This window comes from Ensifer sp. NM-2, from assembly GCF_003024455.1.
Classification (GTDB): Bacteria; Pseudomonadota; Alphaproteobacteria; order Rhizobiales; family Rhizobiaceae; genus Ensifer; species Ensifer canadensis.
Window position 1 is genome coordinate 1 of the sequence record NZ_PVZR01000024.1, and the last position, 57,671, is coordinate 57,671.

The 57,671-nt window shown below is 57.4% G+C and carries 47 protein-coding genes and 5 pseudogenes (1 of these 52 running past the window's edge); 24 read left to right on the forward strand and 28 right to left on the reverse strand.

What is annotated here, in order from left to right:
• The 9 genes from C6558_RS40540 to C6558_RS31870 form a co-directional block, all read right to left on the reverse strand.
• A partial coding sequence (locus C6558_RS40540; RefSeq protein WP_210205723.1) for a hypothetical protein occupies window positions 1-457 on the reverse strand: 457 nt, incomplete at its 3' end.
• A 143-nt stretch (window positions 458-600) separates the two neighbouring features.
• The gene (locus tag C6558_RS31830) at window positions 601-2,118 is read right to left on the reverse strand and encodes a Fic family protein (protein WP_107028143.1); all 1,518 of its coding nucleotides are present in this window, start codon (window positions 2,116-2,118) and stop codon (window positions 601-603) included.
• 576 nt (window positions 2,119-2,694) lie between these two features.
• Complete coding sequence (locus C6558_RS31835; protein WP_107028144.1) at window positions 2,695-2,988, reverse strand: type II toxin-antitoxin system RelE/ParE family toxin; 294 nt, start codon at window positions 2,986-2,988, stop codon at window positions 2,695-2,697.
• Window positions 2,985-3,245 carry a CopG family ribbon-helix-helix protein gene (locus C6558_RS31840; protein ID WP_107028145.1) on the reverse strand — a complete coding sequence of 87 codons (261 nt, stop codon included), beginning with the start codon at window positions 3,243-3,245 and terminating at the stop codon, window positions 2,985-2,987. Before C6558_RS31840 ends, C6558_RS31835 begins: the two co-directional genes overlap by 4 nt.
• Window positions 3,246-4,298: 1,053 nt before the next feature.
• Entirely contained in the window at window positions 4,299-4,880 is a 582-nt protein-coding gene (locus C6558_RS31845) for a hypothetical protein (RefSeq protein ID WP_107028146.1), read from the reverse strand.
• A gap of 377 nt (window positions 4,881-5,257) precedes the next feature.
• Window positions 5,258-5,653: a SyrB-like regulator gene (locus C6558_RS31850; RefSeq protein ID WP_107028147.1), complete on the reverse strand. Its 396-nt coding sequence runs from the start codon at window positions 5,651-5,653 to the stop codon at window positions 5,258-5,260.
• A 1,444-nt stretch (window positions 5,654-7,097) separates the two neighbouring features.
• Entirely contained in the window at window positions 7,098-7,820 is a 723-nt protein-coding gene (locus C6558_RS31860; RefSeq protein ID WP_107028148.1) for a hypothetical protein, read from the reverse strand.
• Between the two features lie 891 nt (window positions 7,821-8,711).
• Window positions 8,712-9,281, reverse strand: coding sequence for a hypothetical protein (locus C6558_RS31865; RefSeq protein WP_107028149.1), 570 nt, complete (start codon window positions 9,279-9,281; stop codon window positions 8,712-8,714).
• 1,378 nt (window positions 9,282-10,659) lie between these two features.
• Window positions 10,660-11,592 carry a LysR family transcriptional regulator gene (locus tag C6558_RS31870; RefSeq protein WP_371412316.1) on the reverse strand — a complete coding sequence of 311 codons (933 nt, stop codon included), beginning with the start codon at window positions 11,590-11,592 and terminating at the stop codon, window positions 10,660-10,662.
• Window positions 11,593-11,722: 130 nt separating this feature from the next.
• Between C6558_RS31870 and C6558_RS31875 the strand changes: the two genes are divergently transcribed.
• The 15 genes and pseudogenes from C6558_RS31875 to C6558_RS31940 all read left to right on the forward strand — a co-directional run bounded on the left by C6558_RS31875 (window position 11,723) and on the right by C6558_RS31940 (window position 24,681).
• Window positions 11,723-13,147, forward strand: coding sequence for an amidase (locus C6558_RS31875; protein WP_107028150.1), 1,425 nt, complete (start codon window positions 11,723-11,725; stop codon window positions 13,145-13,147).
• Complete coding sequence (locus tag C6558_RS31880; protein ID WP_107028151.1) at window positions 13,147-13,995, forward strand: branched-chain amino acid ABC transporter permease; 849 nt, start codon at window positions 13,147-13,149, stop codon at window positions 13,993-13,995. The genes C6558_RS31875 and C6558_RS31880 overlap by 1 nt, the downstream gene beginning before the upstream one ends.
• Window positions 13,992-15,014 (forward strand): branched-chain amino acid ABC transporter permease, encoded by a 1,023-nt coding sequence (locus C6558_RS31885; RefSeq protein WP_107028152.1) that lies wholly within the window; start codon window positions 13,992-13,994, stop codon window positions 15,012-15,014. The genes C6558_RS31880 and C6558_RS31885 overlap by 4 nt, the downstream gene beginning before the upstream one ends.
• On the forward strand, window positions 15,011-15,721 hold the full coding sequence (locus tag C6558_RS31890) for an ABC transporter ATP-binding protein (RefSeq protein WP_107028153.1): 711 nt from the start codon (window positions 15,011-15,013) through the stop codon (window positions 15,719-15,721). Before C6558_RS31885 ends, C6558_RS31890 begins: the two co-directional genes overlap by 4 nt.
• Window positions 15,721-16,416 carry an ABC transporter ATP-binding protein gene (locus C6558_RS31895; RefSeq protein WP_107028154.1) on the forward strand — a complete coding sequence of 232 codons (696 nt, stop codon included), beginning with the start codon at window positions 15,721-15,723 and terminating at the stop codon, window positions 16,414-16,416. Before C6558_RS31890 ends, C6558_RS31895 begins: the two co-directional genes overlap by 1 nt.
• A gap of 37 nt (window positions 16,417-16,453) precedes the next feature.
• Complete coding sequence (locus C6558_RS31900) at window positions 16,454-17,638, forward strand: substrate-binding protein (protein ID WP_158268970.1); 1,185 nt, start codon at window positions 16,454-16,456, stop codon at window positions 17,636-17,638.
• An 18-nt stretch (window positions 17,639-17,656) separates the two neighbouring features.
• On the forward strand, window positions 17,657-18,961 hold the full coding sequence (locus C6558_RS31905) for an amidase (protein WP_158268971.1): 1,305 nt from the start codon (window positions 17,657-17,659) through the stop codon (window positions 18,959-18,961).
• A gap of 470 nt (window positions 18,962-19,431) precedes the next feature.
• Window positions 19,432-19,797 carry a type II toxin-antitoxin system RelE/ParE family toxin gene (locus tag C6558_RS31910; RefSeq protein ID WP_107028157.1) on the forward strand — a complete coding sequence of 122 codons (366 nt, stop codon included), beginning with the start codon at window positions 19,432-19,434 and terminating at the stop codon, window positions 19,795-19,797.
• Window positions 19,797-20,165: an XRE family transcriptional regulator gene (locus C6558_RS31915; protein ID WP_107028158.1), complete on the forward strand. Its 369-nt coding sequence runs from the start codon at window positions 19,797-19,799 to the stop codon at window positions 20,163-20,165. Before C6558_RS31910 ends, C6558_RS31915 begins: the two co-directional genes overlap by 1 nt.
• Window positions 20,166-20,461: 296 nt before the next feature.
• Window positions 20,462-21,409 carry an amidase gene (locus C6558_RS31920; protein ID WP_158268972.1) on the forward strand — a complete coding sequence of 316 codons (948 nt, stop codon included), beginning with the start codon at window positions 20,462-20,464 and terminating at the stop codon, window positions 21,407-21,409.
• A pseudogene (locus C6558_RS31925) lies at window positions 21,394-21,688 on the forward strand (IS5/IS1182 family transposase); the annotation flags it as partial. The gene C6558_RS31920 and the pseudogene C6558_RS31925, both read left to right, overlap by 16 nt.
• A gap of 170 nt (window positions 21,689-21,858) precedes the next feature.
• Window positions 21,859-22,101: a hypothetical protein gene (locus tag C6558_RS39780; RefSeq protein ID WP_146160927.1), complete on the forward strand. Its 243-nt coding sequence runs from the start codon at window positions 21,859-21,861 to the stop codon at window positions 22,099-22,101.
• A 990-nt stretch (window positions 22,102-23,091) separates the two neighbouring features.
• A complete protein-coding gene (locus tag C6558_RS31930) occupies window positions 23,092-23,370 on the forward strand; it encodes a hypothetical protein (RefSeq protein ID WP_107028160.1) in 279 nt (92 codons plus the stop codon).
• Between the two features lie 508 nt (window positions 23,371-23,878).
• Window positions 23,879-24,157: a DUF1778 domain-containing protein gene (locus C6558_RS31935; RefSeq protein ID WP_107028161.1), complete on the forward strand. Its 279-nt coding sequence runs from the start codon at window positions 23,879-23,881 to the stop codon at window positions 24,155-24,157.
• Window positions 24,154-24,681, forward strand: coding sequence for a GNAT family N-acetyltransferase (locus C6558_RS31940; RefSeq protein ID WP_107028162.1), 528 nt, complete (start codon window positions 24,154-24,156; stop codon window positions 24,679-24,681). Before C6558_RS31935 ends, C6558_RS31940 begins: the two co-directional genes overlap by 4 nt.
• Before the next feature lie 524 nt (window positions 24,682-25,205).
• Here the strand turns inward: C6558_RS31940 and C6558_RS31950 are convergent.
• The 9 genes from C6558_RS31950 to C6558_RS31990 are packed head-to-tail and all read right to left on the reverse strand — an operon-like array spanning window position 25,206 to window position 32,461.
• Window positions 25,206-25,580, reverse strand: coding sequence for a nuclear transport factor 2 family protein (locus C6558_RS31950; protein ID WP_107028164.1), 375 nt, complete (start codon window positions 25,578-25,580; stop codon window positions 25,206-25,208).
• Entirely contained in the window at window positions 25,577-26,476 is a 900-nt protein-coding gene (locus C6558_RS31955) for a VOC family protein (protein ID WP_158268973.1), read from the reverse strand. Before C6558_RS31955 ends, C6558_RS31950 begins: the two co-directional genes overlap by 4 nt.
• Window positions 26,477-26,501: 25 nt before the next feature.
• The gene (locus C6558_RS31960; protein WP_107028166.1) at window positions 26,502-27,353 is read right to left on the reverse strand and encodes a fumarylacetoacetate hydrolase family protein; all 852 of its coding nucleotides are present in this window, start codon (window positions 27,351-27,353) and stop codon (window positions 26,502-26,504) included.
• A 23-nt stretch (window positions 27,354-27,376) separates the two neighbouring features.
• On the reverse strand, window positions 27,377-27,958 hold the full coding sequence (locus tag C6558_RS31965) for a malonic semialdehyde reductase (protein ID WP_107028167.1): 582 nt from the start codon (window positions 27,956-27,958) through the stop codon (window positions 27,377-27,379).
• The gene (locus C6558_RS31970; protein ID WP_107028168.1) at window positions 27,951-28,676 is read right to left on the reverse strand and encodes an ABC transporter ATP-binding protein; all 726 of its coding nucleotides are present in this window, start codon (window positions 28,674-28,676) and stop codon (window positions 27,951-27,953) included. Before C6558_RS31970 ends, C6558_RS31965 begins: the two co-directional genes overlap by 8 nt.
• Before the next feature lie 2 nt (window positions 28,677-28,678).
• Window positions 28,679-29,440 carry an ABC transporter ATP-binding protein gene (locus tag C6558_RS31975; RefSeq protein ID WP_107028169.1) on the reverse strand — a complete coding sequence of 254 codons (762 nt, stop codon included), beginning with the start codon at window positions 29,438-29,440 and terminating at the stop codon, window positions 28,679-28,681.
• Complete coding sequence (locus tag C6558_RS31980) at window positions 29,437-30,384, reverse strand: branched-chain amino acid ABC transporter permease (RefSeq protein WP_199197078.1); 948 nt, start codon at window positions 30,382-30,384, stop codon at window positions 29,437-29,439. The genes C6558_RS31975 and C6558_RS31980 overlap by 4 nt, the downstream gene beginning before the upstream one ends.
• Before the next feature lie 4 nt (window positions 30,385-30,388).
• Window positions 30,389-31,276, reverse strand: coding sequence for a branched-chain amino acid ABC transporter permease (locus tag C6558_RS31985; RefSeq protein WP_107028170.1), 888 nt, complete (start codon window positions 31,274-31,276; stop codon window positions 30,389-30,391).
• Between the two features lie 57 nt (window positions 31,277-31,333).
• On the reverse strand, window positions 31,334-32,461 hold the full coding sequence (locus C6558_RS31990) for an ABC transporter substrate-binding protein (protein WP_199197079.1): 1,128 nt from the start codon (window positions 32,459-32,461) through the stop codon (window positions 31,334-31,336).
• Window positions 32,462-32,583: 122 nt separating this feature from the next.
• Between C6558_RS31990 and C6558_RS31995 the strand changes: the two genes are divergently transcribed.
• From C6558_RS31995 to C6558_RS32005, 4 genes and pseudogenes are all read left to right on the forward strand, one after another.
• A complete protein-coding gene (locus C6558_RS31995; RefSeq protein WP_107028172.1) occupies window positions 32,584-33,324 on the forward strand; it encodes an SDR family NAD(P)-dependent oxidoreductase in 741 nt (246 codons plus the stop codon).
• 64 nt (window positions 33,325-33,388) lie between these two features.
• Window positions 33,389-34,123, forward strand: coding sequence for a GntR family transcriptional regulator (locus C6558_RS32000; RefSeq protein ID WP_107028173.1), 735 nt, complete (start codon window positions 33,389-33,391; stop codon window positions 34,121-34,123).
• 116 nt (window positions 34,124-34,239) lie between these two features.
• A pseudogene (locus C6558_RS41115) lies at window positions 34,240-34,431 on the forward strand (transposase); the annotation flags it as partial.
• Between the two features lie 222 nt (window positions 34,432-34,653).
• Window positions 34,654-35,339 (forward strand): annotated as a pseudogene (locus C6558_RS32005) (transposase).
• Window positions 35,340-35,533: 194 nt separating this feature from the next.
• Here C6558_RS32005 and C6558_RS32010 read toward each other — a convergent pair.
• The 3 genes from C6558_RS32010 to C6558_RS32020 all read right to left on the reverse strand — a co-directional run bounded on the left by C6558_RS32010 (window position 35,534) and on the right by C6558_RS32020 (window position 41,851).
• Window positions 35,534-36,721, reverse strand: a complete 1,188-nt coding sequence (locus tag C6558_RS32010) for an IS701 family transposase (protein ID WP_107028174.1) — start codon at window positions 36,719-36,721, stop codon at window positions 35,534-35,536.
• Window positions 36,722-36,921: 200 nt separating this feature from the next.
• The gene (locus C6558_RS32015) at window positions 36,922-39,255 is read right to left on the reverse strand and encodes a hypothetical protein (RefSeq protein WP_107028175.1); all 2,334 of its coding nucleotides are present in this window, start codon (window positions 39,253-39,255) and stop codon (window positions 36,922-36,924) included.
• 832 nt (window positions 39,256-40,087) lie between these two features.
• Window positions 40,088-41,851, reverse strand: coding sequence for a monovalent cation:proton antiporter-2 (CPA2) family protein (locus C6558_RS32020; RefSeq protein ID WP_107028176.1), 1,764 nt, complete (start codon window positions 41,849-41,851; stop codon window positions 40,088-40,090).
• Between the two features lie 1,217 nt (window positions 41,852-43,068).
• Here C6558_RS32020 and C6558_RS32030 point away from each other — a divergent pair.
• Both C6558_RS32030 and C6558_RS32035 read left to right on the forward strand, forming a co-directional pair.
• Window positions 43,069-45,138, forward strand: a complete 2,070-nt coding sequence (locus C6558_RS32030) for a prolyl oligopeptidase family protein (protein ID WP_107028223.1) — start codon at window positions 43,069-43,071, stop codon at window positions 45,136-45,138.
• Between the two features lie 283 nt (window positions 45,139-45,421).
• Window positions 45,422-45,976, forward strand: coding sequence for a ProQ/FINO family protein (locus tag C6558_RS32035; protein ID WP_371412317.1), 555 nt, complete (start codon window positions 45,422-45,424; stop codon window positions 45,974-45,976).
• Between the two features lie 189 nt (window positions 45,977-46,165).
• Here C6558_RS32035 and C6558_RS32040 read toward each other — a convergent pair whose 3' ends face one another.
• From C6558_RS32040 to C6558_RS32050, 3 genes and pseudogenes are all read right to left on the reverse strand, one after another.
• Window positions 46,166-46,363 carry a hypothetical protein gene (locus C6558_RS32040; RefSeq protein ID WP_107028179.1) on the reverse strand — a complete coding sequence of 66 codons (198 nt, stop codon included), beginning with the start codon at window positions 46,361-46,363 and terminating at the stop codon, window positions 46,166-46,168.
• Between the two features lie 351 nt (window positions 46,364-46,714).
• A pseudogene (locus C6558_RS41790) lies at window positions 46,715-46,848 on the reverse strand (GMC oxidoreductase); the annotation flags it as partial.
• Window positions 46,849-46,898: 50 nt separating this feature from the next.
• On the reverse strand, window positions 46,899-47,510 hold the full coding sequence (locus C6558_RS32050; RefSeq protein WP_199197080.1) for a TetR/AcrR family transcriptional regulator: 612 nt from the start codon (window positions 47,508-47,510) through the stop codon (window positions 46,899-46,901).
• Window positions 47,511-47,603: 93 nt separating this feature from the next.
• On the opposite strand from C6558_RS32050, the gene C6558_RS32055 reads away from it, so the two are divergent.
• Window positions 47,604-48,605 carry a saccharopine dehydrogenase gene (locus tag C6558_RS32055; protein WP_107028181.1) on the forward strand — a complete coding sequence of 334 codons (1,002 nt, stop codon included), beginning with the start codon at window positions 47,604-47,606 and terminating at the stop codon, window positions 48,603-48,605.
• A 53-nt stretch (window positions 48,606-48,658) separates the two neighbouring features.
• On the opposite strand, the pseudogene C6558_RS32060 reads toward C6558_RS32055, so the two are convergent.
• The 4 genes and pseudogenes from C6558_RS32060 to C6558_RS32075 all read right to left on the reverse strand — a co-directional run bounded on the left by C6558_RS32060 (window position 48,659) and on the right by C6558_RS32075 (window position 53,334).
• Window positions 48,659-49,362, reverse strand: a pseudogene (locus C6558_RS32060) (IS6 family transposase).
• A gap of 120 nt (window positions 49,363-49,482) precedes the next feature.
• The gene (locus tag C6558_RS32065; protein WP_107028182.1) at window positions 49,483-50,415 is read right to left on the reverse strand and encodes a response regulator; all 933 of its coding nucleotides are present in this window, start codon (window positions 50,413-50,415) and stop codon (window positions 49,483-49,485) included.
• A gap of 54 nt (window positions 50,416-50,469) precedes the next feature.
• A complete protein-coding gene (locus C6558_RS32070) occupies window positions 50,470-52,221 on the reverse strand; it encodes an ATP-binding protein (RefSeq protein ID WP_107028183.1) in 1,752 nt (583 codons plus the stop codon).
• Window positions 52,222-52,266: 45 nt separating this feature from the next.
• Complete coding sequence (locus C6558_RS32075) at window positions 52,267-53,334, reverse strand: cytochrome-c peroxidase (protein ID WP_146160928.1); 1,068 nt, start codon at window positions 53,332-53,334, stop codon at window positions 52,267-52,269.
• Window positions 53,335-53,646: 312 nt separating this feature from the next.
• Between C6558_RS32075 and C6558_RS32080 the strand changes: the two genes are divergently transcribed.
• Together C6558_RS32080 and C6558_RS32085 are read left to right on the forward strand one after the other, a co-directional pair.
• Window positions 53,647-56,850 (forward strand): FHA domain-containing protein, encoded by a 3,204-nt coding sequence (locus C6558_RS32080; RefSeq protein WP_158268974.1) that lies wholly within the window; start codon window positions 53,647-53,649, stop codon window positions 56,848-56,850.
• A gap of 82 nt (window positions 56,851-56,932) precedes the next feature.
• Window positions 56,933-57,671: the beginning of a hybrid-cluster NAD(P)-dependent oxidoreductase gene (locus tag C6558_RS32085; protein WP_158268975.1), read on the forward strand. Its footprint extends 1,118 nt past the window's final position; 739 of the gene's 1,857 nt are visible here — the first part of the coding sequence; the start codon lies at window positions 56,933-56,935; its stop codon lies beyond the right edge, outside the window.

Genomic DNA, 57,671 nt, shown 5'->3' on the forward strand with positions numbered 1-57,671 from the left:
GATCGGCACCTTGCGTTCGACAAAGTGATAGAGGCGGCGACGATCCGCCAGATTCAGCTGCGAATAGCTTCGTGACATCCCAAAATCTCCAAGGGGAAACCATTGAAATCATTGGCATGTCGCACTTGAAAATAGAATGTACCCGGCTACAGGAGAAAATCAGATAACATAGCTTATGGAACTTTCCGGCCATTTGGGAAGTGTTGCTTTTTGCGCCCAAACCGCCGGTTACGCAGTTGTGGATTTCCCGGTAACATTCGGCTTTGGGTTTTGCTTTCAAACGCGGATCGCCGACGGCGGTGTTTGCGTTTTGGCGTGCGTTGCGCCAATGCCAGTCACTCTCTTCACTTCCAAAATCTCTTTCCGGATTGGTCTGCGCCGGTCCCTTCGGCCTTCGACGTTTCTGGGCCACGATCTGGAGCGATGTGCTGAAGCCTTCGCTGGAGCTGTCTGTCAATCAGCGCTGAATATTCCACGCCGCATCACAGGCAGAGTCGATCATGTTCGCTTCGGTACGCTGATACGAGACGCCCACCGGAACGCCGGATCTCCCTTCGGGTTCGGAAACGCCGATCACCTCGGGGGGCGCCCCGAGGGTTCCTAGGTGTCATCGTCTTCGGCGTCGCAATCCAAACTACCCTTCACGCGCTGAACTGCTTCCGCCACAGCGGCTTCCAGATGCGAAACCTCGTCATCAGTCAGCTCCGCGAACAAGCCGCGTTTCTTTTTCGAGATGCGGCCGTTCTGCAGGCACAGCTTGACGAACAAAGCCGCCCTGCGGTTGGGCATATCGATTATATCGGTCAAAGCCGTGTAGCCGGCGTCGAAATAACGGATGTAGTCGAGTTCCTCCTTGAGGTCTTTCTGCACCGTCTCGGCGATCTTCTGATAGATGAATTCCACCGATGGAGTGACATCGAAATATCGATAGAGGTGGGCGGTGTCGTTCCTGACGACGATGTTGTGGTCCCTGTCCCATCCCCAGTCCGTTCTTTCCAATGCGGGACGCGAGAACGTATCAAGTGTGGCCTCGTATGCTTTTTCGTCACGGACGATGGCGGCGGATACCGGGAAGAGAAAGTCGGGAGGGGTGAAGCCTTCTCTGGACAGGACGTTGTGGATCAGGAAGCGGTGTATTCGCCCGTTGCCGTCTTCGAACGGATGTATGTAGACGAAAGCGAAGGCGACAACGGTCGCCGCGACCACAGGGTCCGACATGCCCCTGAGCCGCTCGGTCAGTAATGACCAATCCGCCATCAGCGGTCCGACATCCTCGGGTTTGGGGCAGATGAAATGGACCTTTTCAAAGCCGGGGCCGATCGTCTGCCCGACGAAATTCTGGAAATCGCGGAAATCGTTTGCCGCATATCTCGGATCGACGATCGTATTTTGCAACTCGACGAGATCGCGTTTGCTCGCCGGGTCGAAAGCCGCGGTATTCCTTAGCGCGGTAACGAAGCGTTCTGCTCTCTGCGCGCTGGGCTCTTCGCGCTCGATCTCAAAGGAAGATTTCGTCTCCTTAGTGAACAGGTACTGAATCGCTCTGGTAAGGAGTGCTGGATCGCAATCGTTCACGATGTCTTGAGCCTGCCTGTTGATTTCCGATGCTCTTGCATCGGCTATCAGCCTCGTGGGACGTACGGTGACGCATAGTCCCGGCACGCCGAGCATGTTGTCGACAACCTTGTGGCGTTGTGAGAATCTGCCGGCCGCACCGATGTTTTTCTTTTCGTCCAGCGCATGGACGTAGTTCACGGTACCCGCGTCTGGCAGAGAAAGTCGTGCTCCAGTGAACCACTCATAGAGAAACCATGCCCGCCGGGCGAAGGCACCTTTTGGCTCGGCTTTGACCCAGGCTTCGATCTCTGCCGGATCGACCTTGTTCATGGTCTGGGCGATGACGCCGATGTCGAGTGTTTCATTCTTCAGAGCGAATTTAAGGTTTCCCGCAATGCTCTCTTCGGGAGCATAGACAAGGGGGTACTTTTCAATGACTCTCCCCTCTTCTACATATGTTTTCCGAGACGTCTGGCCGCACCAGGACTCGACGGCTGGCGCAGGGCAATCCAAGCCCAGACGCGTCTTCAGCCAATTCTGTCCGACTGGGAATTCGCTCATGTTGAACCCGCCCGTTCAAAAACGCTTTCGCTTGTTCAGATTCGTTTTAATTTACCTGCCGCCGTCGAAAAACGCTATACGGCCAAGCATTTCCTGACGAGCACCTTCAAAAACGCATTCGTGCGTGAAAAAACGCGATGCAAAATTGCCTCATCGTCGAAAAACGTATTCGAGAAAATTCGAGATTGTCATCAGCGCCGAACATTCTACGCCGATCACCCCCTTGTCGCAGGCGGTAGTAGGAAAAGCGGTAGACGTCATAGGCTTTGCAGCCATGAAGAAAGCAACAAAGGCTAATATAAATGGTCCGTGCTACACCGCCCACCTGTGTTGCGAATCCGGTCTGGAATCAAAGCAACAAACAGGGCGAAAATCGTAGTGCAACAGTCAGGCCAGGTATGACGCTGCAAGAACGCCTTTATTGTTGGGCCATCGATATACTCACTCACTCAGCTACAGAGCCTAAACCGCACTCTTTGGAACATCTAGGCGGTTTGTTGGCTGTTGCGTTTCAGCCTGAAACCGCATTTTCCACGACTGTGGAAAACTGCCGATGCTGCGGTTTGCCGTGTTGCGTTAGTACGGCCACTCCTCCTCCTGCCAGTGGCGGGCCGCATGGATGACGCGGACGATCACTACTGCCTCATCCGTCAGCGCGTAAGCGATTAAGTAGGGCAAGCCCGTCACTACCTTCTCGTAAGTGCCAGTCACGCGCCCCGGCCAGCCGGTGGCGAACTCACTGAGCCTGTTGCCCGCATCCTCGATGGCGTCAACGACCCGCTCGGCTGCATTCGCATTATCGTCAGCGATGTAGGCGAGAATGTTGAGATAGTCGCGGTGTGCGTCAGCCGACCAGACAACTCGCCTCATCCTTGCGCTTTCTTGCGCCGTGCTTCCGCAATGATCTGGCGCGCTTCAGCCATCGCTTGCTCGTGCGGGACGACGCGGCCAGCCGCCACGTCGGCTAGCCCGCGCTGGATGCCTTCAATGATGGCAAGCTCGCGCTCGACATAGGCCGAGACCGCCTCCCCCGCGAGGAAGGATTTGCTGCGCTTCGTCCCTTCGGCGATCCTTGTCAGCTTGGCCAGGGTGTCTTCCGAGACACGGATCGTCATCGTCGCACTCATGCTATACTCTCCGTTGTGTTTACATGTACACATTATAGCACGGCGCGCCGGTTGCGGGTCAAGGCTTGGCTGGCATTCCCCTTATGACAGCCATCGCACCGGCGTCTTTGGTGACGATCTCCGCGTGAACGGCCTCGCATGCGCGAGCCTAGAGAGGCATGCTACCCCAGTTCAGCGAGGTATTAAAAGCAACACTCGGCTCTCTCGCCGCTGCAATACTGGTAAAAGATGTTGCAACTCCTTCTCGGGCAAAAAGCAACAAACGCCTGCAAAAGAAGTATGCAACAGCAGGTTCGAACTCCGAAGGTCGGGTTCCTATGCCGAATAGGGCATCGCCTTCACTCGCTCACCCAGCTTCATTGCCGAAACCGCACTCTTTGGAACTGCCCTGGCCATTTCGACGATTGCCAGAGGGTCCCGCAATCTCCCACGGCCAATCGACGGTGAACCCATCGCCGCACGCCGAGCACTGAACCGCAGTAGGACGTTTGGGGAATGAAACTAATGCCGAGAGGCCAGTTGTTAGGCCCCTTGAGGTGACCCATCAATCCCAATGGTTGCGGTTGTGTGACGAAGCATGGGCCGCATTTCAGCACGCGCGAACCACTCCCTGTTTGAAACGCCGGCTGCGTATCTGCGCGAAATCTGGCCCGGCGCATGGGGAAGATCTGTTGACGGGGCCGGGACATTTTTGGGGACCCGAGAGGCGAAGATCGAGCAACTCCTCGGCTCTGGGGGTAGAAAGAGGCCATTGCTTTTGCGCGATTTCGTTCTGCCGGAATAATCGATCAAGGTTTCTGCATGCCTACAACCCGGTCCCGGCGACAGAAGTCTCTTCTGCACTCATCTTCGCGGACGACTCACCTCGCCTCGCAGTCACTAAAGGAACGTGAGGAGAGACTCTCGGCGGCAAAAGGACCGCACCTCGGCGTAAGACTGTGCTATCGCTTTCCACAAGTCGCTCGTTCGAGAGATCGTCGGCCAACTTCGCGTCGACACGATGATTTGATTTCCGATCTCCACCACAAAATGCCGTTTAGAATCGCGGATGTCTTACTGGATATCGAAACGCGACAGCATCTTCTTTAGCTGAAGGTTCTGTATGGCGAGCTTCTGGGAGAGCTCCAACCTCAATTTCCGGATGTCATCGTCCAACCCGACTACCTCATCGCGGAAGGTCTGCACCGGCATTGGATCCTGCAGACCGGCGACGGAACCATTTGTTGACGCATTCAATCCATGGTGCCCAAGATGTATGCGGGAGCTTCGGGTGGCTTTTCGGCTCCGCTTCAGGTCGACCGTTGGTGCAATTGCTTTGCCACGTTGTTGCGATGGCTCCGCCAACTGGATGTTCGCACTCGTTTCCTTATCCGATTTGACACGAACCTCCAGTTCGTTCGGGTCGGCGGCAGTTTCCGTTAAAGCGCCAATAGATCCGTGTGAGGCGGTTGATTGCCTGAGCGAGCCGAAATCCACCGACGCGGCGCTAAGCGCAGGTTCTGCTGACGGTCGCAACTCTTCCGTGGGGCGATCATCACTCGCAGTTTGTTTGTATTCCTCGTCACTTAGAGGGGGTTCCCCCTGCGGGTCTCGACGGGTGATGAACTCCGAAAAGAGTTTCCATGGTGATTTCATCATGCTTTCCTCAAGCAGGCGGCGCCATCGATGATGATAAGCACCGAGAGCGGGCTCTCTACGCAAGTCCGGTGACTGATTCACCAAGACAGTGTACGAGATAGCAGCGATCTCGCAAACCACTCGCCATCGTTTCGTGTTTACTTCATGTCGGAACGCATATCCGACACGGAATACCTAAAAGAGAGCGCAAGATGAACGTGGCTTGCCCGTCCACCCAGAGACGTCAGTTCGACGAGATATTTCCACGGTAATTTCATAGTCCGCTGCCAATTCGAGCAATCGCACCGCCATCATTACTCGGTCGCCTTGCAACGCCCGCAAAAACGCGATGGCGAGGGCCCATCGGGTAATTCGATTGGCCCTTCACCGAATGATCAAGCAAGACCAAGTCGCTTGCGCAGATCGGCGTTCTCAGCACGCAGTTTCTCGGCCAAGGCCTTGCGGAGCCGTGCATTTTCTTCCTCAAGCTGAAGAAGATCTGCGATATCGTCGAAAACTGGAGCCGGAGGCTCGGTCGCGGGCTTTGGGGTCTGTGTTTTTCCGGCGCCTTTGGCGGTATTCTTTGCCTTTGTCGTAGTAGGGGCCGGGGCGTCCTCCGACTTTTCTGAGCGTTTCCTGCGTCCCCTTGCTGGCTGGGCGACGTTCGCCCCCGGTGCTTCAGCGGTTGTTTCGGAAGCGACGTTCTTCGGCCGTGGCCCCCGACGCTTCTTCGGCGGCAACTCTGCCGGCGCCGTCGTCTCCGTCAGTTCGATATTGTTTTCATCTGCCATGATTTTTCCCTCTCAAGTGTATGCCTTTTTCGAACGGGAAAAGATCAGAGTCAATAATCGGACTGAATGGCGCTACTTCGTCAATCGAACCTAACGTTCAATAGATCACGATGGTGCCTAGATCGTCGGGGCTGACAGTGACGGTTCTCGGGTTTGAGTGGACAAAGGGCCGATGCGACGAAACATTGGGCCGAGCACTGGTTCATCGACCTCGCTGGCTGCTCCATAGGGGGGAAACCAGCGCAACCTTCACCGAACCGGACGTGCAACTTTCGTTATGCGCCCAGCTCTCCAGAAAGACGTGGCAAAGTCAGGCGTGACGTGGAAGCCAAGGAATTCGAATCCCTCCATCGCAGCCGTAATGCTTGTCTTTTCCGGCGACAGTTCGAGGCCCGTGGTCAGGCGAAGGTATTCGGCCAGTGCGGATTTCTCCGGATGGCATCTTCCTCCGTACCCAACACTATCACCACGAAGTCGTCGGCGTAGCGCACGGGATAGCAGATGCAGAGCCCGGCCCTGCCATCCCGCTGCCGCGCCACTCCACCACCTTTCCGGTCGAAGCGGTCTATCCAATAGCCTATGAAACATTAGAAGAGGTGACCGAACACCTTCCCCACTTCATGACGAGATTTACAACACGCAGACTTCATTCAGCGCTCGGCTATCTGAGCCCGCAGCAGATCGGGGATCAACACGTCCGGCAGACTAGCAAAACAGCGGCCTGATCACCGTCCATCCTCAGGGGCGCACTCCAAACAGGGTGAAGTTCGGATGCTGATTGACATCGTCCGAGAACGCACCAGTGAACAGATGAACGCTAGTTGAAGTGTACCCATGCGGTGACAGACGCGATCTGGATACGAGTTCCGCCCTGGCGCATGAGGACCGATGCAGCCCCTCAACGACGCACGATATCTTGCCTGTGGCCACGCCGATCATGCGACGGTCGGTCCGCGCTCGAATGCCTGGAACGATGCTCCGTAGTCCGATGGTAAATTGCGCCGCGACGGTTCGAGCGCTACCAAAGTTCAGCCGGAACACCCGTCACAGAGCGCGGAGGGGTGCAAGGCGCATCGGAACTCCAAGCCCAAAAGCAGCGGCGTGTCATATCAGAAAGAACACCTAGTAGAAGAAACGACGATGGCGAAAAGAGCCAGCAGACACACGACCGATAAGGATGGCAGGATAGAGACGAGTGTAATTATTTCCGATTTTTTTTGCTTCGCCTTCCCATCGCTTCTTTCGAGGGCGCGCAAGCAAACGGCTTTTCCCAAAGAGTTCTCGATAATTGCAGTCGTCTTTATCTACCGCGCGGGATCACGTGCTCGTTCATGTGACAGATCAGGTGATTGTCTCCTCAAGTTGCCGCGGATTGTCGCAAGGGGTGTCACTTGCATGTGCAGTTGATGATCAAGCGCGTGGGCAAAAGAATGAATTTGTTCAACTATCTGATGCGTGGGACTACTGAGAACAAAGGAAAGTCGTGCGAGAAGTCCGGTTCGGGCAGGTTGCCGCGATCGGTGTTGACGGGCCGGACAGCGTTGACGGCTGGGATGAGGTAGGTGGCCGCATCAGTCATTCCGCAGGCTTCAAGGTGGCGTTTGCATTCTAGCAAGATCTCGTCGTTGTCATCCACGCGGCCAACTTTGGCGAGGATCTGAGCCAAGGTTTGGTCCTGAGGATTTTGTGCCATCCAGTCCGCAAGCGCCGTCAAAGCCACCTTGTAACAGTCGGTGTTGAACTTTGCGGAGATCTTGGCCAACAGGCTGTCGATGAGACGATAGTCCTCCGCCTTGACGACCTGCCGGACAGTGTTGACTACCAAGAAGAGGTGTGTCGTCTTGTCGTTGTCTTCAAGGTCGAGTTTGCATTGCTGAAGGGTCTGGTCGTGCGCGGCGTCACCACGAGCGGTGAGGATCTGAGCCAAGGTTCGTTCCTGAGCATTATCATCCTGAGGATTATCTTCGAGCCATTGCTCAAGCGCATTCAAAACTACTTTGTAGCTGTCAAGCGTGCTGCCGGCCAGGCTGGTTTGGTCGGCCAGCATGCGGAAGAAGGATTGATATAGCGGTTTGGTCGGCGGGGCTGGGTCGTCGTTCGCATCGTCTAGTTCGTTGTCGTTAACGTCTTCGGCGCGTCCCGCCCCAGGAATTTGTGATGAACACATGCCGAACGGTGTTGCACGCCAAGGGATCGGTTTTATCGGGAATGCGAAGGTGGAGGGTGCGAGCGCTGTGCTTGTGCGGCCCGTCTGGTCTTCTGGGAACTGGCGTTTCTCAGCTGGTGGGCAATCATGGGCTTTATAGACTTTTCTTGCCCTGGCGCGGCGGGTCTTTGCTCCGTGTTGACAAATCCAAGTTTTGGATCCGCGATGCCAAGCAGGGGTGATTGGGTGCGCTGGCTCCAGCTGACGCGTCCCGGCTGAGCCAATTTCCGCAGCGGCCGAAACTGGGCCCGCGTCAGGAGGCAACACAGCGTTGCGATTGGACGTTGTTTCCGATCCTCGCCTATTCTTTTTCGTGCCAAGAGCACAGCCCTCAAGGCGCTGATTAATTGTGCCGCCAGGAGGCCGGAAGGATTGTCATCCGGTTTCAAGCTGACGTGTCGCTCCATCCCATGAGCAATTTTTCGTGCCCGGTGGCTTAATGATTGGCTGACATGGTCTTAAGCGACCTCGTATTTGCAATTACGTGGGGCCGGTTGGCATGCGCCAACAATTCTCGCGAGGGCTTGGCGTCCGGTCACTCCGAGGCAAGGCGGCTGAAGCAAGTGTCTGTGTACCGAGGGGAGCCTAGCTGCGTCGAAGGGACATCCAGTGTCTAGATTTGCCTTTATCCCGGCAAGTTCGCCGGTTCACGGGACAGGCCAGGTGATTACTCAAGTCCCGCGGATTGTCGCGAGGGGGCACTTGCGTGTGCGCTTGATCAAGGTAGCGGCAAAGAAATGAAAATGGTCAACTAGCAAACGCGTTCTTGTTTTCTGAAACAAAGGAAGTGGTAAAACGCTATCTGGTTTCCAAAACGAAAAGAGATCGATCCAGCGATCTCGCTGAGCCCGGTTATTTCTGGTCGCTAGGGGTAGCCATACCGACTACGACCTGGCCCTCCGCGGCTTGCTCCCCGTTGGTGTCCCTGATGTGGTCGATTAGCGCCGTGACGGCGTCCCGGAGGCGATGATCGGGATTGCGCCTGCCGGCGTTGCCGGCAGCCTGTGCGCCTTCCTGTTCGTTGGCGTTCTTAAGCTGCTCAATGCCGTTTTTGGCGCCCAGTAGGAATGCCTGCCAGATGATAGCGCCCCCGATCCGTTCGTTGACCCTTTCCACCGCGTCATGACGGGCGATGATTTCATCTGCAGTGCTACTCTTATCCGCACTGCCCGCTTCATCCTTGGCGATTTGTGTACGGGCGGCTTGTGCATCCCCCTGAAGCGTTTCGTAATTGGACCGAATTGTCGGATCGGTCGCAATCAGTTCTTTGAACCTCTCATTGGCGCGCAGGTAATCGATTTCATAGAAAGCTGCGAGCTTGTCGTCTTGATTGACCGCCTCGCTGAATATGTGTTTCAGCGCCGCAATTGGTAGTTTGTCGAGGTTAACAGCGGCTGCGCCGGGCGCATTGAAGTCCTCCATTGGTGGCTAGTTCCGGTCGTTGTAGCGGCGAGCAGATGAAGAGATGAATGAAAAAGGTTGGTTGAGAGCAAGTGAGAAGCAGGCGACGGCCGCTCTTATATAGCCAACAGACGCGGGACTTTTGTCCGAGGCAAGCTTCTGCCCCACCTCGTATTGTTCGCCCCTTTCATCTCGGTTTCAGGTCACCGTGGATCCTTGAGCGCGGGCGCGGTGCTCGACCAATGAATGGATCACTTCGGACCACGAAAAGGGCAAGGACACGTCATCCTGGGCCGAGCTTGCCGGGCTTCCCCTAAGGGGCGGCTGAGTGCTTACCGCTGCTTGTTTGAGGCTAACTGCAAGAGGAAGGCCGCGCGGCCCTCGTGCATGCAAGCGAGATGAAAGGGGCTCGTATCTGCAAATGTGGCCTGATTGTGTGAAAATCCCTCAACCAAGCTGACGTGTCGCTCCATCGCATGAGCAATCTCCGTGTCAGGTGGCGTGGTGATTGGCTGACATGGTCTTAAGCGACTTCGTATTTGCAAATGCGTGGGGCCGGTTGGCATTCGCCAAACGCTTGGCGTTCGGTCGCTCCGAGGTGCGGAGGCTGAGCGCAGTGTCAGTGCACCTGCTGATTTGTCATCTTTTTCGCGAATGAGAATGGCGGACCAGGCGCAGGATTAGTCATGTGGCAGTGAGGCAGGATTAGTCATGTGGCAGTGAGGCAGGATTAGTCATGTGGCAGTGAGGCAGGATATAAGCCGGCGTAATCTTTGTAAGTTTGTGTAAGCGTTCAAAAGTAAATATCCATACCCGTAAGTTTCTACCCCACTCGGGAATTCCGCTCCAAAACTTCCAAATGCGAGCTTTTAAAGATCAATCCGATCTGGAGCATCTTATTGTTAGACGTCTTCGGGGCGGGACGGCGTCCTGAAAGCACGATCGTTTCGCCTTTGACGTCCATGGCCCTCCCCTTCGGAGAGGCGGCGGACTTCTTCGAAGTAAGCCCGATAACGCTTTGGACCAGGTTCAACTTCTATGCCGGCCTCTGAGCACCTTTCTGATACTGCCACCACCTCGGCGAGGTCCTCTCTTCGGCGACGAGTCCGTTGTCTAGATCATTGTCCGACATGTCGTCGCCGGCGACGACGCCATAAGGAAAAGGCTCGGAACTGGTCTGTTGGCGACACCCTCACACACGGCGTCCAAGATCGCTGCTACGGACGTGCAAGGTATGCCTGCAATTGTTCTTTGCCGGGATGTGATGTTGTCTCCGGCACCTATCTGATCAGGCAAAAAAATAAGCTTTAATTGTGAGTGGGTTCCGTGACGTTTGTTTTCAGGCTGAGCATCTCCAAAACATGTTCCCCGGTTTCCGTTTCTTCAGGCGAATCTGCGGTCAGGAGGCGGTGACGGTGAAATGTTGTGGCCCAATGTTTGCGAAGAATTCGTGAGCCAATTTAGTGAAGCGCCACAGGAAAGCAGGCTTTGCTGTGCCGTAACGATCCGCGATCATCAATTGGGGTACCGGCAGTTCGCCCATCAAAGGTTTGCGGATAAGCTCCTCGCTGTCGGGGCTACCGCGTCCCACGGGGCGCATGTTCAGGATCGAAAATCCGAACCCACAGGCAACGGCGGCGCGGACGGTGTCGTAACTGCGTGTGCGAAAAGCGACCTTCGGACGCTGTCCGGTGGCGATGTCGAACAGGGTCAGCAAGTAAGCCGAAGTCTGCGGTAGGTCGAGCAGTACGAAAGGTTTTTGCACGAGATCGGCGAGGCTGACGGCAGTTTGATGTGCCAACGGGTCGGAAACATGCATGAGCGCATGTGGCGGCACACGGGCGAGCACAGCTGAATCTTCCGGAAGCCCTGTACCTATATCATAGGTGACGATCGCATCGACCATGCTGGCTTCGAGCCAGGCGAGGAGCTGGGGCTGTTCTCCCTCGAAAAGCTGGACTTCAATATCGGTGCCTTCCGTGAAACGCCGGAGCAATTCAGGCATGAACAGGGCACCGAACGGTTCGAAGCAGCCGATGCGTAGGACGGGCGGCATGACATGATTATGCCTGTCCATCGTCCTTTCGAACTCCGCTTCGGCGGCGAGCAGCCGGCGGGCCGAGGCGAGGAATCGTTCGCCCGCTGGTGTGGCAACGACGCCGCGCGATGGTCGCCGATCGAACAGTCGCGCACCCATCTCGATCTCGGCCTGCTCCAGCGCCGCAAGGATGGAGGACTGCGCAATCCTGCACTCGCGCGCGGCCGCGGCGATTGAGCCGCTTTCGGCGACGACGGAGATGTAGTGGAGCTGTCTGAGTGTCAACTTCATCATACATATTATGTAACAATTATGATCATATTTTGCATTTTATATATCTTTTTCTTTTGTGCATAGTGGCACAAAACATACAAAGGGAACGAAATTGAGCAGCGAACAAAAACCTCTCGCAACGGCGTCGAGAATGCCGGAGCTATGTCGTATGGACAGCGCCGCCCTTGCGGCAGCATATCGGCGGCACGAACTGTCCCCCGTCGAGGTTGCCGAAGCGGCACTTGACCGCGCCGGACAGATCCAGGACCGCTTCAATCCTTTCACTTTCCTCGATGCCGAAGGAGCGTTTGTCGCAGCGAGGGCGTCCGAAGCGCGCTGGCTAGCGAACAGGCCGTTGTCTCCCATCGATGGCGTTCCGACCACGCTGAAGGACATTGTTCTTGTCGATGGCTGGGCCGTGCGTTACGGCAGCCACACGACCAACGCTTCGCAGGGACGTCTGGACGCGCCGTCCGTTGCGCGTCTGCGCAAGGCGGGCGCCGTCTTTATCGGCCAGACAACCACGCCGGAATATGGCTGGAAGGCGCTGACCGATAGTCCGGCTTTCGGAATCACTCGCAATCCTTGGGACAGCGCAAGGACACCGGGTGGCTCGTCAGGCGGTGCTGCCGTCGCGGCGGCTTGTGGTGCGGGGGTGCTGCATCTGGGAACAGACGGCGGCGGTTCGATCCGCATTCCAGCGTCTTTCACCGGTATCGTCGGACACAAGCCGACCTATGGACGTGTCGCGGCCAATCCTCCGAGTTCTTTCGGCACAGTCGCGCATATCGGCCCGATGACACGAACCGTCGCGGATAGCGCACTGATGCTAGATGTCATGTCCGGACGGGATCTGCGCGACTGGACCCAACCGCCGACGCAGTTTCCTTCCGTTTCTGCCGCGCCCATCGATTGGGCCGGCAAGCGAATTGGCCACTGGAAGACGCCTTGCGTCGATGCGGTCGATCCTGTCGTTGCGGCGGCGGTCGAAGCCGTGCTGGCGGACCTCGAGTCCGCTGGGGCACGCGTTGTCGAAATAGTCCTGCCCTATCAAGATGCGTTGCTGGAGATATTCTATCGCCATTGGTACGTTGGCGCGGCAAACCGGCTGTCTTCGATCGATCCGGTCGATCTTTCCGTGCTTGACCCCGGTTTTCTGGAAGCCGCCCGCATTGGGCAAAGCTACGGCGGTGTCGAGCGCATGAGCGCGGAGGTTCGGCGCAGCCAATATGGAGCCGCCATGGACGCCCTGCTTGCAGACCTCGATTTTGTCATTTCACCCACTGTCCCGATACCGCCCTTTGAAGCCGGGCACGACACCCCGCCGGGTAGCGCGGCGAAAAGCTGGGTCGAATGGTCCTCCTTCAGCTTTCCAATCAACCTCAGTCAGCAACCGGCCTGCTCGGTACCCTGCGGGTTCACACAGGATGGCCTGCCGATCGGCCTGCAGATCATTGGCGCGCGTGGCGCAGATACTGAGGTTCTCAGTGCCGCTCTCACCTTTGAAGAGATGTATCCGCAGCACTTCATCGGGCGCGCCGGGAAATGGCCAACTGTGGCGGGAGGCAAAGCGTGATGGAAGCCACGATCCCTTTCCTCCTCAACATGATGACCCTGATCGGCATCCTTTTGATCGTCTCAATAGGACTGGCCATTATCTTCGGGCTGATGAACGTCATCAACCTCGCGCATGGCGAATTCGTTACGATCGGCGCCTTCACGCTCGTGGCGGTGCAGGCAGCCGGCGGCAGCTTCTGGCTGGCACTGATTGTCGGGCCGGTTGTCGGATACTGTATCGGGCTTGTTCTCGAGCGCGTGCTGATCGCCCGCGTCTATGAAAGTCCGCTGCACGCGATCCTCGTGACCTGGGGCCTTAGTCTTATCATCCAGCAACTTCTCGTCCTTACGTTCGGCGCCGCGCCCCAGCGTGTGACAGGTCCATTCGATGGGGCAGTAGATCTCTTCGGCGCGACCTATCCTACCTACCGGTTGTTCTTGATCGCCTTCGTGCTGGCAATCTTCACCGCAACTATCATCCTGTTCAGGACGACTAGCTTCGGGCTCAATATCAGGGCGGCGATCCAGAGCGGCGACATGGCCAAAGTGATGGGCGTCAATGTGGAAAAGGTCAATGCGCGGGCGTTCGCCTCAGGCGCCGCGCTCGCGGCTCTGGCGGGGGTTCTTCTCGCACCGATGACCGCTGTCACGGCTTATATGGGCGTGAACTACCTGGCACGCTCCTTCTTCGTGGTTTTGGTGGGAGGAGCAGGGAGCGTCGCCGGCGTTGCGGCCGGAAGCACTTTCATCGGCGGCCTCGAAACCGCACTTTCCTACCAGATACCGACCACCGTCGCCCAGGCTCTCGTGCTCGGGCTCGCAATCGTCATTCTGCGTTTCCGTCCAAATGGGGTGCTGCCGGCATGAGCGTGAATCAACTCACAAGCCTGGCGACGCTGCGCCGTCGAAAACCGGCCCTACGCCCCTCGACGATCATCGCGCTCGTCATATTGGCCGCCCTGGCCGTCCTCCCCCTCTTCGTCAAGAGCTATACGCTGTCCACCTATCGCGACATTATGCTGCTTGGCCTGTTTGCCTTGAGCCTCGACATTTTCTGGGGGCGCACCGGCATCCTGAGCTTCGGCCATGCCACCTTCTTCGGCCTTGGCGCCTACGGCATGGCTATAGCCTCGACCCGGTTCGGGATCGATCCGCAATGGATCAGCCTCGTCGGCCTGGTGTTCGGGGTCGCTCTCGCCGTTCTGGTGGCGCTCTGTGTTGGCTACTTCATTCTCTACGGTGGTGTCCGCGGTGCCTATTTTACGATCGTGACACTTGCCCTGACGTTGATTGCCAACCAGATCGCAATCGGCTGGTCCAGTGTGACCGGCGGTGACTCCGGCCTCATTGGCGTGGCGCCCTTCTCAATCTTCAATCTCGATTTCTCCGGAACGCTTGCCTCTTATTTCCTGACGCTCGGCATTCTTGCAGCCAGCCTCCTGACGGCGCTGCGGCTGATGCATGGCCGCCTCGGTCTGCTGCTCACGGCAATCCAGGATAACGAGACGAAAGTCCGCACGCTTGGCTATCCAACCCAGCGCATCCTGCTTCTGACGTTCGTCTGTTCTGCAGCGCTGGCCGGCCTGGCCGGGGCGCTCTACGCAAGCTGCACCGGCTTCGTCGCGCCGGACCAGATCGCGCTCCTCCTATCGACCGAAGTCATCATCTGGGTGGCGGTCGGCGGCAGCGGAACGCTGACCGGAGCCATCATCGGCACGTTTGTCGTCTGGCAGTTGCAGCAGAAGATCAGTTCAATCAGCGTGGCGGCATGGCCGCTGGCGATCGGGTCCTTCTTCATTCTTCTCGTTCTCGTATTCCCAAAAGGCATCCCGGCCTTCCTTCTCGACAGGTTTGATCGCTCGAAAAAAGGAGGAGTGTCGCCATGAGCACGACGGCCATTCCTGTTCTCAAACTTGAGAACGTCAAGAAGCGCTTCGGAAGCTTCTCCGCGATCAACGGCATTTCAGAAACCTTCATGCCCGGCGAACTGATCTGCGCGATCGGACCGAACGGCGCGGGCAAGAGCACGCTTCTCAACATGATCTGTGGCACGCTTCCCGTCAGCGAAGGCAGGATCCTGTTCGCAGACAAAGTCATCAACGGACTGGCACCCGAGAAGATCGCGGCGCTCGGAATCGCCCGCAAGTTTCAGGTGCCGAGTGTGTTCGAGAGCCTTTCGGTGGCGGAAAACCTAATGCTCGCCGGAGGTAGCGCGATGCATGATGGTAAACTGGAAGCGCTGATAGACAAGGTTCATCTGCGTGCCGAGCGGAACGTTCGCGGCGCCGACTTGCCGCACGGGCGTAAGCAATGGCTGGAAATCGGCATGGCGCTCGCCATGAAGCCGAAAGTACTGCTTCTCGACGAACCGACGGCGGGCCTGTCGGTTGATGAGACACGCGACACAGCCCGGTTCCTCCGGCAATTGCGTGGGCAGGTGACGGTGATCGTCATCGAGCATGACATGGCATTCGTGCGCGAGCTCGATGCGCGCACCATCGTTCTTCACCACGGCGCGGTGATTGCATCGGGGTCCTTCGAGGACATCGAAAGCAATGAAACCGTTCGCGACGTTTATCTGGGGCGGCACTGATGTTGAAGGTTAATGCACTCACATCGGCCTACGGCTCGGCCCAGATCCTGAATGGCGTTGGTCTGCACGTCAGCGAAGGCGAGGTCGTGGCCCTATTGGGTCGCAACGGCGTCGGCAAGACGACACTGATGAAGACCATCATGAACCTCGTTCCGGCAACTGGCGGAGATGTTTGCCTGACGGATCGTGTCATTACGGGAATGCCAACCTACAACATCGCAAGAGCCGGTATCGGCTATGTCCCACAGGGACGGGGCATTTTCGACAAACTCACCGTCGAAGAGAACCTTAAGATAGGACTGCGTGCCAGTGCGTCGAGCACGGCAATCCCTGACTACGTATACGAGCGGTTCCCGATCCTCGCCGAGCGTCGGCGGCAGCTTGCCGGTACCATGTCTGGCGGCCAGAAACAGCAGCTCGCCATCTCGCGGGCCATGTGCGGTGATCCGCAGGTTCTGCTGCTCGACGAACCTTCCGAAGGCATACAGCCCAACATCGTTCACGACATCGCTCTGTTCCTGCGTGAACTCGTCACGAGCCGGAAGATCTGCGTCCTGATGGTTGAGCAGAACCTCGAACTTGTGAAGGCCGCTGCAGATCGTTTCGTCATTATGGTTAAAGGCGAGATCGTCCATGGCGGACCTCCCGCCGAACTGGAAAATGAAGAAATGCTTCAGCGGTATCTGTCCGTCTGAAGCGCAACAAGAGCAACAACAAAGAAAGGGGAATGACATGACTTCAACGTTGATTACACGCCGCACGGCCCTCAAGACATTCGGTGCGGGCGCAGCCGCGGCCGCCTCCCTGTCACTTGGGATGCCCAGCATATTGCGCGCCCAGGAAGGTCCGATAAAGCTCGGTTTCCTCTCCGGATTGACGGGTTTGGAAACTATCCTCGGGGAAACCCAGCTCAACTGCTTCAACCTAGCGATCAGCGAAATCAACAATGCGGGCGGTATTGCCGGGCGTCAGGTGGAGGTGACCGTCGAGGACGACCAGACGACCACGCGTGGCGCAATCGACAAGGCGCGCAAGCTGGTGAATGACGATGAGGTTGACGCCATCATCGGGCTGATCGCAAGCCTCACCCATGTTGCTGCGCGCAGCGTCACGACGCCGGCGAAGAAACTCCTGATGTATACGACCTACTATGAAGGCGACGTCTGCGAACCCTACTTCTTCTCGACGGGGCAGGTGCCGAACCAGCAGATTGTCCCGTCCGTCGAATGGCTGACGGCCAATGAAGGGAAGACGACCTACATCATCGGCTCGGATTACGTCTGGCCGCGAAGGAGTGCGGAGGAAGTGCAGGTCGCGCTCGAAGCGAAGGGTGGCAAGGTGCTTGGCGCCGAGTTCCTGCCGTTCGGGACACAGGACTTCGGTCCCGTCTTCGACCGCCTGAAGGCCGCCAAGCCGGATTTCGTCTGGGTGATGGTCGCCGGCAACGATCTCATCACCTGTCTGAAGCAATATAAGAGCTTCGGTTTTAAGCAGCAGCTATTCTCAAACGGCCTGGACGAATCCTTCTCATTCTTCCATCCCGAACTGACCGCCGGAACGCTTTCCAACCAGGCCTATTTTATGGGACTGGAAAGCGAACGGAACACCGCCTTCAAGTTGGCCTATGCCGACATGTATGGCGCCGACAAGCCTATCAATGCGATCAGCGAGGCCGCCTATGATGCCGTCTATCTCTACAAGGCTGCCGTCGAAAGGGCCGGAACGACCGAGACCGAGGCCGTCAGGGCAGCCTTCCGCTCCGTCGAATTCGACGCGCCCCAGGGCAAGGTGAACTTCGCCGCCAACAACGTCATGCGATCGAACAGCCTGCTGGCGCGCGGAAACGACAAGGGCCAATGGGAGATTTTGGAGAATTTCGGCCAGATCGATCCCGAGGTTGCCCAATGCAAGCTCTGAGCCATGGCCGATAAGAGCATGGATGACCTCCTATCGAGCATGACGGCGGCGCGTGTTGCCATCACAAGGCGCGATGTCAGCGTAGAGGCGCTGACATCGCGCTTCCTTTCAATCATAGCGGACAGCAATTCCGTCATCGGTGCTGTCCGATCGGTAGCGGCGGATGAGGCTCTTGAGGCAGCACGAGCTATGGATATTCGGTTGGAGGCTGGTGGATCATTAGCGCCTCTTGCCGGCATGCCGGTCATCGTCAAGGAGAATTGCGATACGGCGGGTATGGCATGCTCCGCCGGCCTTCCATTCCGTGCGGGCCATGTTCCAGCTGCCGATGCGCCGGTTGTGAGGCGGCTGCGGGAACTCGGGGCGATTATCCTTGGGGTTTCGGTTTCCGATCCCGGCGCCTTCGGTGTGCGGACAGCTGAAGTCACCCATCCGTGCGATGCAACCTTGACCGTCGGCGGATCGAGCGGAGGTTCGGCTGCGGCCCTTGCAGCCGGCTATTGTCTCGGTGCGCTGGGAACGGATACGGGAGGCTCGATCCGCATCCCGTCTGCATGCTGCGGCACTGTCGGCCTTAAGCCGAGCTTCGGCAGGCTGCCCATGGAAGGAATATACCCGCTCATTCCCTCGCTCGACCATGTCGGTCCGATGGCAAGGACCGTAGAGGATGTACGATTGATGTGGGATGCACTTTCCAATGGAGGCAAGGAGGGAAAACCGGTCGCTTCCGTCGGCTTTGACCCGCGCTGGGTTGAGGAAGCCGATCATCCCGTCGCTGATGCGTTTGCCGCGGCCCTGGATGACATGCGGCGCGCCGGTGTGGATGTGCGCAAGGTCTCTTTGCCACGCCTGCATGACGTACTGCAAATGCATGGTAGGATCTTCTTCCTCGAGGGAGTGGCCTACCATCGGGCCCATTTCCCCGAGGCTGTTCCCCACTACCCGGCCATGGCCCGGCAATGGTTCGACCTCGCCTGGCAAATGCCGGCCTCCGACTATATCGAGGCCTGCGAAAACCGTGTCCGGTTCACACGTGAAGTGGATCGTGTGCTTGGCGATGTGGATTTGATTCTAACGCCGGCTCTTTCGGTATCGAAACCCCGTAGGGATGCGACTGAACTCCTTGTAGCCGGACAATCGCTTGATTTCACGCTGGCGATGGTCAGGCAGACCTGCCTCTTCAATCACACGGGCCACCCGGCGCTGGTGATGCCGATGCGGGAGGAGAACACGGTGTGCGGCGGGTTGCAGATTGTCGGGCGGAATGGCGAGGAGAACCGAATTCTCACTTTTGCAAACATGCTGGAGTTCCGCGCGCGCTAGGTGCCGGCGTTGATCACGGGAGAGGACGGCCATCACGTGGACCCGGAAGAGCGTGGGCACGTTGAGATCGAGGACCTTGATGTCCTCCTCGACACATTCCGGCTGAAGGTTGTGGCTTTGAGCCAACCGCATGTATCTTCTGCCTGACGCTTTGGCTGGTGGCGAACATTTGCCCTCGCCCGCCCTGTCCGCTGTTTAACTAGAGCAAGATCCTGCAATCAGGGACTCATGCGATACGACAGCGCGCTGATGCCTGGCCCTCAGTTTCGGGCCAGCGCAGGCGCTAAAAACAGGCCAACCGCCCCGCGCGGCTTGGAGGAAAACTCATCGGGCGATCCGCCATATCCAATTCGCGAGCAAACTTCGGATGTATTGACAGGGTTCTTTAATCAGTGGTTGCGTAGCAATATAGTGCTGCGCAAGGGCCGTTTTTATAGGGTTGACATTATATAAGGTGGAAGCTATATCCAATGACGTGGAATGTGGTGTTTGATGATGACTTCGCTGAGGAGTTCAAGGAGTTCGACAAAGAGGTAAAGATCGAACTGCGAGCAATGGTCTTGCTTCTCGAGGATCGTGGACCTGAGCTTGGACGACCACGGGCTGATACCCTTAATGGTTCGGACTACGCAAACATGAAGGAGCTTCGGTTTGATGCAGCTGATGGAGTTTGGAGGGCCGCATTTGCATTCGATCCGGAGAGAAAAGCCGTTATTCTTGTCGCCGGAGACAAGTCGGGTACGAATGAAAAGAAGTTTTATAAGAAACTGATCAACACTGCTGATAAGCGTTACAAGGCGCATTTAAAAGAGTTGGAGAAGAAGGAGAAAGAGTGATGGCTAAATCAGCAAAAGACGTTTTTGCCGAAACGATGACTCCCGAGATGATCGAGGCGTCCGACCTACGGGCTAAGGAATTGCTCGAGGAATATGACACGCTTCAAAAGCTGCGGAAAGCGCTCGACCTGACGCAAGAGCATATCGGACAGAAGATGGGTAAGAAGCAGGTTTCGGTTGCGCAGATTGAAAAGCGCTCTGATTTTCTTCTTTCAACGCTCCGGGATTACGTGGAAGCTCTCGGTGGAGAGCTAGAGTTGGTCGTTAAGTTCAAGGACCATGCTCCTGTTCGTTTGGCAGGTATCGGCGAAAAGATTTTTTCGGAAGTTCCACGAAGGCAGAGCCGCTCCCGCCGTCTTGCAGCTTAGCACATGATGAGGATGGCAGCGGACTGCGATCCGCTCCGTTTTCTGCACGCCGCCGCTGCCTGCAACGACGTTACACACGACAATTGACTGTCAGTAAGCGCTCAAGAACGACGTCGGATGCAAACGCCGATGTCTTCCCACGGCGCGTCCCGCGGGGAGGTCCGTCGGTGGCTGATGCGGTAGATAATACCCAAAATTGCTCATTAAATTCAATTGGGTAAGCTACCGCCCTAGTCCCTCACGCGGCGGTGGATCCTTCCCGTCGCAAATCGCGGCATCCGAACCGGGCTGAATCGGTGCAGGTAAGCGACTGTACGCTTGCGGCCGGCTATTGTCTCGGTGCGCTGGGAACGGATACGGGAGGCTCGATCCGTATCCCGTCTGCGTGCTGCGGCACTGTCGGCCTTAAGCCGAGCTTCGGCAGGCTGTCCATGGAAGGAATCTACCCCCTCATTCCCTCGCTTGATCACGTCGGTCCGATGGCAAGGACCGTAGAGGATGTACGGTTGATGTGGGATGCACTTTCCAATGGAGGCAAGGAGGGAAAACCGGTCGCTTCCGTCGGCTTTGACCCGCGCTGGGTTGAGGAAGCCGATTACCCAGTCACCGAAGCGTTTGCCGCGGCCCTGGATGACATGCGGCGCGCCGGTGTGGACGTGCGCAAGGTTTCCTTGCCACGTCTGCATGACGTACTGCAAATGCATGGTAGTATCTTCTTCCTCGAGGGCGTGGCCTACCATCGGGCTCATTTCCCTGAGGCTGTTCCTCACTACCCGGCCATGGCTCGGCAATGGTTTGACCTTGCTTGGCAGATGCCGGCCTCCGACTATATCGAGGCCTGCGAAAACCGTGTCCGGTTCACATCTGAAGTGGATCGCGTGCTTGACGAGGTGGATTTGATTTTAACGCCGGCTCTTTCGGTATCGAAACCCCGTAGGGACGCCACTGAACTCGTTGCAGCCGGACAATCGCTAGATTTCACGCTGGCGATGGTCAGGCAGACCTGCCTCTTCAATCACACGGGCCACCCGGCGCTGGTGATGCCGATGCGGGAGGAGAACACGGTGTGCGGCGGGTTGCAGATTGTCGGGCGGAATGGCGAGGAGAACCGAATTCTCACTTTTTGCAAACATGCTGGAGTTCCGCGCGCGCTAGGTGCCGGCGTTGATCACGGCAGGCGATGGCCATCAAGGGTTGTTCTCGCCTCGCCAACCTGGGGCAAGGCGTCTGGGCAGGCCACGTAGTAGCGATCTTGGGGAGGTCCTGCATGCGGCTGTGCGAGCGACAAGTTGAAGGGAGATTGGCGAAGTTCGGCAGGTGGATGATTGAAATCGACAAGCGTTCCGACAAGGCCAACGGCTTTACCGTGCTGCCGCGCCGCTGGAGCCGGCCTTTGCCGGGCACGGTCGATGCCGTAGAGTGGCCAAGGATTGGGAGAAAACGATCGCCTCCGCTGAGGCATGGATCGCAGCGCCCATATCCGCATGCTCACATGGCGACTCGCAAGAGACAGATGTTGTTGAGGTCTTTTTGTTTCAGCCCCTAGACTAAGCGAGTATTTCAGAGTCGTGTCCCGACTGCCGGGCTGAAAAATATAATGTAATATATCCATTGCAAATGAAACACTTTACATGTTGCATAACGTATGGCGGACATTCTACAATACTAGTGATGAAAACGGAAGGATACGTTGATGGTTGGTGATGAATATACTGAAAATAAGCTTGCAAGAAGGCTTGAGCTTACCCAAGCTCATCAAGAGGATACGGAAAGGCTCAAAGCAAAATTAGGTCCGGGTCTTGCTCATCTTGTGACGCCTAATATGGTTAGTCTCGATCGTTCCGCTAAGGAATTTGCCGGGGGGATTGTTGAGGTGGCCCGGTCTGAGCGTCGGCTGGAGGAAAGGGCGCGCGAGCGATCTCCCGGTCGGGGGTAGAGCCATGAAGTGAACGCCCTCGGTCTAAGAAGACCGAGGTGGCTCTTTCAACGGACTTTCCAAAGAGTTGGCCATTTCAATATGTGTCGGCAGGGGATGATACGCCTATAAGGGGTGTGTTCCGCTGCCCGAGAGTCGGCGATCAACCGGATCGCCTGTTGCCTGAACATCTTGGCCAGACCGCTGTGCAAACGCTGGAACTGAAACGCAAAGCCGATAGCGGTGGTGCTGTGCTTACCTATCGGTACGGGACGTTACTCCGGGTTGCAAGTCGGTTTGTAGCTTTTATTGACGTAACGTTCGGCCGAGTTCCAATGATTGCCAGGATTTTGCAGGCGGCGCCAGGCCGTCCAAGTAAGGATCTAGGACGCCACTTTTTGCTCCAGCACCACGCTGCTAAACCTTGGCTAACGCGGGATCAACCGATCATCAAAAGATCGCCGTAACGCTTTGAAACCGCGGTAAGAAGTCGGTGCCCGGCGGTAGCTTTGTGCCAGACGGAGATCCCCTTTTTGGTTGTCGTGCCCGCACAATAACGTCGTGGCTCCGCATGCCGGGATGAATAGTCCTGCAGCGCCAAAGAATGCCAATGATCACACGAAGATCGTCAACCTTGTGCAGATCCACGGCTGTTGTTTGGAGAGGGCCGGCTGGATAGTGGACCGCTTTCCGCCACTTAATTCGTAGCGGCGCATACCAATTTCCCTCTCAAGGAGATTGAACCACATCGGGCCGAAGATGAAGCCGGTTTACGGGGACACATCGCAGGAGATGTGTCCATAAAGGGCAATCGGCGTCGAGGGTTGCTTGCACGCTTGTTCCGGGGCCGGTACATGAGGTACGCGTAATAGAGTAAATATATATGTAAGGCATTTATATCTAGCCGTATCATCGGAATCAATGAAAAATATATTTGAAATGCGCCGGGTCTTGGTTTTCAGCTATTGGCTTGGATATTTAATCATATTAGTAATAAAGGAAATATAATAATTGAACAACGATTCCCAGCATATATCGATATTCTGCAAATTTATAGTATTTCATATGTTATCTAAGCGCGCTATAGAATATTGGGTGAGCGGTGAAAAGCCTGATGTGGGTATGCTATTAAATCATGTTCGAAAAGATATAGATAATGCGCACAGCGACAATACGCTGAGCTACTTCAAGGAAATTGAGATTGTCGAAATTATGAGGAGTATCTTAGATGATTTCTTCGCGAGCGCCAATTTCGGACATGCAGAAGATGACGCAAATCCCAATACGTAGATGGGCGACGGGCGAGGCTTGCAGGGTTCTCTTGGCAAGCCTTCGCCAGGATCATCTTGTCTGAGTGAGGTCGGAAAAGCGCATTGGAGCCGGGCATTCTCCGCCTCCAGTTCCTTTAGCCCAGTTGACTTGGTCGGCCTCAGGACCGCCATGTTTGGTACGCCAGGGACAATATATAAAGACAATATATAAAATTGCCTCGACCACCGTCGCAGCGCTTCGCGACTTGAGCCTTTGGCGAGGTGGCAAGGATGGATATGTCGCCTCTCGCTCTATCAGCGAATTCACGCTCAGGTAGAGGTGCTTGGTTTCATCGGTTGGTCATGCGCGCTGCAGATAATCCGACTCGATCAAGCGCATTCAGCCGATTGGAATCTATCGCCATCAGCCTCCCCCTTTTTCCGGGAGGTGTCGGGACGGATATTGTACGCCATCAAGACGCACGCCTTGAAAATCTGGGCGCAATCGCTTACATCTTGAACAAGTGAGATTTACTAGGAGTACGGGGATGCCTCAGGCTGCCGTAGACGACAACAAGCGCATGAATTTGCGGGTTTCACCGGAAACGAAGGCCAAGCTGGTGCGCGCTGCCGCGCTGCGCAACACTGACCTGACCAACTTTGTTACGCAGACCGCCTTGCGTGAAGCCGAAGCCGTGATCGAGGCGGCTGAGGTCGTTCGCCTGACGGCGCGCGACCATGCGCGTGTGCTCGAACTTCTGGAAAATCCACCTAAGCCCAACGCGAAGCTGCGGGCATCGATAGCGGCGTTGCCTGACACTCTATGACGCTGCCGTCCTGGAGAGAAGAAGCCATCGCAAAATCGCATGATCGCCAGTCCTTCGATAGTGGCGATCCGGCGATGAATGACTTTTTCCGACGCTACGCGCGCCAGAGCCACGAACAGAACGCCTCAAAAACCTTCTGCGCCATCGACGTATCTACGCCTAATCGAGTGCTGGGATTTTACACTGTCGCCCCCTCCTCTGTGGCGCACGCAGGCGTGCCGGCGTTGATGACGAAGGGGCTGGCCCAGCACGAAGTTTCTGGGTTCAAGCTGGCTCGGATCGCAACCGATGTCTCCGTGGCGGGCCATGGTTTGGGCGGCCAGCTCCTCGCGGCCGCGGCGCTTCGCTGCCTGCGGATCGCGTCCGAGGCCGGCGGCGTGCTGCTGATTATCGACGCAAAGGGCGAGCGCGCGGCCCAGTGGTACGCCAGCTACGGGGCCGAGCCGCTGGAGAATCAGCCGCTCACACTTGTCATGCCGCTCGCCACCTTCGCCGCCGAACTCAAGCGTAACGATCTTCTTTGACGGTGTTCAAACCTGTATGGAGGGTCGGCCGGCGCTTGAAACGTGCGCTGTACTCAACCCACGCTCGCGCCGACAGGACCGAGCTCTACATCGAGGGACTGCAGGCGCGCCGCATTCAAGGGAGGTTGAGCAACAGCAAATCCGATGGCCGACCCGACCGCACCTGCACGCACACCGTTTCCTTGTCCAAAAGCGTTTGAGATCTCGAAGGTCCTGGAGTGCTTCAAATCCAGCGACCGCGCCTAATTTGCAATGCCTGGCACGATCTCCTGGCAGAAGGCTTATCCTGGGTCGTTCATCGCATCGAACGTGCTGAGGGCGAGGCCGAGGTGGCGCTGGCTGCCAAAAGATGGCGGCGAGCGCCCGGTCATCATGCCGACGTCCTGGACCGGCAGTTCGAGGCGGGGGCCGACTTCACATATATCTGAAATGCGCTCCCGTCTCGTCGGCTAGTCGAAGAATGCCAGTATGACGGACTCACCCCTTGCCTGAGCGACATCGAGTCGCTCAGCGCCCGTTATCCCTCACCTCGTGATGAGTGGCGTCGGCTGAAAAGCGACCAATCGCCAGACTGCGCCGCGGCGTCTGTAAACGGCGAGGCTTGCATTTGCCAGACGTCTCGTCTCGCCCGCAACAACGACTTCCGCCAGCATTCTGCCCGTTATGATTGCCGTATCGTCGAACGCATTCACGCGTTCGACCGGTGCCTCGATCTGGCGGTAGACAAAATGTCCAGCCGTCACTTTGGCAAGGTAGCTGTCACGGCTGTCGCTGGAACCGTCCGAGTGGATGTAGGTGAGGTCGTCGTCAAGGACCTCGGCAAGTTCGCGCACATCTCCGGCCAGCATGGCCGCATAGCGCCTGGCCTCGACGGTCCGAATTTCTTCCTTGTCGCTCATCGTGCTGTTCCGACGAAATCAGTATGATGGTTGATCCACAATCGAGGTGGCAGCGCCCCCCAACGATTGACAACCTTTGCGTTGGAAAGGTTCTCACCGGCATCAGTTATCCGGACCTGCCGGTGAGGATCGCCGATCACTTCCATTTCAGCCGTGCATTCGATCATAAATCCGGCACTGTCGATATAGTAGATGAATAGGTTGTCGCCTGCGCCGTGGCGCCCCGGACCCCACACGAGGTTGCGGTGGCAGGCATCGAGCTTATCGCCGAGCCGCTTGAAGTCACTGAAGTCGGAGAGTTCCCAACTAAAATGATGAAGGCCAGTTTGACCTTTCTTGAGCCCGACAGTGTGGTGGCGACCGTCCCCTGCCCGCATCCACATGAGTTCAAAGCCGGTCGTACGTTCTGTGAGAATGAGGCCCATCACCTCTGAGAATTCACTCGCAATAGCTTCCGGATCGGCCGCGGAGAGATTGACGTGGTCGAGATAACGGGGATGGATCCCCGCGCCAACATAGCGCAGTGGCTGGTCTTCGGGCACAGGCGTATGAACCTCGAAGATATGTCCCTCGCTGCTGGCAAAGGTTACGGAACGTTCAACTCCCGGAAGAGACGGGGTTTCAGATAGAATTCTCAGTCCGCGGTCCTTTGCACGCTTGCCAACCTCCTCGACGGCTTCCAGCCCCACAGCCTCGAGGCCAATGGCGCGGACTTCGTTTGCCTGCGCACGGTGAAGCACCACTTCGGCATGCCGGCGGTTGGACGTCAGGATCGCGTGCGTTGCATCCTGGTGAACAACTCTAGCACCGGCAATGGCCTGGGTGTCGGAGAGGGCTGCGTCGAGGTCGACCACATTGAGGGCGATATGCCCTAGACGATAAATAAGCGCTGTCATTTCCATCCTCCCTTTCTAAAGTTCGTTAGGACGCAGCGGCATGCACTTCATCCCGAACGGGATTTCGCAGAGTACCAATGCCCTCGATCTCGATTTCGCAGACATCGCCATCCTTCATGAAGACTGGCGGCTTGCGCGCCCAGCCGATACCAGCCGGCGTGCCTGTGACGATCACGTCGCCCGGCTGCAGCGTGATGGCCTCGCTAAGCGTCGCGATGAGTTCGGCAACGGGGAAGATGAGGTCCGCGGTATTGCCACGCTGCATCACCGTACCATTGAGACGTGTCTCAATCTTCAGGCCGTGGGCGCCGGGGGGCAATTCATCCGCTGTCACAAGCACTGGGCCGAAAGCCCCGGTATCGTCGAAGTTCTTGCCAACGGTCCATTGCGGTGACTTGAACTGATAATCACGGATCGATCCTTCGTTGAAGATGGAATATCCCGCCACATGGCTCAAGGCATCCGCCTTGCGGATGTGTCGGCCTCCCTTGCCGATTACCGCGACCAGCTCTCCTTCGAAATCGAGTTGATCGGAAACCTGCGGCCGCACGATCGGCTGGCCGTGACCGACGAGGCTCGTGGCATAGCGTGGGAAGACGGCCGGGTAACTCGGTCGATCCTTGTACGGGCTCTCGGCGGCATGGTCGAGATAGTTGAGGCCGATACAGAAGATCTTCGGGGGCGTGGCGATCAGTGGCAGGAGGGTCACCTCGTCAAGGTCAAACTCCCCTCCCCTGGCTAGGCTCTCGGTTTGCGAGAGGTCGATACCAGCCTGGAGACGCGAAACGATCGTCTCCGTGCCGACATCATACCATTTGCCATCGATGAGTGCGGCGGTGCGGGCGCTGCCGTCCCTAAGATAACTTGCATATCGCATGGAAAACTCCTTTGTTCGGTATGTCAGAGAAACTGGCAGGCTTCCTCGCTCGACAGGCGTGGCAGACGCGGAAAGAGCTTTTCGGGGTCGCCATGGCCGAGATTGATCAGGAAATTGCTGTGAAGGCGTCCGTCGGGGAAGAATTCTGCATCGACCTGCGCCTTCTCGAAGCCGGACATGGGGCCGCAATCGAGGCCGAGCGCGCGCGCTGCCAGGATGAAATAGCCGCCCTGCAGCGTCGCATTGCGTTCCGCTGTTTCCCGAGCTAGAGCCGCGTTTTCCGCAAACAGATCGGATATTTCTGGACGGTGGTGGAAAAGGCGCGGCAGATGCTCGTGGAAACGGCTATCAGTGGCGACGATCACCGTGGCGGGAGCATGGAGCACCTTTTCGGCATTTGCGGGCGCCATGGCAGGCAGCAGCCGGGCCTTGGCCGCCTCGGTGATCACGAAGGTAAATCGCGCTGGCTGGCAGTTGACGCTGGTGGGCGCCAACTTCACCAGGTCGTAGACCTGTCGCAGTAACGTTTCCGATACGGGCTTTGCTAGCCAGTGGCCATGGGAACGGCCGGTATCAAACATGCGTTTGAGAGCGAGGTCATCCATGGAGGTAAGCCTTCGAGAGTGTATCGTCTAAAAGCGCCTGCTCCCACTCGCCCCTGCGGACCTCGTGCACGACGCGGCCGAGCGACATGACATAGGCGCGGTCGGTCATCGCGGCGGCTAGCTTGACGCTCTGTTCGACGATGAGAAGACTTAGGCCGCGGGCACGCAGCAGGCCCAACGCCTGCAGGATTTCCTGCACCACCTTAGGCGCAAGCCCGGTGGTTAGCTCGTCGAGCACCAACAGGCGCGGCTGCAGGAGGAGCGCCCGCGCCACCGCAACCATCTGCTGCTGGCCACCGGACAGGAATTCGACACGCGTCGACAGCTTCTCGCGAACCACGGGGAAGAGATCGAGGACCTCCTCGAGGCTCATTCGCACGAAGCCGTCGGGCCGCCTTGCCCGGCTGCCGGCATGCTCGGAAAGGCGAAGGTGTTCGGCGACCGTCAGTTCGCCGAACAGGCCACGCGTCTCCAGCACCACGGCGATCCCATCCTCGACGCGACTGTGCGGCGGGCGGGCGCCGATATCGGCGCCGTTAAAGCTGATGCTGCCGGTCGTCGGCGGCGAGAGGCCCAAAATGGCGCGCACGAGGGTCGACTTGCCTGCCCCGTTGGCGCCAACGATCGCGACGGCCTCGTTGTCCGCCACCTCCAAGTTGAGGCCGCGCAGCACCGGAATATGCCCGTAGCCCGCTTCGATATTCTGGACACTCAGCATGGTTATCCTCCGAGGTAGGCGTCGCGCACGGCGGCATTGGCCTGGATGTCGGCCATGGAACCGCTGGCGATGATCTTGCCGAAATAAAGCGCATGGACCTCGCGGCAGACCTCCATCAGGCCCATGTCATGCGACACGAGTAGAATGGTGGTGCCTTCGCTAGCAAGGATCTCGATCCATTCGCGCAGCTGCTGAACCTCGTCATGGGACAGTCCCGAAGACGGTTCATCGAGGAGCAGCAGGCGCGGAGAGGCCATGCGGGCACGCGCCAGCTCGACGATGCGCTGCTGGCCCGCCGGCAGTTCGCCGGCTCGCGTGTTGCGGATCCCGGAGAGGCCGAAACGCTCCACAATGGCCTCCGCCGCCTCCGCCATGCGCCGGGCCTCCCGACGTTCGGCCGGCGTGCGCAGCATGGCAGCGAAGAAGCCGGAACGCGTGGCGCTGTAGAGCCCCATTGCAACATTTTCCGCCACTGTCATGTGGCCGAAGACTTTCGGTGTCTGGAAAGTGCGAACCATTCCGGCGCGGCAACGCTGCTGCACCGGGGCACGGGTGATCGGGCGCCCCTCCAGACGGATCGCGCCCGCCTTCGGCGAAAGGAAGCCGGAGGCGATGTTGAAAAGGGTCGTCTTGCCGGAGCCATTCGGTCCGATCAGCCCGGAAATTCCCCCTGCGGGTACCTTGAAGCTGACATCGCGCAGCACGACGAGACCGCCGAAGGCATGGCCGACACGCTCAAGTTCCAGTATGGGCGCGTCGTTCATCGGGCAAACCTCCTCTGCAGCCGGGCGGGCAGCCCGGTAAGGCCTTCGGGAAGCAACGTGACCACGGCAACGAGCAACATGCCGAACAACATCTGGTGAATGTCACCAAACCCGCTCAACCATTCAGGCACCAGCGTGACGAACAGCGCGCCCGGTAAGACACCCCAGACCGTACGCGCACCCGCGATGACCGGGATAAGCAGGAAAACGATGGAGCGCTGCACGGTGAAGCTCTCGACACTCACATAGGTGACATAGTGGGCAAAGAGGGAGCCGGCGAGCGCACCGAGCATTGCGCCGATGACGAACACTTGCACCCGGAGCCCATGGATATCGACGCCGAGCCCTTCGGCTGCGAGCGTTGCATCCCGAACGGCCCGCATCGCAAGCCCCGGCCTTCCGGCGGTGAGGTTCAGAGCGGCAAGAAGCACAATCAGCACCAGGCCCCAGACGAGATAGTAGAACCGGGCCGGGCTGTCGAAGGCGAAACCGGCAATGCTGAGCGGCGGCAGACCGCCAATGCCGAGTGTGCCGCCGGTCAACCAGTCCCACTCGAAGAACAGGATCGTGCCGATCATGCCGACGGCAAGCGTGGCAAGCGCCAGGAAGAAGCCCGTCAGGCGCAGGATCGGCCAGCCGATCGAAAGGGCGGCGAGCCCCGCGATCGCCATGCCCGCGAGAATACCGACAACCGGCGGCCAGCCAAGTGCGGTTGTTCCATAGGCCGAGGCATAGGCGCCGATGCCATAGAAGAAGGACTGCGCCAGATTGACGATGCCGCACTGCCCGAGAAGCAGTCCGACGCCAAGGCCGGCAATGCTGTATAACGCAGCGAAGACCATGAGGTCGATGGAATGGCGTTCCAGCACGGCCGGCAGGAACGCCAGGACGACGAGCGCGATGATCAGCACAGCACGCGACCCGAGAGACATCTTACCGGTCATGGTCTCAGCCCCCCTTCCGTCCGACGCGGCCGAGCAGACCGTTGGGCATGAGCACCATCATGGCGATCATGATCGACAGTGCGACGACGTCCTTGTATCCAGACGACAGACCGACAACGGCGAGTGCCTCGCTCAAGCCGATCACCAATCCGCCGACAACGGCGCCGAGTGGGTTCGCAAGGCCTCCGAGGATGGCGGCGGCGAAACCCTTCAGCGTGATGCCGAGACCCATCTGGTAGCTGACAGCAATCAGCGGCGTCACCAGAATGCCGGCCAAGGCACCGATGGCGCCACCCAACACGAACGTGTAGCCGCGCATGCGCGCCACATTGATGCCGTTAGTCGCCGCTCCGTCCGGATCGATCGACACCGCCGTCATTGAAAGACCGGCAATGCTATGGCGGTAGAAGACCCAGAGCCCGGTGACAACGACGAGTGCGATGGCGATTAGCCACAGAGCATGGACGGTGATGAACGCGCCGAAGATCTCCACGACGCCGTTGCCTCCGATCCCGGGCAGGAGATGCGCGTCGCGTCCGGCGAAATAGAGAACGGCGGCGGAGATGGTGAAGGCAAGGCCAATCGTCAAAAGGAGGAACGCATCCTCTTCGGCGTGCCGGCGCATCATGGGGCGCACGCAGAACCGGTCGATGCCGTAGCCTGTGGCGGCACCACCGATGATGCCGCAGACGACGGCGAGAGGATAAGGCAGCCCGAAGGACGCCACCCCGAAGACCGCGAGCATGCCGCCGATCACCGCGAAGTCACCCTGCATCGCATTGATGATGCGTGTGCCCTTGAAAATGACGGCAATGCCGATGCCGACCATCGCATAGACGAAGCTGTTTGCCAGCCCGGCCAAAACGGACTGCCAGACGAGTACCAGTGACATGTTTCCTCCTCCTTGAACGATACGCGACCGTCTAAACCGTGAGCCCGAGGCCCGGTTCTATTGAGCGGCGCGGTAAGGCAGTCGGCTGAACTGTCCCTTGGTCAGGAGCGAATAGTTGAAGCTCGCAAGGGTAAGGCCGCCCATGTCGGGCGCAGAAAAGTCGTAAGTGGCAAAGACGCCGGGATAGGGCTTGCGAAGGGCCGCACAGAGCGCGCCTTCGGCGGGTTCGGGACCTGTCGCCTTCAGCGCGTCGACCACGGCCATAACAGCGTCCCAGCCGGCGGCCTCGAAATGTTTCGGCTGACGGCCGTATTCCTCGGTGAAGGCCTTCACGAAATCGGCCTGGTTGGGCAACGGGTCCTCGGCAATCAGGAATTCGGCATGGACGATGTTATCGGCCGCATCGCCCATGGAGCGCACCACTTCGTAGAGGGCCGTTCCATGTACGGCGACGATCGGCTGCGTCACGCCGACCTGCCGCAGATTGCGAAAGCCGGTACCCTGCGAGGAAAGCACGATCACCATGTCCGGCTCGGCCGCCTTGATTTTGGCGGCCTGGGCGGTCGCATCGGTTGCCGAAAGTTCAAACTTCTCGACCTGGACGAACTCTACGCCGTATTGCGCGCCGAGCTTCGACATGGCACCCCAGATGACCTGGCCGTAGCCGGAATCGTGTAGGACGCCCGCCCGCTTGCCGCCATTGTCGCGAACATAGCTCAGGAGGGCCCCGGCATTGAGCTCCTGTGCTGGGGTTAGGTGCAGGACGCAGTTTCGCGAAGCCTCCACCGGAGGCCCAAGCCCCGTAAACGCCAGAAGTGGCACCTTCGAAGCCTGCGTAAGGGCGCCGATCGCCACGGTCTGAGCGATGCCGGTCGGTCCGACGACCGCCTTGACGCCCTGCGAATGAACGAGCGTGTTGATCTTGCTCATCGCCGCGTCAGGATTGGAGCCATCATCCTCGACGACCACTTCAAGCAGCCGGCCGTCGATGCCGCCGCCCGCGTTCACGACCTTTTGCGCCAGAAGAATGCCGTCCCGTTCGGCAATGCCCAGCGAAGCGAGCCCGCCCGTCGTCGAGACGATCGCCCCTAGGCGGATGGGGTCCTGCTTTTCTTCCTGCGCGCCGGCCGGCAAGGCCCATGCCAGCGTCAACACCACGGACGCGGTGAGGGTCTGCTTCCTCATGCCCATCTTCTCCTCCCTGATGAACTGACACGACCATAACATCAAAAATTTTCCACACAATACGCGATTTTCTACAATTTCGTGATTATGCTATTTCCGTTACGTCAAAACAGGAGGACATCATGCGGATCGATGGAAAAGTAGTGGTTGTTACCGGCGCGGAATCTGGCATCGGTCGGGCGATCGCGGAAAGCTGCGCGCAGGAGGGGGCGTCGCTCGTCCTTGCCGGCCTGTCGCGGCAAGGGCTGGAAGAAACGGCAGACCGGATCAAGGTGTCCAGAACGCTGGTGGCACCTATCGACATTTGCGATCGCCAGGCCGTCACTGGAATGATCGCCGGCGCCTTGGCCCACTTCGGCCGGCTCGATGGCGTGGTGGCCAATGCCGGAATAGCGCTTGCCAAAAGACCAATCCTCGAAACGCCTGACGAAGACTGGGATAAGACGATTTCCGTCAATCTTACGGGCACTTACAACACAGTTGTCGCCGCAGCCCGCGCCCTTGTTGCGCAAGGGTCCGGCGGCTCGATCATTGCGACCGGCTCGTCTACGGCACTGCGCGGCATGGCAGGCCTGACACCTTATGTCGCCGCGAAGGCCGGAGTTCACGGCCTCATGCGCCAGCTTGCGCTCGAACTTTCGCCACACCGGATCAGGGTCAATACGCTGGTGCCCGGTACGACGGCCACTCCACTTGCCCGCTCCCTGCCCGGCCATCTGGAGGCCGCCGTACAGGCCCTGCCGCTCGGCAGCGCCGTCGAGCCAGAAGAGCTTGGACGCTACGTGGCCTTCGCTTTGAGCGACGCCATGCCCCACATGACGGGCGCCCTTCTGAGCGTAGATTCCGGGCGGACGATCGCGTGATAGGATTCTGCTATTTTCTACAATAGCAAAATGCTACGATTCAGGAATCGATAAAGAGGATGCAATGCAAACCGAAACCCAGGAACGCCCCCGCACACGCACATCCGAGATATCCGAAACGTTGCGGCACGCCATCCTCAACGCTCAACTCATGCCGGGCGAGCGCCTCCGTTTCGAGGAGCTCCGTGACCAGTTCGACGCTGGCATGGGGCCGCTACGCGAGGCTTTGACCCGGCTTGCAGGCGACGGACTTGTGACTTTCGAGGAGAACAAGGGCTATCGTGTCGCCCCGGTCTCCCGGGCCGACCTGATGGACCTTGCCGAAGTGCGTGCGTCGATAGAGGCGATGGCGATTACACGCGCCATCGCCAACGGCACGGATGCCTGGGAAGGGCGTATCCTTGCCGCGCTGCACGAACTTGGCAAGCGCTCCAAGCTGACCGCCGACGGCGAGATCGACTTTGCCTGGGAAGAAGTGCATCAGCGCTTTCACTACTCTCTGGTCTCGGACTGCCAGTCTGCGCGGCTTTTGGCCTTCCGGCAGATGCTGTCCGACCAGGCGACGCGCTACCGCCGTCTTTCCGTCCACTATCTAAAGGAACCCCGCGACGATCTTGGCGAACACCGCGAGATCGCCGATGCGGTGATCTCGCGCCGAACCGAGGATGCGGTCTACCTCACGCGAAAGCACTACATGCGAACGGTAGACATATTGCTGCAGGCGGCGCCGGAGCTATTTTCCGGAGATATACCTGAAAAACCGTCTCAGAGAGAATTAGGTGATTTCAGCCGGTTGTGATTCTGTCGGATTTGCAAAGGCTGGATGGAACACGACCTGCACTGAAACCACCGGTCGGAATTCCGGTGGACTAGCCAAGCAGATCTGAGCCAACAGGTGGCTATCTCAGTGGCGTGGATCGAGGAGGCGTCCTTAGGACGGGGGGCCGAAGCGTCGAGCTCCGCATTCCCGAGCTTTGGACCGGCAGCTATTTTCCAAGTTTCCTGGAGCCGCGCCACATGGCCAGAAGGCTCTGAACGCTGGGATCCAGAAGCCTGTATCCAGGGGTCTCGACCCGGTCTATCGATGACCTGGTCACGGCGATAGGAAGGATTGACACAAAGGACGCCTACGACATCTACTACGGCATCCGCAACTATCCAAACGGGATTGAGGCGCTCGCGGAAGCATGCCGATCGGTGCTTCAGGAAAAGAGTGGCGCCCAAGGCTACCATTATATCTTAGAGCGGTTCCCTGACTGACTGAATCGACGGGCTTTGCAAATCAGGCCGGTTCTGATTCAAGCTATCTGCCGATGGAGGTCGGCAGATATGTCGAAAGGCCTTTCCGTTGATCTTCGCACCCGTGTGCTTGCCGCCGTTTCCGCCGGCGCATCCCATCGAGAAGCCGCCAAGCGTTTCGGCGTAAGCGCCGCGAGCGTGAGCCGTTGGCGAAACCTGCAAATCCGGCAGGGCAACGTGCAACCCGGCCCACTCGGTGGCGACCGCAATTCCCGCAAGACCGAGGCCCACGCCGATCTGATCATGGCCTGGCTTACGGATCAACGGGACGGCACCTTGTTCGAACTTCGCGACGCTCTCGCCGCCCAGGGCATCACGGTCAGCAAGTCGGCCCTGCATCGTTTCCTTGGCCTACGCAATACGGGAATGGTCGCGCCTCTGGTCATCGACGGACCGATCAATGGCGAATGGTTCGAGGCATATGTTGGCCAGGTGCTCGTCCCGACATTGAAGCCGGGCGATGTCGTTATCTTCGACAACCTTTCCAGCCACAAACGACCCGCGGCACGCGCGATGATCGAGGCTGCTGGTGCACGAATGATGTTCCTCCCGCCATACAGCCCAGACTTCAACCCTATCGAGAAGCCTTCTCCAAATTGAACTACTGCGAAAGGCGGCCGAGCGAACTGTGACCGGACTGTGGGACAGGATCGGAAAAACTGATCGACTTCATCGAGCCCCACGAAGCTCGATCGTGCGGATACGATCCAATATGAAAGGGAAACGCTCTAGTACTACAGTTGCATTTCATGCTTCATTTTGTAGTGGGCGCTCATTGCGGCGGCTTGATGCTTTCGACGCCAGAGTGACCATGCGAGAACGAAGGTCGTCCTCATCGGCGGTCGCAGTAGGAGCCGTGTGATCAGATAGCGGATCTCTGCGACGCTTGGTAGAAGCGCAAGTTTGTCGGTCAGGCGGCGATTGGCGGGTTTGGACTCGTTTCGTTCGGTTTGCCACCGGCGCTGCGGCGCAGGTCGGAGCCCAACTTGGCGAGGAAGGCTGCAGCCGCCATGACGAGCGTCATATGCCGGTGCCAGGCATGCCAGGAACGCGCCTCGCAGTGATCGAGGCCGAGATCATCCTTGGCGCGCTGGAAGCACTCCTCGACGGTCCACCGCAGTCCAGCAGCACCCGCCAACTCGCAAAGCTCGGCGCCGGCAGGCGCAAAGACAAAATAATAGGCGAGCGCGTCGGGTTCGCGCCTGCTGCGGCGGATCAAGAGCCAACGCTCCCATTGTGCGTCCGCTCGATAGCCGAGGGGAATGCGGGCCCAGTCATAGAGCCTCAGGCCTTTGGCGCCTTCGCCTGCAGCATGGCTCGACCAAGCTTCTGGGTTCAGCTCCGCGACCATCGTTTCGGGGTCGGTTTGCTCGATTCCTTGGTCGCGCGCAAAGCGCAGGCAATGATTGGAGCGAACTGCCAGAACATAAGGCTGACCCCTTTCTTCCAGCATCCTACGGAGCCGCGAATCCGAACCATATAGCGCATCAGCCAGCACCCAGGCACATGGCACGCCGCCATCGAGTGCCGCTGCGATCAGATCGCAGGCAATCTCTGGCTTGGTGGCAAAGCGCTGCTCTTGCGGGATCTGTGCTGACGTGCGGCGCGCCTCGTCGTCAGCCCAGACTTTCGGCAGGTACAGCCGCCGGTCGATCAGGGTTTGGCCGTGGCGGCTTGCATAGGCGAGGAAGACGCCCACCTGGCAGTTCTCAACCCGGCCGGCCGTGCCGGAATATTGTCGCGCCACCCCAACCGAATGCTCCCCCTTCTTCAGGAACCCGGTTTCGTCTACAACCAGAACGCCGTCCGCATCTCCGATGGCCTCTACCGCGTAGCCCCGAACGACATCGCGCAAAGCGTCGGCATCCCAATGGCTGCGCCCCAGTAGCGACTGCATCCGATAAGGCCGCTCAAGCCCAGCCTGCTCGGCCATCAACCAGCCGGTCTTGCGCTCCACCCCCGACAGCAAGCCATCAAGAAAGGCACCACTCGATACCCGTAACTCGCGCCGATGAAAAACCGACCCGAGCCGCTCTTTCAATGCATCGAGCTCGTGTTGCCATGCCAGCACCGAGCCAGACCAGCTTGCGACGGACATGCAATTCCCTCCAGCTAAATGCCAAGAGTGAATCATGATTTCAGATCAAACGCAACTGTAGTACTAGCTAGACTGGTTCAATTACATCGAGATGTTCCACAACCCGAAACGAAAGATAGGAACGGATCGCTGTCACCACCTTCCGTTTGAGAAGCGCCAGGAAATCCAACCCGAGGAGGTGCTTGAACCTAATCACATTCCTATCGGCCGCGGCGTTGGGGTGGGCGATTCATGATCTGTCGCCGACTTGTTTTGGCACTTTCATCCTGCTCTTGGGTTCGCTGCTGCAAGTCGTGACCTTCCGTGGGGAGGTCTTGGGTACGTTGCCTCCCCTCCGTGGACCGGTACGTTTTCGCAAGCTGACCCTCAAACGTCTTTAGATTTCTACTAGTGACGGGGTCCGGCTTCCGAACTTCGTCGTCCGGAACATAGATACCGATAGCGGTATCGTCCTCCCTCCAGTCATTTCCTGCAATGGTATTGGTGGGCGGGACCACATCTTCAAGCCACGAGCAGACCACCGTAGGGCCGGCGCCGCGACTCGAGTGTCCGCTTACAGCCGCTAGGTCCTCTCTCAACTGCGGCTCGGGATCTGTTTCCGGCTCCCAAGACGCTACAACGTTCCCCGGGATGTTGGCTTGAGACACCTGCAGGTTGTGATAAGCGTCCAACGCGTCTAGATCTCCTGTCTCGGTTAGATATTGGACAGAGGGTACGAGAGGAACCAGATTGCTTCGATTCATGGTGTCGTGGTATTCCGCAGTCTCGCGTCCAGCAGGCAGAATGAACGACTTTTGCTCTGCATCCAAATGTTTGAACCGATTGTTCTGAAACGCTGTGAGAACTGAATAATTTCCAGCTTTTCCTCCGCTGTTGCCGTTTCGGCCGAAAATATCCTTTTCAGGGACCGACGCTCGGTTGAGAGGTTCGTTGTTGGCCGCCATAATGCCGCGCATCATCTCGCCGCTCACGAGAGTATTTTCATCCCGACGCACAAGGAAACTTGGAAGCTCCCCAGGCTTGGGCTGAGGTCTGTCTGCAATGGAGGAATCGATGGCGTATCTGCCAAGCATTTTTGAGAAATGCTCAGGGTTGTTGAGGCGCGCTGTTCCTGGAGAAAAAAATGAGGACCCATTTAGAGACAAAAAAAGAACGTTGTAGTTTCTAAGATTACCTGCGGTGGATTCTAAATTCCCGTTTAGATCTTTATTCTGAAAAGCTTTTGAAAATTGCTCGTAGCTTATCAGGAAGTCCTTGTTCACCTGAACCGCTACCTTTGGCAGGTCATTTCTGGCATAAGTCCCCGCCAAAGTCGCATATTTTACCGACGCCGCATCCTTTACATATCGTGTATTGTACTTTTTATTGTAGGCCGCAGGCGTAACAAAACAGTCATCCCGCCCTTTGAGGAAGACATTCGCTTCCTTGCATCTCTCAATCCAAAAATTGAGATTATGCCGCTCGTGCTCCAGATGCGGCTGTATCCACAAGAACTGGCCAGGCTTGTAACGAACCATCATCTGCATGCTGAGAACCCGGTGCTTCTTGTCTAATACGTTCACGGGCATGTTTCTCAGTTGCTCGTCGTACCGGTAAGAGTTTTCACCCATGGGAAGAAGCGCAGCTTTCGAGTCAGTATCTGTAACCGCGCGCCCCATATGATGCTTGAATGCTGACAAACCGTACAATCTCGGCGTTCTAAAATTGACCGTCTCGGGGTCGAGCATGAGAGGCTCATCGAAGTGGAGCGATTCGGGGAAAAGCCCTTGTTCCTTCCGCTTCCAGTCAACCGCTGGTTCATCGTTCGTTTCCGTCAGGCGGACATATCTTCTCCCGTTCCGCGACCGTTCCGCCTGCTCAGCATCGTAAGGAACCATCCGCTTTTCGAAGTAAGGAGTTGGAGGCTGGTACTCCAGCGAGCTTAACTCGCTCGCCGTCTCGAATGCCGAATCTCGCTCGACCGCTGCTTGTTGTACCAAGGCATTCACTTCATCCCAGAAACTGTTGTTGTCATCGTTATCCAACTCGAACCCATCATCTACATCAACGCGATCGCCCGAAGGTTCTGCGGCTAAACGCTGCCTCTTTGAAGCATCGTGCTCTTGCCCCTCTAATGAGATCTTGCTCTTCTCGAGCATTTTGCTTTTGTCCGGCAGGCTGACTTCGCGCAGGGCAAAAGGCTCCTGCTTGACAACCGCCGGAGGCTCCTCGTCGCCATATTCCGTTTCCGCGATCACGCTTTCGTCGTCGCGGTTTTCCAATGGGTCATCTGAAGAACGCCCCCCCACACCGGAAGGCGAAATTGTTCCCGGGATATGCTCATCGCCTCCGTATTCCGTTTCAGCGATAATGCTTCCATCGTCTGGGATCTCGGAAGCAGCACCCGTCTTGGTACGCTCCTGCGAGGTCGCAGGCGACGGGCGGGGACTGAATTGCTGAGCGAGGGGTGTCATCGGAATAACGTCTGAAGAACGAAGCCGCTTAATCGGCCCCTCTTGCCCGTTATCTTCTGCCTTCCGCTTTAAATCTACCATGTCTGTCTCTATTCGGTTGCATCAGGAAAATACAACGGATCGACGCCACTCTCCCCCATAGAAGATATCGAAATTTCAGATGTAACGAGAAACTGTCAAATCTAATGTGCGGCGCAGCTGAACGATCAGGCGATCAGGCGGCGTTCTGTTTCTGTTCAGCCGGTGGATTGTCGATCACCGCTTTTCCGCCTCTAAAGGGCACGCCTATTAACAACATCGGAATTCGATTGGCCCGAGGGTGCAGTTCCAAGATCTCTCCGCCTCCATCAGCTTGAAGGCCAGGCCGAGGGAGGCTGAACGGGATAGAGCGTTGCTGCAGCGATGAAGCATTCGATGCGCGTCGGGCTTTGACAGGTTTGACTATGTCTTCCTGGCCTGGCTTCGGGATAGTGACCGAGCGTCCACATGCCATCATATGGTTGAGATGAGTACAATCGATGGAGCGTTTGTCTGTTGAGCCGGAAAGTATCAGGCGCTGCAGGCGCGATCCGATTTGTGGATGACGCCACTTTGATCCTTCGACAGTTCCTGCAGCCTACGGTCGGCTAAATCAAGGCAGTGTTGGCTCTCTGGCTGAGCAGTAACCACATACCAAGCTCCGTTAATTCCGATCTCATTGGCAGATCCCGGATAGAAACAGGCGGAGGGCAGCGGCCACCAGCTGCGCATCGTGCGAGAGATCGAGTGGCGGTGGGCGCGAGAGTTGCCCTCGCCCGTTCCACGGTCCCAGGGCCTGCAATTGCAATTCTGTATGGCTGCATGTGCGAGGTTCTTTGCTTTTGGAATTTGAAATGCGCCTGCACGCTATTGCGGACGGAGCGTCCGTCACTTCCTATTTCGACGCTGAAGCTCCGCTTAGCGGCTCTGGAACGGGCTGGATGTGAAGCCGATCGCGGCCCGACATGGAGTCCCCTTGCACTTGCTCAGACAGGCGCGCGTTGTCCCGCTGACGGATGTCGTCGGCCGCCTCTTCAATATCAAACTCTGCATATCCCAGCGCTCGCAAGCCTTCAGCTCCCATCAGATAGGCAGATTCGACCGTCTCTCGGATCTGATAGTCTACACCGGCGCGGATCAGTTCAACCGCATGTCCGCGGTCGTAGCTGCGTACAAGTATCCTGGCTTGCGGAAATTCGTGCTGCGCCAGCTCCACGATGTGCGTTGCGGCTTTGGGGTCATTGATGCAGATCATCAGTGCATTGGCGGAACCCGCACCCGATTGGCGCAGCGTGTCGAGGCGGGTGCCATCGCCATAAAAAACCTTGAACCCAAATCGTTGTGCCTCGCGGATACGGTCGGGGTTCATATCGATCACGGAGAGCTTAACACCTTTGGACAGCGGTATCTGCGAGGCAATCTGCCCGAAGCGACCAAAACCGATGACAAGCATCTGACCTTTTAAATCGCGGGCAGCGTCAACGCCATCCATCGACGCTTCCGTATGCAGCAGACGGTCTGTCGCGATCATGAGCAGGGGTGTCACAGCCATGGATAGGATCACCACCGTTGTGAACAGCGCATTTTCCCGCGCATCAATCACACCACCCGTTGTCGCGGCCGCATAAAGCACAAAAGCAAACTCCCCTCCCTGCAGAAACATGGAGGTTCGGTGCAATGCTTGCTGGTTGGAACCACCGAATAAGCGCGCTGCCGCATAGACCACGGCGCCTTTTGCAACGGTGAACGCGATCAGCATGGTAACCAGAAGCCACCACTCAGCCGCGACGACGGAAAGGTTGAGAGACATGCCGACGGCTAGGAAAAACAGCCCCATAAGCAGACCACGAAATGGCTCAATGTCGCTCTCGATTTGGTGCCGGTAGCTCGAACTCGACAGCATCACCCCGGCGAGAAATGCGCCCATCGCCATGGACAGACCAGCGATTTCCATCAGCAGCGCAGAACCCAGAACAACGAGCAGAGCGCCTGCCGTCATCACTTCGCGTGTCCGCGCTCGCGCCAGGAGTGCGAAGAACGGGTTCAGTCCCCAGCGCGCCACCCCAAGGAGCATCAGCAGCGCAGCAATCGCCACCACAATGTCCATCCACTCGGATCGTCCGTGTGCTAGTGGCGACAGTAATGCGACCACTGCCAACAGCGGAACAATCATTAAATCCTCGAGCAGGAGGATTGCGACCGAATTCTGGCCTTCGACGCTCGAAATCTCACCGCGGTCCTGCAGGACCGACATGATGACGGCAGTCGAAGAAAGGACGAAGCCTGCTCCGGCAATGAAAGCCACCGGGTTGGGCAGGTCGAAGATCACTTTGCCTGTCAGCGTGAGGGCGGCAATGGCGGCGGCGACTTGTGCAAGGCCAAGGCCGAAGATCTGGCCGCGCATCGCCCATAACTTGTGCGGACGTAGTTCCAGTCCAATCACGAAAAGGAACATCACCACCCCAAGCTCTGAGAAATGCAGAATGGACTGGGCATTGGTGAACAACCCAAGCACCGATGGACCCACAACCACGCCAGCGGCGAAGTAACCCAAGACCGATCCAAGGCCGAAACGCCGGAACAACGGCACTGCTACAACCGCCGCCCCCATCAAAACGATTGCAGGTCCAATCGTCTGCCCCAACCCTGCTTCAGCCATCAAGTCGCCCTTCTGGTCTCATGTGCCTCAACGACCGAACGACGGTCAATAAAGGCCTCTTGTTGCCGCACTCACGGCTCCGTGACAAAAACGTTCGGGAAGATCGCCTCACCAGTACGACTGCCATCGCGAATTGCGCGCCTGCCCTCGGCTAGGCGCACCCTCTGTCTCGGTCTCACCTACACGCTTCCCGACCAACACCGCGCAAGTTATTTGAAGCTATGCCTTGATTGCCATCTGGCGACCGATCTCTATGGGGAGGTTAACTTGTTTGTACAGTCGCGATTGCGGCGGCGATCTGTCGATAGGAATATCGACGTTACGCCTTGGTACCGTCGCAAATATAAGTCGGATAGTCTTTCAAACTGCGAAACTGTGTCGCAAAATGTGGAACGGATTACATCTCCTGATTGCTGCAATGCAGGTAGCGACGAGCGTTGACTGGACAAGCTCGTTGTCATGATTTGGCCGCAGCAAGTGGCCGACCGGAAGCCATCGTCATGCAGTCGAGCGCCGTTGAAGCGTGCCCGTAGTATCGAGTTGGCGGTCTAGCTAGTCGTCCAACTGGTCCACTTCCACTCACAGGTTGATGTTGAAATGGAGCTGCTGCATGCCCTCCATCCTAAGACCGCTCGGGAAAGCGTCCCCTGCCCAAACTTTGCTATCTTGCGCATACTTTTCGCCAAGGCCAGGCGCAAATGCTCCAAGCTGTCGTTCCGCGTTCAGCGACACAGCTTCGCGCCGAGGCGCACTATCGCTTCGTACATGGAGATGACATTTAACGCGTCCGTCACCGAAGGCAGCAAAGAAAGTACTCATGACCTTCGCCGTAACTGCGGGTGTCTACGCTCGGTCTCCGACGCAATCGGCGAAAGTCGCCAACAGCCGTTTGGCAACATCCTTACATGCGCGACCACCTCGTCCGAATCCACCAGGCCACCTTCTTGAGTAACTCTTCGGCGCACAGTGGCCTACTCTCGGCTCGTGCGCTTGCCGTTAGCTTCGCCTTTCCATTGGGCAAGGCCATTGCCGGTGGCAAGATCAAGACCGACAAGATTGTCGCGATGGTGTTGGCGCATCGGCTGCGGGCCGACCGCGCCCGTAGCCGGAGGAACGCGCCATGCCTTCCCAAATCGCTGCTTGCGGTACCTCTTCTGGCCGCGGCCACATCAGCCCATGTCCGACCGGCATCGGCGTTACATATATTGGAGAACAACATGCCCGATATCGTCTACCCGCACACCGAACGCGTCGACGTTGCCGAGGAGCATTTCGGCCAGGCGATCATCGACCCCTATCGGTGGCTCGAAAACAGCGCCGCCGTTGATGCGCGCGTAGCCGCCTGGATCCAAGCGCAAAACGAGATTACGCGCGCCTACCTGGAGACCCTGCCCGGCCGCGACCTGCTGCGGCAGCGCATGGGCGAACTGCTCGATTACGCCCGCTTCACCGCCCCGGTAAAACGCGGTGGCCGCTATTTCTTCACTCTCCACGAGGGGCCGAAAAACCAGCCATCGCTCTATATGCGCGACAGCGTCGATGGCGAGAACTGCCTGCTGATGGACCCCAATTCCTGGTCCGAAGATGGCGCTGACGCACTAGGCGAATGGGAGGCATCCGATGACGGTCGGCTAGTCGCCTTCGGCGTTCAAACCGGCGGCGAGGACTGGCGTAGAATCAAGGTGCTGGAGGTCGAAGACGGCAAGGTCCTGGACGACGAGATCCGTTGGGCACGGTTCACCAGGATCGCCTGGGCACCGGATGGCACCGGCTTCTTCTATTCGCGCTTTCCGGAGCCCGAAGCAGGCAAGGCGGCAATCGCCGGCGTCGCCAACCAGGCGGTCTACTTCCACCGGCTCGGCACGTCTCAGGCCAACGACCGGCTGATCTACTCCACGCCGGATCGCCCGCATTTATTGCACATGGCCGACCGCCTTGCGAACGGCCGCTATCTGCATATCATTTCGACGCCGGGGTCCAACGAGGCCGCTTTAACCGTCGTAGATCTGGGATCCAAACACTGGACACCACGCACCATTGTTCCCGACCTTAAGTCCGAATGGACCGTCTTCGGCAACGACGGAACCAGGCTCATTCTGACCACCACCTATGGCGCTGAATGCCGCCGCGTGGTTTCGCTTGACCTTGCCGAAACCGAACCGCAACCTACCGAGATCGTTGCCGAAGCGGAGGGGAAGGCGGTACTCAACGATGCGGCCATTCTCGGCGGCCGACTTCTAGTTGCCTATCTGCGGGATGCCAAAACCGAGATCCGCCGTTTCACATTGGATGGGAAGGAAGACGGGATTGTCGAGCTGCCCGGTATCGGCTCCGCCGGCGGCTTTCGCGGCAACCAGGAAGAGGACGAAGCCTTCTTCGTTTTCACCAGTCTCAACGCGCCGACCTCGATCTATCGCTACGACGTCGCAACGGGCACTGTGACCCCCTGGGCGGAGCCCCTGGTGCCGGTCGACGTTGAGAGGTTTGTCGTTGAGCAACGCTTCTACCGCTCGAAGGACGATACCAAAGTGCCGATTTTCGTCATGCGCCGTAAAGACGTGGCGTCTCCGGCCCCCACCTTGCTTTACGGATATGGTGGTTTCGGCATCAGCCAAATCCCCTGTTACAATCCGCTGCAACTGGCATGGGTGGAACAGGGTGGTGTGCTTGCGGTCGCCAATATCCGCGGCGGCGGCGAATACGGCCGCGCGTGGCATCGCGCTGGCAAGCTGGAGAACAAGCAGAACGCCTTCGATGATTTCATCGCCGCCGGCGAGTTTCTGAAACAGGCCGGCATCGCATTGCATGACGGTCTTGCGATTCAGGGCGAATCGGGTGGCGGCCTGCTCGTCGGCGCCGTCACTAACCAGCGGCCCGAACTCTTCGACGTGGCGCTCCCTGGTGTCGGCGTCATGGACATGCTGCGCTATGAAAAGTTTACTGGCGGAATGCTGTGGGCGGGCGAATTTGGCAGCCCGGCGGAAGAGGCTCATTTCCATAACCTGATGAGCTATTCTCCCTATCACACCATCAAGCCCGGTCGGAACTATCCCGCCATCCTCGCCACCACCGCCGATGCCGACGACCGCGTCGTCCCCGCCCACACCTTCAAATATGTCGCGGCTCTGCAGGCGGCGGACCTCGGACCGAGACCGCATCTGGTGCGCATTGAAACACGCGCCGGCCATGGTGCCGGTATGCCACTGGACAAGGTCATCGCCCATCATGCCGATATGTGGGCTTTCGCTGCCTATTGGACCGGGCTCAAAATCACGTCTACCCGGTAGGGCCGATCGCACCTATCTATCCATGATCGGCTGCAGCCACTGCTCACGTTAAGCTGAGGGCACGTGGAAGCAATACTTGAAAAGGTAACCCACGGTAACGTCCGCGTGGTCGAGCATTGGATCCAACCTTCTGTGATTGAGTGGCGCGTTCGGGCCTCCACCAGAGCCGGAATGGACAACGGGCTTGGGGCGCCACTTTCAGCTCAGCCGCGCCTTACTGACGCCTGACAATGCTTGCATTGCTTGCGTTCCCGCCTGCTCGCACCTAGTTGCTTAGCAACCGATGTCTTGGGTTCGTGATGTCGAATGGCGTATCCTGGGCGGCGACATTCCTGAAACGTTAAGGACAGCTATGTGTCAGAATTCATCGACGACGAAATCTAAGCTCAACAGCTCTGGCCCAGTTTTGGCACGTGAGAGGGAGGTCGCCAAAACCGAGGCAATCAACGCACTACTCACCCGGCCCATCGCTATTCTTCCAGCTAAAGTTGGTGATCCAGTTCGACCGTTTGCGCTCGGGCTCTGGAGTGAAATCCGGCCTCTCCTGAAACCGGAAATCAGCGTGTCGACGCTGCGCAAGGCGCTGGCAACCTATGTTCACTCCAGGAGCTATCGGATCGCGACCGCACGACCCGGTTCTGTCCGCCATGACATCAACGCCGAGCCGGTGGAACCTGTCTCGGACGCCGACCGGTTAGACGCTCAGCAGAAGTACGAGAGCTTCAAGGCGCGCGAGGGACCACGTAGTCCAAAGTTGGCCGCTCCTCTTTCCACCCCGACGTCGAAGACAGAGGCAATCCGCGTCACCCTCCTCCGGCGGAAGGATAACCCGCGCTAGACCGATGGTTTAGCTCTCGGACAGCCGCCGAAGCGGTGATCACCTTGGCATTCGTCCGTCGAGACGGTTCGTCATGACGGTCAAAAGGTCAGCTGCGGCATCGACCAGGATCTCAAGACCGTAAAATCGAGAGCCGAAAACGTTGGGCCAACCTAGACTGCCCGCGGCCAGCTACGCTGGCTCGCAGCGTCATGCGACCGGCTGGATCCGTTTGAGATGCGCAACGCCAACTGCCTCGACCCTGGTAATAAGGTCTTCCGTCCGCTGCACCAACCAGTCCAGCGTTTCCTTGGAGATCTCATAGTGCGGCGAATATCGGGCTTTGACGTAGGCCTCGTTGATGATGTTGAACCAATCGACGAAGCGCTGTTGGTCCTCAAGCCACACACCGCCTCCACGGCACCCGTGACCTGCCGCCGGTCTGAAGGCGAGAGCCGGCACGCCACGAGTTGCTGAATGCGCACTATAGCAAGTCCGAGCAGAACGACGCTCGCGGCACTGCTCAGATGGTTAGTGTCGGATTTTCGGCGGCGATGTCACGTTGTATGATCAACAACAGTGAATGCTCTTGAACGGACACGAACCTACGACCCACCAGTTTTAGAGCGAGCAGGACGACCGAACTTCCGGCAGCAATGCTTGCGGCTCCAAATTCAAACTAACCAGTAGATGCAGCGGGTACGGCCGTCGTCGCGAGGCAGTGCTTTGCCGTGAAAAGATAGACCGATTGCTCTCTGAGACAACGCACGGCGCCAGGTCTTGCCAGTGCTATCCCAGGGCATTGTCGAGGAGTCCGCAATGCGGAGGCCTTCGATCCCATAGACTTTCAGTTCACCGTCAAAGACCGACATGCTGTCCCACCGAATCTTTGCGTCAGGGCGCGTTGTAGACCGCGTCAAGGTTTGCTGTCGCTAGCCGGCAGCTATGTAGTCGTAAAGGCGCCACCGATAATACTGCTGAACGTGGCGATCGCTTCACTCTCGTCGCAATCGCCACGCAATCGGGCTGCCGCGATTGCTTCACCAGCGCCAACCAAGCCGATGCAGCGTCTTGTCAATTCGTCGGGCCCCAGCGTGCTGTGCGGCGCCAGCACTGAGACGAACATCGCGACACTATTTGCCAGCAATTCCTGGAACACGGCCGCCTTCTCCTCGCTGCCAGTCAGCGCTGCTCCGACCGCATGGAATTCGCCGTCTATGTCGGCGGCACATTGAATATAGGCTGCGGCGAGCAGATCGACGGTTTCCGTCGCGCGGCGCACGCTCCCGGTTGTCGCCTCGCGAAAGGCATTGACCTTCTCCGTGTCGATCCAGCGATAAAGGGCGATCAGAAGCTCGGATTTGGTCTCGAAATGATCGTAGGCAACGGGCTTGGACACCCCGGCGCGGGCTGCAAGGTGTCCCAGGGTCAGCCGGTCGGCGCCCTCTTCGCGGACAATCAAAAGGGCGGTGTCGAGCAACTGCCGGCGCCGGTCGGCGCGCGGCAGCCTTTTCGCCGCCGTTGCGTGATCCGTCGTCTCGCCGCTCCGATGCATTTAAGCCTCGCCTGTTGCCAATCCTACCAAAAGTAGGTTATGAATGCTCCGCCTACTAATAGTAACTTACGAACTAATAGAAGGAAAGAACCTATGTCCGTAAATCCTATCCTGATGATGGGTGGCTCCGGCGCAATCGGCCGCCTGAGCGCTCAAATGCTACGCAACCTGCATCAAGACGCACCATTTCTGATCGCCGGCCGGAACATCGAAAAGGCGCAAGCGGTGGCCAAAGAGCTTGGCAATGCCGAAGCCGTGCAATTGGACCTCGGCGCCGATGATCTCGGATTGGGCAGTCGCCAGGTTGGCGCCGTCGCTGTCTTCTATTCGGACGAAAGCCTCGCCGGGCTTCGCTTTGCCAATTCACGTGCCCTGCCCCATCTCGGCATTTCGTCCGGTGTCTTCGAGATCGCACCCGAAATTGCAACGTTCATGCACAAGCCGGACGCGGGGGCTGTCGTTCTCGGCTACGAATGGCTCGTCGGCGCCACGACGGTTCCCACGCTCGAACTCGCGAAAAAATTCGATCGCATCGACGAGATTAAGATCGGAGCTTTGGTAGATGAAGAGGATGGCGGCGGACCCGCCGTGGCGGAAGATTTCGAACGCCTGTCCAAGATGATGTCCGCAGCACTGACGCGTCGCGATGGCGCCTATATCTGGCGTGATGGCGACGATGCCCAGGCGCTGTTTCATGCGATTGACGGCACCGAGATCAAAGCCTCCGGCTTTTCTTCGATCGACGTCGCGGGGTTGGCAACGGCCACCGGCGCGAAGAACGTCCAGTTCGATCTTGCAACGGGCGTCAGTTCGACCCGTCGCCGTCGCGAACCGAAATCGACCGAGATTATCATCGAACTGTCCGGCAACGATCATAATGGTCAGCCGCTACGGACGCGACATGCGGTCTTTCACCCAGGAGGAGCGGCACCTCTGACGGCGATGGGCGTGACGATGATCCTCGAGCGCCTCACCGGACTTGACGGTCGAGCGCCTGCTCCACCCGGTCTTTATTTTCCGTATCAGTTGATCAAGCCGGGCACGTATCTGCATCGGTTGGAAGCAGCTGGGGGCGGCGTACTGGACCTCTCCTAAGGGCGATGTCACGTTGTATGATCAACAGCAGTGAAATGCTCTTGTCGGTAAACTCAGGCAATTGCAGCGGTCACGGCATTCCACTGCGCCATGGCGCGGATACGATGAATATGGATGGCCAAGGCCGAGTGCTTCTGGTGCGGCGGGACGAAAAATTTCGGACTGCTGAAAAGACCGAGATGAAACGTTGCAAGCCTCCAACGGATCGGAAGCCCTGCATCATCCGCTCACGTTTTCGAAGCGGCACGTGAGAATTCTCGGCGCGATTGTTCAGCCCTTTGTGCGATCGATGTTCGACGCCGGGCATTACGTCCCGTTTTCCCGCGCCGTATGAGCGCAGTTTGTCGGTGATGATGCGCTTCGGCGACAGACCCTGTTTCTTCAGCAGCCTGACCAGCAAGCGCCTGGCAGCCTTGGTATCGCGGCGCGTCTGAACGATCTCGTCGAGAACGTAGCCGTCCTGGTCGACCGCACGCCAAAGCCAATGTTTTCGGCCGCCTATGGAAATCACGACCTCGTCCAGATGCCAGATGTCCTTCCTCGACGGCTTCTTTCTGCGCAACTGTTTCGCATAAGCCGCCCCGAATTTGCGGCCCCATCGCCGGATCGTTTCGTAAGAGACGACGATGCCGCGCTCCAGCAACATTTCCTCGACCAGCCGCAGGCTCAAAGGGAACCGGAAATACAGCCACACCGCATGTGAGATGATCTGCCGTGGAAAGCGGTGGTTCTTATAACTGATTGTCGTCGAGCTCATCCGCGCCAAATTACCGGTCAACCGTTAAGCTGCAGACAACGTGACATCGCCTTTTCGGCCGGTACCGGTGATGATTTATTGCGATGAGGGCAGTGCATCCCTTTGGATCGCAACTACCTATCAAGTCACCTCAGTAAATCGGCTCAAGCTTTTGACAAAGCTGTCATATATGCCATCGTTGCCTGCTTCCTTGTCCAATTCACGCTGCATGCGAAGCCGAACGACGCGCGGATCTGCAAGGCGTCGATGGTGCTCCCGCATCGCCGCGTTCACTGCCAGACGGAAGAGGTTGGGGCTGAGCGGTTGGATCGCAAAGCGATAGATCCTGCCACTGTTTATAAGTTTGATGATCGTGTCGCTTTGTGGTGTGGACGTCATAACGACAACTGTGATAGCAGGATCGATGCGTGCGACTTCCGACAGCATTTCCGTCATATCGACACCATCAACTTCGGCATTCGTGACGATAACGCCTATCTGCTCCTGGATAATGATCTTGATTGCGTCTTTAGCAGTCGAGGCGGAATGGACCCTATAATCATAGGTGAACATTTCAACAACCTCTTGGCGGTCGCTGTCGCATCCTTCGATGGTAAGCAATTGCGATGCGATGCTGAACTGTGGCTCTGAACTGTTGCTTTGCCAGATCGGAGCAACATTCTTTCGCACGGTCCGTGAGCTGCGTGCAGTTTCCACCGCGCTGGCGATCACGTTCCGGAGCTCGGATTGATCCCAGGGCTTATTGATGAAACGATACACTTCTCCTTCATTGACCGCCCCAATGATGGCGACGAGGTCGCTGTAGCCGGTCAATAGTATGCGCACAGTTTCTGGCCAACGCTCGCGCACCTGCGCCAGCAATTGAATGCCGGTACATTCAGGCATGCGTTGGTCGCTTGCGATGACGTCAACGGAGATTGTTTCGAGAATAGCAAGAGCTTCACGCGCGCTCAATGCCGTGTGAACATCATACTCGTTGCGGAATATCATCTTCAAAAGACGAACGACACGTTCTTCATCATCTACAAAAAGCAGGACCGGCTTATCATTCATGTTCGTTTTACCTCGGATTGATCATCACACCGCAACTCGCGTGACCAGCGCGCTTTAGGCATCTTGCAGAAGCTTTCTGTCCGCATTTGTTGATTCCGTATGGGATGTCGCTTCAAAAAACTTGTCGTCTTGCCTGGGCAGCGTGATGGTGAACATTGCACCCTTACCTGGCTTCGAATTTACGGTGATCGTTCCGCCGTGGTTTTCGATGATCCGATAACAGATGGACAACCCCATGCCGGTCCCTTTGCCAACGGCTTTGGTGGTATAGAAGGGATCGAAAATCTTGTTGAGTTGCTCTTCGGTCATGCCAGGACCGTCATCGCAGATATCGATCTCAACGGTGTCGGAGGACGTAACACGCGTCCGCAAGGTCAGCGTGCCCCGTTTGCCTGTTTCCGCCAACGCGTCTGCGGCATTTACGATCAAGTTCAGGAACACTTGCCTTAGCTGCGATGGTGACCCCATGATCAATGGTACCGAATCGAACTCTTTTCGGATGTCGGCAACGTATTTTAGCTGCGGGCGAGCGATCAACAATGCGCTTTCAATGCCTTCTTCCACCGAGAGACTTTCGATATGCCCCTTATCCAGTCGGCTGAAATTCTTCATCGTCCGCACGAGCGTCGTCATTTCTTCGATACCGTGCAGACCGTCATCCAGGAGCATCTCCATCTCCTCACGTTTTTCACGCAGCGTTTCTTCGTCATCTCCGGTTTGGCCTCGGACGGCTAGCTCCGGTTCGGAAATAAGGCGCTCCTTGATGACCTCGAAAACGGCCTTCACATAGGCGAGCGGTGTATTTATTTCATGCGTAATGCCCGCCACCATCTGGCCCAATGCTGTTAGCTTTGCCGATTGTAGAAGTCGCTCTTCAACGTCATGGTTGGCCTGTTGCAACATCCTATTATCCTTATCGAGTTTTATAAAATGCAGCCTAAAAATAATTGCTAAAGTAATAAGTGATAATGTCAGTAAGCTGCAAACAACGCCCACCATGTACCAGAGCATCGTGTGGCGGCCGGAGCGTTGATCTTCTAGAATTTGTAGCTTTTGTTGTATCTGATCAGCAACCGGGTCGGTTGGCACTGCACTGAGCATGAGGATCAGGTCGTTGCCGCGCTGTCGTTCCTGTACTGCAACTTCAACCTGCACAAGAAACCGAGCTGCCGAACTCTGCAGTTCCGGTGATACAGACTGGCTGGCTTTACGTGCAGCCGAGATACGGGTGCTGACGGTATCGCGCAGAAGCGGTGTAGGCGACGCGGAAAAGCTCACCAAGCCAGTGATAACCTCGGTGACGAGATCCGCCATACGCTTGCCAGTCACCGGTAACGCGACAAGAGCATCGGGATGGCCAAACGATTCCGCGACAGCATCCGGAAGCACACCCATAGAATTGCGGAGCATGGCGTAGCTGGCCTTAATCTGTTCGGACAGCTTATCCTTTCGTTTCACAGTCCCGACATATGTCTCGAAGTCAGCCTTCAACGGCATCAGGCTCTTTTCAGCGCCCAGAATATCCTGGAGTTCCTGGAGGCGATCTTTAAGATCGTTTGCGGTGGTGGTGACCGCGTCATAGTTTCGTGCGGCTCCAAGCTGCAGCGAAAGAATTTCTGCGTCCCATTGTGCCTCGATATCGCGCATCCGCTCGAATTTCTCACGGAAAGTCGGCAGAGAGTTTTGGGGAGCCTGCAATAGCCAAACCAACCCGGTGAGGCCTGCCGACAAGAAGAAGATGAGGATGAGACATGCGATCCGGGCAGCTTTCGAGGAAGCAAAGTCTCTGATCGAGGAATTCTTCAAGATCCGTTCTTTCCTATTGGCTCGTCGCGCTTTTCGTTTCCGCAATCATAGATCATCCAGGGATATGCCCTGATATTCTCCAGTCAGCGATTTTAGAAACTCTGCAAGTTTAGCGGTGTCGTCGTCCGTAAGCGTTCGTCCGAGCTGACGCGCAGCCATTACCCCGATTGCCTCCTCAAGCGTGGCTGCCGAGCCATCGTGGAAGTAAGGGGCGGTATGGGCGACATTTCGCAGTGTAGGAACGCGAAAAACAGGGCGTTCGTTAGAGATACCAGTGTCTACGGCCGAACCTGGGACATTTGCTCCCTTGCCCGCTGACGCCGGGTTCCCGAATATACCAAAAGCCTGAAGCATATTGCCGCCTACGTTCACGCCCTGATGGCAGGAAACGCAGCCGTAATCCTTGAACATTCGGTAGCCCGCTTTTGCATCCGGGCCAATCGCATCGTTGTCGCCGCGTAGATAGCGGTCGAAGGGAGCATTTGGTGTATTCAGCGACCGCTCGAAACTTACAAGCGCATCAACGACACTGACCTGCTCCATTCCATTTGGATAGATCGCCTTGAATTCTTCGACCAGCACGGAGTCCTGCCTGAGCCCGGCCATGACGTCGTTCCAATGCGCAGCCATGGAGGTTTTGGATTCCACGACGCGATGAGCCTGCTGCTCGAGCGAGGTGATATTGCCGCTCCAGTTCAGCTTCGAATTGAGATCAACATTGAAGAGCGTCGGTGTATTGACCACGCCGGGATTTCGCGGCACGCCACGCGAACGCGGCAAACCGTCCGCCCTGCCGAGATGGGGCATATGGCAGCTCGAGCAGGATAGGCCATTGCCTGCCGAAAGCCTGCTGTCGTTGAAAAGCCGTCGGCCCAAAGTCACTTTGCGCTCGTCCAGCTTGGTTTCGAGCGGCACGGGAGTGATTGGTTCATTGGCCAATAGCGCGTCTGCCGCGGCAATTGGTGCTCCCAAAAATATGCCGACGGCAAAGATGGACAAAGCGCTGCCCAACAAGAATAGACGACGCATTACAAAGGTTGCCCGGGCGCATTTCAGGCGTTCATCCGAAAGAGGTTGTTTCGCAGGACATTGCGCGTCGAAGATGCTTATCACAGGAGCTGCGCCTCTTTCTGCTTGGATTGTGATGTCGGGTTGTTCTTCGACACTGTTATGCGCCAATCCGGGCGGAGGCAATTATGCGCCAGTGTTATAGCCCCATGCTGAAAATGACAATTTGCAGAGCTCGAAACCCCCTTATTCTAGGGCTGAAACGTTTGTATGCGGTCCATGGCTGAACTGGATTCCAAATGCGGCGCGCCTCAGACAAGAGAAACATCTTGCGATCGTGCCAAGTTCTGAAGTCAGTCGACATCCTTGGCTGTTCAACAGGGAGCGGTCATGTTTTCAAGAGTTTCGGAGCGGAGGATGCTCACTGTGCGTGGCCTGCTGCTTGCTGGCTGGCTTGTGCTGATCGCATCATTATTCTGGGATCCGTTTTCGATTGCTCTTACTGACCCAGGCACACTAGGCAGTCCTTTTCGGGTGGACGATCAAGCCGTGCAGGTTCAGCTGCAAGAGCTGGTGGCGACACCCTACGCCATGGGAACACGTATCTTCTGGACGATGCTCGTGCCAATCGTCCCCCTGTTTTTGATGGTTTTTGGACACGAAGCCTGGCGCCGGATATGTCCGCTTTCGCTTGCCTCCCAGATTCCAGGCTACCTTGGGCTGAGACGGTTTCGTAGCAAATTAGAGCGCCGCACGGGTCTGATTACCCGAAAGATACCTCTGATAACCCCTTCAAGCTGGATCGCGCGCAATAGCTGGTACATCCAGTTCGCAATGCTGTTTACCGGCGTGACGATGCGCCTGCTCATCATCAATACGGACCGCACCGCGCTCGCAATCGCCTTCCTGACGGTCATCGGTCTTGCGATGCTTACGGGAGTGCTCTGGGGCGGCAAGACCTGGTGCAACTATTTCTGCCCCGCAAATGTCGTTCAGAAGATTTATACGGAGCCAGGCGGCATCCTGGAAAGCCAGCCACACTACTCCCGGCCGGCGGTGCCTCAGTCCATGTGTCGCAAGCCGACCCCAAAGGGTGACGTCAGCGCCTGCGTCGCATGCACCGCCAATTGCGGTGATATTGATCTGCAGAGATCCTATTGGAACGGCGTTCTCGACCCTCAGCGACGCAACGTCTACTATATGTTTTTGGGCCTAATTTTCGGGTTTTACGGATTCTATTATCTTTATTCCGGAAACTGGGATTACTATTTTTCAGGCATCTGGACCCATGAAGACGGTGCAGTCCAGAAAATCCTTGCGCCGGGCCTTTTCATCTTCGGCTACCCGGTCAACATCCCCAAACTCGTCAGTGCGCCGGTGGTGCTCGCTGTTTTCTGTGCGACGTCGCTTGGGCTCGGGCGAGGTCTGGAAATGCTGTACCGGCGCTACTGCAGTCGAAAGGAGAACATCACGGAAAAGCTCGTTGTCCACCACTGCCTGTGCATCGCGGCATGGGCTTCGATCAATGCGTTCTACCTGTTTGGCGGCCGTCCCAATATCCTTCTTTTCCCCGACCTTGGCGCACGGGTTGTCGATATCGCGATCGTCGCGCTGACGACGATCTGGCTGCGCCTCGCGTTGCAGCAAAGCCCGGTGCGCTACCAGCAGGAAAGCATGGCTTCCAATCTTCTCGGCGAGCTCAAAAGGATGAAGGTCAATGTCAGCAAGTTTCTCGAGGGCCGCAAGCTCGAAAACCTGAAAGCCGACGAAATCTACCTTCTCACGAAAGTCCTTCCTGGGTTTTCCCAGCAGCAGAAGCTCGATGCCTATCGCAACATTCTCGAAGAGGCTGTCGTCAACGGCACAACCGCGAGTTCGTCATCGTTGAAGCTCCTCCAGGATTTGCGCGCGCAGATGAACATCTCCGAAGAAGAGCACGAAAAGACTCTCGAGCAGTTAGGGTTCTCGAACACCGCCGTGATTGGGATGTCAGGTCTGACTGACCATGAAAAACAAGAGATGCTCGGTCACTACAGGGTTCTGCTCAACAGTGCTGTCGTGGCGCGTCTCGAAAAGGGTGTATCCCTGCAGGATGTTCTCAAAGAGGCTAGCTTCCAGTCGACGGTTCAGGTCTTGCGCCAGAGCCTGCAGATCACCGATTATGACCATCAAGCCGTTCTTTTGGAGTTGTCATCGCAGGCAACAGTCGTTTCCACAACCATGGAGCAGACGTTCGAGGCGTTAAACCGGCAGAAGTCGCTGCGACTTTGCATTGAGTCCGCCGTGATCTCCGATCCCCTCGGGACGACACTTCTCGATCTACTGCACAATTCCATGGATGCGCATGAGCAGGAGATCCGCATCAAGGCCTTGTCGATCTTGAAGGACTTCGGTCCTGAGCCGGAATATCTGGCCTACGCTGAAAATCTGGCTTCGCTGTGTGGTCACGATCTTACCCTCATTTTGCGACAGACCATTCCCGGAAACCCCGCAATGCGCTGGCGAGAGGCATTCCATCCCAAGATCGTTGCTATCCTCATGGGAGACGCAAAAGCAGATATCGAGGATGCGGCGTCACCTTTGCCCAAGCGCTGGACGCACCGCAAGGCGGTTATCGCCAGTCTCGATACTGCGAGCAACCTGAAGCATCTGCTTGAGTTCCAGGAACCTGTGATCAAGGCGATAGGCCTTATGGTGTTTGGTTACATTGACCAGAAGGCCGCCCGTAACACCGCTGAGCAACTGCTTGACGAACTACACACCGATGAGCATCCGCTGCTCGTCGCGGCAATCCAATATATGGCCGGAATATCCGAGGTAAAACAAACCACGTCGGACGATGTTTTGTTGCGCGCCACTGTCCGGGTTCCCGGACGGAAAGATGAAGTCTTCACATCTGCGAAAAGCCAAATCACAATCGGGCGAGCTCTCGACAACGATATTTCGCCCAATCACCCCGATGTGTGGACTTATCATGCTACAGTCACCGTACGCGCGGGCGTGCTTCGCTTGGCCCGCCTCGATGAAGGCGCCGTGTATGTGGATGGCAGGCAGATTGTCGAAGAATCTGTCGTTCTGAAAAAGCGAAGCGTTATAAAGTTGGGCAGTCTTGCCGACGACGCGCCGCAGATAGAAATCAATTACGAAGACAATTTCGACAAGGACAACGCGCTGGTGGTTCATCCTGTCCTGCGCCTGGCCATGCTCGCGCGCAACGCACACCTGGCCACCTTGCCACTCGAAGATCTCGCTCGCATCGCCTTGCAATGCCGCGTTGAACGTTATGTCAAGAACTGCAGGCTCGAGACAACGGCAGATGTGGATTTCTATTTCCTTGTTCTGCGTGGGCAAGTCAGACTCTTTGATCCCAAGCGCATGGATTTTGTTCCAGACGTCGCATTCGGTCCCGGAGACCTTGTCAATGCGGACCTGGCCGATACCACCTCGTCGTTCGTGCCGGAAGTGATGAGCGACTTCGCAACTATATTGCTGACGCCGCCAACGCCCGAAGTCATCGCAGCAGCGTCGAGGCAAAAACTCATAGCGGTCGGCAAATCTTTCGAAATGACCGACAAAGTGTCAGCTCCAAAGGTCCGGCCGCCGACTAAAGGCCAATACTGAATACTTTTTATACCACAAATTATAATCTATTAGCGGTGAGATTCGTATCATGAATACAATGGAGCAGATAGAACCTCCTAAGATGGACAGTGAGATTGCAAGAATAGTCTTTTCTATGTTCGTTTACGCATCGGATGTTGAAAAGCGAATTACAGCGCATGAGGTTCGTAAGTTCCAGGTGTTGATAAGAGACACCACTTGGGTAGAAAGCGACGACCTACGCAACGCTCTCTTCGAGTTGCTGGAAAGATATTCGTCGTTCTGGGCGGACTATGAAGACGAGGTGTTCAAGGTTGACGCCGGCACAATAAGCGCTGCAATCGAGCAGGTGAAAGCTGTCTTGGGCGACGAGCGCACCAACAAACTCCGAACGGCACTCGGCAAGTTCATCGATCGGCTCGCCGTGAGCGCCTATGGGGCCAAGCTCGTCGAGGGCGAACAGAAGTTGCGGGCGCAGGCGCGCAAGGATCTCGGTTCGATCCTTGGCAAGGGTTACGGATCGCACCAAGCGCCGGTTCTTGAACGACGCCTCGATCCTTCGGCTGCTTCCGTCGTGGCTCGAACGTCTCCAGAACCAATAGTTGCTCCCGTCGCTTCTACAAGCGTCTGGCCGGCGACGGCCTTGGCGCCGGGGCGGACGGGGGTCTGGGCCGGAAAGACGGTTGTCCGATGTGTATCGGTGGTGTGGGAAACGGCGGATACGAAAACCTATAGCTTCGTTTCCGATCCTCCCGCGTTGTTCCACTACAAGCCGGGTCAGTTCGTTGGCATCGAAGTAGCCCTGCCCACGGGTGCGCTGCGACGAAGCTATACAATCTCGT

Excerpts from the sequence above, each read along its gene's own strand:
- C6558_RS31880 (WP_107028151.1), top strand. The coding sequence starts at position 13,147 with ATGGAAGCCACGATCCCTTTCCTCCTCAACATGATGACCCTGATCGGC.
- C6558_RS39780 (WP_146160927.1), top strand. The coding sequence starts at position 21,859 with ATGGTTGGTGATGAATATACTGAAAATAAGCTTGCAAGAAGGCTTGAG.
- C6558_RS31830 (WP_107028143.1), bottom strand. The coding sequence starts at position 2,118 with ATGAGCGAATTCCCAGTCGGACAGAATTGGCTGAAGACGCGTCTGGGC.
- C6558_RS31840 (WP_107028145.1), bottom strand. The coding sequence starts at position 3,245 with ATGAGTGCGACGATGACGATCCGTGTCTCGGAAGACACCCTGGCCAAG.
- C6558_RS31835 (WP_107028144.1), bottom strand. The coding sequence starts at position 2,988 with ATGAGGCGAGTTGTCTGGTCGGCTGACGCACACCGCGACTATCTCAAC.
- C6558_RS32000 (WP_107028173.1), top strand. The coding sequence starts at position 33,389 with ATGCAAACCGAAACCCAGGAACGCCCCCGCACACGCACATCCGAGATA.
- C6558_RS31845 (WP_107028146.1), bottom strand. The coding sequence starts at position 4,880 with ATGAAATCACCATGGAAACTCTTTTCGGAGTTCATCACCCGTCGAGAC.
- C6558_RS31970 (WP_107028168.1), bottom strand. The coding sequence starts at position 28,676 with ATGCTGAGTGTCCAGAATATCGAAGCGGGCTACGGGCATATTCCGGTG.
- C6558_RS31940 (WP_107028162.1), top strand. The coding sequence starts at position 24,154 with ATGACGCTGCCGTCCTGGAGAGAAGAAGCCATCGCAAAATCGCATGAT.
- C6558_RS32035 (WP_371412317.1), top strand. The coding sequence starts at position 45,422 with ATGTCTTGGGTTCGTGATGTCGAATGGCGTATCCTGGGCGGCGACATT.
- C6558_RS31875 (WP_107028150.1), top strand. The coding sequence starts at position 11,723 with ATGCCGGAGCTATGTCGTATGGACAGCGCCGCCCTTGCGGCAGCATAT.
- C6558_RS32055 (WP_107028181.1), top strand. The coding sequence starts at position 47,604 with ATGTCCGTAAATCCTATCCTGATGATGGGTGGCTCCGGCGCAATCGGC.
- C6558_RS31905 (WP_158268971.1), top strand. The coding sequence starts at position 17,657 with ATGGATGACCTCCTATCGAGCATGACGGCGGCGCGTGTTGCCATCACA.
- C6558_RS31960 (WP_107028166.1), bottom strand. The coding sequence starts at position 27,353 with ATGCGATATGCAAGTTATCTTAGGGACGGCAGCGCCCGCACCGCCGCA.
- C6558_RS31865 (WP_107028149.1), bottom strand. The coding sequence starts at position 9,281 with ATGGAGGACTTCAATGCGCCCGGCGCAGCCGCTGTTAACCTCGACAAA.
- C6558_RS32050 (WP_199197080.1), bottom strand. The coding sequence starts at position 47,510 with ATGCATCGGAGCGGCGAGACGACGGATCACGCAACGGCGGCGAAAAGG.
- C6558_RS32010 (WP_107028174.1), bottom strand. The coding sequence starts at position 36,721 with ATGTCCGTCGCAAGCTGGTCTGGCTCGGTGCTGGCATGGCAACACGAG.
- C6558_RS31975 (WP_107028169.1), bottom strand. The coding sequence starts at position 29,440 with ATGAACGACGCGCCCATACTGGAACTTGAGCGTGTCGGCCATGCCTTC.
- C6558_RS31885 (WP_107028152.1), top strand. The coding sequence starts at position 13,992 with ATGAGCGTGAATCAACTCACAAGCCTGGCGACGCTGCGCCGTCGAAAA.
- C6558_RS31935 (WP_107028161.1), top strand. The coding sequence starts at position 23,879 with ATGCCTCAGGCTGCCGTAGACGACAACAAGCGCATGAATTTGCGGGTT.
- C6558_RS32080 (WP_158268974.1), top strand. The coding sequence starts at position 53,647 with ATGCTCACTGTGCGTGGCCTGCTGCTTGCTGGCTGGCTTGTGCTGATC.
- C6558_RS31965 (WP_107028167.1), bottom strand. The coding sequence starts at position 27,958 with ATGGATGACCTCGCTCTCAAACGCATGTTTGATACCGGCCGTTCCCAT.
- C6558_RS31910 (WP_107028157.1), top strand. The coding sequence starts at position 19,432 with ATGACGTGGAATGTGGTGTTTGATGATGACTTCGCTGAGGAGTTCAAG.
- C6558_RS31950 (WP_107028164.1), bottom strand. The coding sequence starts at position 25,580 with ATGAGCGACAAGGAAGAAATTCGGACCGTCGAGGCCAGGCGCTATGCG.
- C6558_RS32065 (WP_107028182.1), bottom strand. The coding sequence starts at position 50,415 with ATGAATGATAAGCCGGTCCTGCTTTTTGTAGATGATGAAGAACGTGTC.
- C6558_RS32015 (WP_107028175.1), bottom strand. The coding sequence starts at position 39,255 with ATGGTAGATTTAAAGCGGAAGGCAGAAGATAACGGGCAAGAGGGGCCG.
- C6558_RS31995 (WP_107028172.1), top strand. The coding sequence starts at position 32,584 with ATGCGGATCGATGGAAAAGTAGTGGTTGTTACCGGCGCGGAATCTGGC.
- C6558_RS31850 (WP_107028147.1), bottom strand. The coding sequence starts at position 5,653 with ATGGCAGATGAAAACAATATCGAACTGACGGAGACGACGGCGCCGGCA.
- C6558_RS31915 (WP_107028158.1), top strand. The coding sequence starts at position 19,797 with ATGGCTAAATCAGCAAAAGACGTTTTTGCCGAAACGATGACTCCCGAG.
- C6558_RS31900 (WP_158268970.1), top strand. The coding sequence starts at position 16,454 with ATGACTTCAACGTTGATTACACGCCGCACGGCCCTCAAGACATTCGGT.
- C6558_RS32030 (WP_107028223.1), top strand. The coding sequence starts at position 43,069 with ATGCCCGATATCGTCTACCCGCACACCGAACGCGTCGACGTTGCCGAG.
- C6558_RS31980 (WP_199197078.1), bottom strand. The coding sequence starts at position 30,384 with ATGACCGGTAAGATGTCTCTCGGGTCGCGTGCTGTGCTGATCATCGCG.
- C6558_RS31860 (WP_107028148.1), bottom strand. The coding sequence starts at position 7,820 with ATGTGTTCATCACAAATTCCTGGGGCGGGACGCGCCGAAGACGTTAAC.
- C6558_RS31870 (WP_371412316.1), bottom strand. The coding sequence starts at position 11,592 with ATGATGAAGTTGACACTCAGACAGCTCCACTACATCTCCGTCGTCGCC.
- C6558_RS31990 (WP_199197079.1), bottom strand. The coding sequence starts at position 32,461 with ATGAGGAAGCAGACCCTCACCGCGTCCGTGGTGTTGACGCTGGCATGG.
- C6558_RS31985 (WP_107028170.1), bottom strand. The coding sequence starts at position 31,276 with ATGTCACTGGTACTCGTCTGGCAGTCCGTTTTGGCCGGGCTGGCAAAC.
- C6558_RS31890 (WP_107028153.1), top strand. The coding sequence starts at position 15,011 with ATGAGCACGACGGCCATTCCTGTTCTCAAACTTGAGAACGTCAAGAAG.
- C6558_RS32020 (WP_107028176.1), bottom strand. The coding sequence starts at position 41,851 with ATGGCTGAAGCAGGGTTGGGGCAGACGATTGGACCTGCAATCGTTTTG.
- C6558_RS31895 (WP_107028154.1), top strand. The coding sequence starts at position 15,721 with ATGTTGAAGGTTAATGCACTCACATCGGCCTACGGCTCGGCCCAGATC.
- C6558_RS31955 (WP_158268973.1), bottom strand. The coding sequence starts at position 26,476 with ATGACAGCGCTTATTTATCGTCTAGGGCATATCGCCCTCAATGTGGTC.